Below are 52,209 nucleotides of genomic sequence, written 5' to 3' on the forward strand. Positions count from 1 at the left end.
GCCCGGACGGCCTCGACCAGCAGACGCGAGCGCGGATCCTCGCCGCGATAGAGCGGATGGCCGAAGCCGGGCAGGGTCTCGCCGGCCTTGAGGCGCGCGGCGAGCGCGCGTTCAGGGTCGCCGTCGCCGACCGTCTCGAACAGGGCGGCGACCCGATCCGACATGCCGCCGTGGCGCGGGCCGTCCAGACAGGCGAGGCCCGAGGTCACCGCGCGCCAGGGCGAGGCGCCGGTCGAGGCGGTGACGCGGACCGCCAGCGTCGAGGCGGCGAGCTCATGATCGGCCATCAGCACGAGGGCGCGCCGGATCGGTTCGGCCGGCGCGTTCCACGCCTTGGCCAGAGCGGCGTGGATCGGCTGGTCCGTGCCGAGCGGTGCGCCGGTCGCGACATGCGTCATCTGGCGCAGGATGCGGGCGCCGGTCCGCGCGATCGCGGCCGGGCCCGGCGCGTAGCCGGCGAGATCGGTCTCGGCCGCGCGGGCGAGGCCGACGAGCAGGCGTCCGACGATGCCGCCGTCCTCGGGGACGGCCACGGTCTGGAACGGCGCGGCGGCCGCGAAGGGATCGGCATCGCCCGTTTCCGGCGCGCCGGTGTCCCAGAGGAGCGAGGCGACCGCTTCCAGTCGGGCGTGGCGGGCGAGCGTCTCGACGTCGATGCCGCGATAGAAGAGCCGGTCGTCGCGGATCAGGGTCAGCGCGGTCTCGATCGGCGCGGGGCCCAAACCGCCCGCGCCGGGGCGCTCGGGCGCGGCGCCCGCGACGCGGCCCTTCAGGGCGCGCACGTCCTCGGCGCTGTAGAGCTTCGTGCGCGTGCCCGGCTGCGGCTCGGACCGGATCATGCCGCGGCTGACATAGGCATAGAGCGAGGCGACGCCGATGCCGAGCTCGGCAGCCGCTTCGCGAGCGGTGAGCTTGTTCTTCATATTGACGATATCAATCAAGATTGATCGCACGATCAAGCCGTCGTCGTTTCATGATCCACTCTCGACCCGGAGCACGATCATGGAAGATCAGGTGCGGAACGCCTTCGCCGATCAGGCGACATGGTGCGACAGGCTCGGGTCACCGTTCACGGCACGACTGATGGTCGTGCTCGGTGCGGCGCTCGATCGCGACACGCGGACCGGCCGCGCGGTGCTGGACTGGACCGGCCGGCCGGATGCGCTCGGCGACAGCGTGCCGCTCCGGCTCGCCGGCGCCTTGCACGCGCTGGTCCGGGCCGGGCGCGACGCGGGGCTCGCCGCCGTCTACCCGCCGCATCCGCTGCCGGACGTCGCGGCGCTGGATGCCGCGGTCCGCGCCGCGATCCGGGCCCATGATGACGCGATCGTCGGTTGGCTCGGCTTCTTCCCGCAGACCAACGAGGTCGCGCGCTCGGGGCTGCTCTATCCCGGCCTGATGACGGTCGCGCACCGGTTCGGCCTGCCGCTGTCGCTCTATGAGGTCGGCGCCAGCGCCGGGCTCAACCTGTTCGCGGACCGCTTCGCCTATGATCTTGGCGGCCGGCGCTGCGGCGCGGCGGGGTCGGCGGTTCGCCTCGCACCGGCCTGGGAGGGTGATGCGCCGGCGGGGGAGGATCCGGTCGTCGTCGGGCGCCGCGGCTGCGATCTGGCGCCGGTCGATCTCGGCGATCCGGCGGCGCGGGATCGGCTGGTCGCCTATGTCTGGGCCGATCAGACGGAACGGCTGGCGCGGCTCGAGGCCGCGATCGAGATCGCACGCGATGCCGGTCCGGTCCGGCTCGATCGCGGCGATGCGGCAGCCTGCGTCGAGGCCTGGCTCGCCGAGCCGGCTGCGCCGGGGGTGGTCCGGGTGCTCATGCATTCGATCGCGTTCCAGTATTTTCCGGAGATGTCCAGGCTGCGGATCGCCGAGGCGATGGCGCGGGCGGGCGCGCAGGCGACCCGCGAGGCGCCGCTTGCGTGGCTCGGTTTCGAACAGGCGGACGGCGGCGGTCCCGAACTCCGGCTCACCCTCTGGCCCGGCGGTGCGTCGGTCCGGCTCGCGCGGGCCGATGCCCACGGGCGACGGGTCATCTGGGAGGGCGGTCCCGCCTGAGCACGGGCGCGGGCCAACAGTTCTTTGCGCCTCGACGGCGCGGGGGGCAGTCCCGACCTGCACGGGGCCCGCTGTTCCCGTCATGAAAATCGGCTAAGGAAGAACCCCCGCAGCGTGAACGCCGTGGGGTTCGTTTGTTCTTCACCGACCAGGATCGACCATGGCCGCGCCCGCTCCCGTCTCCCCGCTCGCCCCGAAGTCCTATCCGGATGCGCCTGCGATCCGAGGCGTGCGCTTCGCGACCGCCGAGGCTGGCATCAAGTACAAGAACCGCACCGACGTGCTGTTCGTGCTGCTCGACGAGGGCACCGAGGTCGCCGGCGTGTTCACCAAGTCGAAGTGCCCTTCGGCGCCGGTCGACTGGTGCCGCGCCAATCTCGCGCAGGGCACGGCGCGCGCGATCGTGGTCAATTCCGGCAATGCCAATGCCTTCACCGGCATGAAGGGCCGCAAGACCGTCGAGGTCACCGGCGAGATCGCCGCGCGTGCCGCCGGCTGCCGCGCGGAACAGGTGTTCATCGCCTCGACCGGCGTGATCGGCGAACCGCTCGATCCGCAGAAGTTCGAGGGCGTGCTCGCCGAAACCGCGGCGCGCGTCGCGCCCGGCCCCTGGCTCGACGCGGCCAAGGCGATCATGACCACGGATACCTATCCGAAGGTCGCCACGCGGACCGTCGATCTCGGCGGCGTCGCCGTCACCATCAACGGCATTGCCAAGGGTGCCGGCATGATCGCGCCGGATATGGCGACCATGCTGTCCTTCGTGTTCACCGATGCGCCGATCGCCGCGCCGGTGCTGCAGGCGATGCTGTCGGCCGGCGTGGAGACCAGCTTCAACGCCATCACGGTCGACAGCGACACCTCGACGTCCGACACCCTGATGCTCTTTGCCACCGGCCAGGCGGCCGCCGATGGCGCGCCGCGTATCACGGATGCGGCCGACGCCCGGCTGGCCGGCTTCCGCGACGCCCTGACCTCGCTGCTGACCGAGCTGGCGCAGATGGTGGTCAAGGACGGCGAGGGTGCGCGCAAGTTCGTCGAGATCACCGTCACGGGAGCCGAGAGCGACGCCTCCGCCAAGCGCATCGCGCTGTCGATCGCCAACTCGCCGCTGGTCAAGACCGCCGTCGCCGGCGAGGACGCCAACTGGGGCCGCATCGTCGCGGCGGTCGGCAAGGCCGGTGAACCGGCCGATCGCGACCGGCTGGCGATCTGGTTCGGCGACGTGCGCGTCGCGGTCGAGGGCGCCCGTGACCCGGACTATTCCGAGGCGGTGACCTCCGACATCATGAAGCGCGAGCACATCCCGGTGCGCGTCGACATCGGCCTCGGCGATGGCCGCTTCACGGTCTGGACCTGCGATCTCACCAAGGAATACGTGGCGATCAATGGCGACTATCGGAGCTGAGACGGCGGCGCCCTCGGTCCTGACGCTCGAGACCGCGGCGCTGTCGACCTGGCCGGCGCTGCGCGTGGTCCACGACGGCCACTGGCTCTGGCGCTGGGCGAACGGCTACACCAAACGGGCCAATTCGCTCAATTTCCTCGATCCGTCCGACGGCGCGGACGCGGCTGCGCGGCTCGACCATGCCGCCGCGCTCAGCCTTCGCAACGACATCGGCTTCGTGGTCCGGTCGAGCCCGCTGACGCCGCCGGAGGTGCTCGCCGAGCTCGACCGCCGCGGCTTCGAGGTGTTCGAGGAGAGCCTGATGCTGTGGCGCCGGCTCGACGGCGCGGCCGCGGCGGCCGACCCGGACGTGACCATCGGGCCGGCCGACGACCCGGCTTGGCTCGAGGCGCAGAGCGTGCTGTCCGGCTACTCGTCGCAGGCCCGGCAGGCGCTCGCGGCCATCCTCGGCGTCTATGGGGTGCCGGCCTGGGGCCTGACGCTGGTCGAGGATGGCGTGCCGGCCGCATCGGCGCTGCTGGCGATCGCATCCGGGGTCGCGTGCCTGACCAATGTGGTCACGGATCCGGCGAAGCGCCGGCGCGGCTTTGCCGCGCGGATGCTCGGGGCAGCGATGGCCAAGGCGGCGCGGGAAGGTGCGTCGATCGCGGCTCATGCGGTAATCGCCACCAACGAGCCGGCACGCGCGCTCTATGCCGGCACGGGCTACCGGGAGCTCTACCGCTACCGTTATCACAGGCCGTCGTGCTGAGCGCGGCTGCCATTACCGATCGCCGTGTTCACTCGGCCGTTGGGGGAACGTCTCAATGAAGCTTCTTCTCGTCGTCGCCGTGGCGCTGGTCGACGCCGACGGCCGGATTCTGCTCGCGCAGCGGCCGCCGGGTAAGTCCATGGCCGGACTGTGGGAATTCCCCGGCGGCAAGATCGAGCCGGGCGAGCGGCCGGAGGAGACGCTGATCCGCGAACTCGCCGAGGAGCTCGGCATCACGGTTAAGGCGGATTGTCTCGCACCCCTGACTTTCGCCAGCCATGTTTATGAAGATTTTCATCTCCTGATGCCACTTTATGTCTGTCGCCGCTGGACCGGAACGATCCAGGGGCGCGAGGGGCAGGCTCTGAAGTGGGTACGGCCGCGGCAACTTCGGGACTATCCCATGCCGCCCGCCGACGAGCCGCTCATACCGTTTCTCTTGGACCTGGTCTGAGCCGGTCCGTCGATATCGAGTCGGGGGCGATATGGACCGTTGGATCACCGGGGCATGGATGGCCCGCTTCGCGCACGACGAGCGCGGCGCAACGGCCATCGAATATGCACTGATCGGCGGTCTCATCGCGCTTGCGATCGTCGGAGCCATTTCCGGCACCGGAACGGGCGTCTCGGCACGCTGGAACGATTTTTCAAACACGGTCGTCGGCGTCCTGCGCTGATCCTCGACACCGCCTTCGTCGGTGTGGCTTGCCGGACGGGCTACCGTCGGCGGTCCTATTGCCGTCAGCCGTATCTCACCCGGTGCCGCCCGGGCCTTCTCCCGCCGACCATTCGCGCGTGTTGAGCGCGTCGGCGAGACGCGCCGTCGCGGAGCCGGGCTTCAGCGGCTTCTGCTGGCTCTCGTGCGGCGCCCATCCCGAGGCAGAAACGATCTCGAAGGTCGCGCGCACCCGGCCGTCCGGATCGGCGAAGCGCTCGGCGTAGATGGCGGCGGCGCGCAGGAACACCGCGCGCGGCAAGGGCCGTCGCGAGCGCTCGGTCAGGATCGAGGTCGCGCCCATCGCGCGCAGGTCGCGGATCAGCGCGAACATCGAATCGTAGCGGACGGTGAACCGGTCCGTGTCGGTCACCGGCAGGGCAAAGCCGGCGCGCTGGAGCAGGCCGCCGAGGTCGCGCACATCGACGAAGGGTGACACGCGCGGGCTGGCGCCGCCCGTCGCCTCGACTTCGGCCGCGAGCAGGGCCTCGCGCAATTCCGTCAGCGTCGCGCCGCCGGGCAGCGCCGCGAGCAACAGGCCGTCGGGCCGGAGCGCGCGGCGGATCTGGACGAGCGCTCCGGGCAGATCGTTGACCTCGTGCAGCGATAGCAGCGAGACGACCAGATCGACCGAGCCCGGCGCCAGCGCCAAGGCCTCCTCGTCGACCGTGACGTCACCGGGGGTGTTCGGATCGGTCGGGGCGACAAGAACGCGTGTCGCACGATCCGCCGACGCGATCACCGGGGCAGCGGCGCCGGCGTGCCGGCCGAGGTCGACCGCGACGTCGAAGCGACGCGTCAGGGTCGCGAGCCGATCGGCGAGGTCTTCGGCGGCGCGGGCGAGCAGGAAGTCGGCGCCGGGCACGGCGAGGCGGCGGGCGCGGGCCCGGCGTCGGGCGCCGAGGGCGGGATCGAAGATCTGCGGCGACGACATGATGCTCTCCCGATGGCCGATGCGGACCGCGGACCACGCGTGGCGGTCCCGATAGCCGGGTGGGGCCATCCCGTCAAAGCCCCCGGTCGAGGCTCATATGGGGACGAACTCGCGGATGCGGTGGTGCCGCGGTATGATCCGGCCATGGACGAGGAGACGCGGACGCCGCCATCGCTGAAGGCGCGGTTCGTCGCGGCCGGCCGGCGGGTCGGCCGGGCGGCGATTGATCTCGTTCTGCCGCCGGTCTGCGCGGGGTGTCACCAGCCGGTGGCCGATCCCGGCGCCTTCTGCGGCGCGTGCTGGGGCCGGCTCAGGCTGATCGAGCGGCCCTATTGCGAGCGCCTCGGCATCCCGTTCGGCTACGACCTCGGTCCGGGCGCCCTGTCGGCGGAGGCGATCGCCGATCCGCCGCCGTTCGACCGCGCGCGGGCGGCGGTGGTCTACGACGACGTCGCGCGCGAGGTCGTCCAGTCGCTCAAGTATCGCGATCGGACCGAACTGGCCGGCCTGGTCGGCCGGATGACGGCGCGGGCGGCGCGGGAACTGCTCGTCGATGCGGACGTCCTCGTTCCCGTGCCGTTGCATCCGCGCCGGCTCTGGATGCGGCGGTTCAATCAGGCGGCGCTGATCGCCGGTGTGATCGGGCGGGAGAGCGGTGTGCCGGTGTCGCTCGAGGCCCTGCAGCGCATTCGCGCCACGCGCGCCCAGGTCGGGCTCAGCGGACGCGAACGGGCGGACAATGTCCGCGGCGCCTTTCGCGTTCCGCCCGCCGCCAAGCCGGAGATCGCCGGCCGCAAGATCGTGCTGGTCGACGACGTGCTGACCACCGGCGCGACGATCGAGGCCGCGACGCGGGCCCTGAAGCGCGCCGGAGCGGCACGGATCGATGTCGCTACCTTCGCGCGGGTTGCCCCGCGCGAGGCTCTGCATATATGAAGCGGTCCGCATCGCCCGATCGCGCGGGGGCCCCCGCCGCGATCCGTCCGGAGATCACCATGACCAAGCCTGTCGTCATCTACACCCGCCAGCTCTGCGGCTATTGCGCCGCGGCAAAGGCCCTGCTCGATCGCAAGGGCGTCGCCTACGAGGAGAAGGATGCGACCGGCGCGCCCGAGATCCGGCAGGAGATGATCGCCCGGTCGGGACGCGCCACCTTCCCGCAGATCTTCATCGGCGAGACCCATGTCGGCGGTTGCGACGACATTCATGCGCTGGAAGAGGCCGGTAAACTCGACGCCATGCTTTCCTGAAAGGCCGGATCGGACTAAACTGTCCAGTACCGTGCATACAGGCGGGGCGCGTGTCGCTCGCCGTTGCAGACGGCGACGACGCCATTGAGAATCGAACGCCCACAATTGTACGACGACATGACCGTGTTTCGCGCAGCGCTGGTGCAGATGACCGCGACGCGTTCTCCGGCGGAGAACGCGGAGGCCGCGGGTGAACTCGTGCGCCGCGCCGCGGGCGACGGAGCCGTCTATGTGCAGACGCCCGAGAACACCAACATCATCGAACACGAGCCGGAACGCCTGTTCGCCGCGTTGACCGACGAGGCGTCGGATCCGACGCTCGCCCATCTCCGGGCCGTCGCGCGCGATCTGGGCATCTGGCTGCACATCGGCTCGCTCGCCATCAAGGTGGCCGAGGCCAAGGCCGCCAACCGCGCCTTCGTCATCGCGCCGGACGGCTCGATCGCGGCGCGCTACGACAAGATCCACCTGTTCGACGTCGAACTGGCCGGCGGCGAGAGCTACCGCGAGAGTGCGCGCATCCGGCCGGGTGCGCAGGCCGTCGCGGTCGATCTGCCCTGGGGCCGGCTCGGCCTGTCCATCTGTTACGACGTGCGCTTCCCGCAGCTCTATCGCACCCTCGCGCAGGAGGGCGGCGCCGAGATCCTCGCCGTGCCGGCCGCGTTCACGCGCCAGACCGGCGAGGCGCATTGGCAGACGCTGCTGCGCACCCGGGCGATCGAGAACGGCGCCTTCGTGCTCGCCGCCGCGCAGGGCGGCACGCATGAGACCGGCCGCCAGACCTATGGCCACAGCATCATCATCGATCCCTGGGGCCGTGTTCTGGCCGAGGCCGGGACCGAGCCCGGCGTGATCGCGGCCGACATCGATCTTTCCGAGGTCGCCAAGGTGCGCGGCCGGATTCCCGCCCTGACCCACGACCGACCGTTCACCCTCGACGTCGCCGCTGCCCGCGCCGACGTCAGGAAGGCAGCATCATGATCCACTACACCCTCACTTGCGACAGCGAACACACCTTCGAAGGCTGGTTCCGCTCCTCCGCCGACTTCGATCTCCAGGCCAAGCAGGGCCATGTGAGCTGTCCTCTGTGCGGGTCGACCGCGGTCACCCGCGGCCTGATGGCGCCGAACGTGCAGTCCGGCCGCGCCCGCGACGAACGCCAGGAAGCGGCGCGCGTGCCCGCGCCGGTGCCGGCCGAGGCGCCCGAAGGGCCGCGCCAGATGATGATGGTGCCGGACCCGACCCAGCGCGCCATGCTCGAGGCGCTGCGCGAGCTGCGCCAGAAGATCACCGAGAACGCCACCTATGTCGGCGACAAGTTCGCCGACGAGGCGCGCCGCATGCACCACGGCGAGACCGAGGCGCGCGGCATCTACGGCGAGGCGACGCCCGAGGAGGCGGCCTCGCTCGCCGAGGAAGGCATCGTGTTCCAGCCGCTGCCGATCCTGCCCGAGGATCGCAACTGAGTCGTTCGGCGCCGACCGGTCGAGCCTGGGAACGGCGAACATTCGATCCGGCCGCAGCGCCGGCCGAGGGGCGCCCGGATGCTATTGGGGGCCGTCGAAGAGCACGGCCGAGGCGATCTGAACCGGGGATCTGACGCGCATGGCGGCCGACCCGCTGCAGCGATTGGCGGACGACTGCAAGGCCGAGGCGCTGCGCCTCGGCTTTTCCGTTTGTCGGATCGCGCGCGCCGATGCGATCCCGCAAGCGCGGGCGCGGCTCGATGCGTTTCTCGCCGAGGGCCGCCATGGCACCATGGGCTGGATGGCCGAGACGGTCGAACGGCGCGGCAGCCCGCGCGGGCTCTGGCCGGAGGTTCGGTCGGTCATCGTGCTCGGGCTCGACTACGGGCCGGACGAGGATCCGCTCGGCGTGCTCGCCGAGCGCGAGGCCGGCGGCATCTCGGTCTATGCGCGCAACCGCGACTACCACGACATCATCAAGGGCCGGCTCAAGGAACTCGGGGCGAAGCTCGTCGCCCGCGCCGGCCGGCTCGGGCTTACCGGTGACGTCAAGGTGTTCGTCGACACCGCGCCGGTGATGGAGAAGCCGCTCGCCGCCGCCGCCGGGCTCGGCTGGCAGGGCAAGCACACCAATCTCGTGTCGCGCGGCTTCGGTTCGTGGCTGTTCCTGGCCGAGATCTTCACGACCTTCGATCTGCCGCCGGATCCGGCCGAGACCGACCATTGCGGCTCCTGCCGCCGCTGTCTCGACGCCTGCCCGACCGGCGCCTTCGTGGGGCCGTACCGGCTCGATGCGCGGCGCTGCATCTCATATCTGACCATCGAACATGCCGGGCCGATCCCGCCGGATCTCCGGCCGGCGATGGGTAACCGCATCTATGGCTGCGACGACTGCCTCGCAGTCTGCCCCTGGAACAAGTATGCCGGCATCGCGCGGGAGGCGAAGCTCAAGGCGCGCGACGATCTGCGTCGTCCGCGGCTCGGCGATCTCGCCCGGCTCGACGATGCCGGCTTCCGGGCGCTGTTCGCCGGCTCGCCGATCAAGCGGATCGGTCGCGATCGCTTCGTCCGCAATGTGCTGATCGCGATCGGCAATTCCGGATCGCCCGCGCTTGCCGACGATGCGGCGCGGTTGATCGCCGATCCGGCGCCGGTCGTGCGCGGTGCGGCGGTCTGGGCGCTCGGCCGGCTCGATGCGGGGCGGCTCGCGCGTCTGCGGTGCGCGCTCGATCCCGATCCGGCGGTCGAGGCCGAATGGACGGCGGCGTTGCGGCCGGCCGTGCCTGGGGGCGGCGTCGAGCCCACGCCGGTGCACGAAAGCGTGTGAACGCGCCGCCGCGGCTTGACTCCCGGCCATACCAGACCGGACGGGACGGATTCGCAGCGAATCAGCTACACCTCACCTGTGGAAAAGGGATGAGCCCGCGCGGTCGCGCCGGGCCGGCCGGAAACCGGCCGCATGGGGGTATGCTGACGCAATGATCATCATCGACGAGGCCAAGGCCGAAGTCGTGGTCCGCGCCGCCGACGGCAGCGAGGTCCGGCACCCGATGGCGAGCGCGGAGGCTTTCGACGCAGTGTCGAAAGCCTGGCTCCGGGTCGGCTGGGACACGAAATACGTCTACGGTTTCACCTGGATGGGGCGGCCGATCATCCAGCTCCCCGACGACATGGTCCGCATCCAGGAGATCATCTGGAAGGTCCAGCCGGATGTGATCATCGAGACCGGCGTCGCCCACGGCGGCTCGCTGATCTTCTACGCCTCGCTGTGCAAGGCGATGGAGAAGGGCCGGATCGTCGGCATCGACATCGAGATCCGCAAGCACAATCGCACGGCGATCGAGGCGCATCCGCTGATGCCCTACATCACGCTGGTCGAAGGCTCCTCGACCGCGCCGGAGATCGTCGATCAGGTCAAGGCGCTCGTGAAGCCGGGCGAGACCGTGCTGGTGCTGCTCGATTCCAACCACACCAAGGACCATGTCCGCGCCGAGCTCGAGGCCTATGGCCCGTTGGTGACGCCGGGATCCTTCATCGTGGCGACGGACGGCATCATGGGCGAGGTGGTCGGCGCGCCGCGCTCCGCGCCCGACTGGGACTGGAACAATCCGGCCGAGGCCGCGAAGGAATTCGCCGCCGCGCATCCCGAATTCCGGCTCCACGAGCCGGCCTTCCCGTTCAACGAGGGCCTCGTCACGTCGCGGGTCACCTATTGGCCGCACTGCTTCCTCGAGCGCATCGGGTGAGGGTCCATGGCGGCGCGGGGGGCGAAGTTCCAGGGCGGGCTGACGATCGACGACGCGGTGCGGGCCTACCAGACCGGGGATCTCGAACGCGCCGAGGCGGCCGCACGCGCGGTGCTGGCCGGCGATCCGGCCAGCGCCGATGCGCACCAGCTCCGTGGCGTGATCGCCTATCGGCGCGGCAACTACGCGGCCGCGTGTGAATCGCTGGTCAAGGCGATCCACGAGCGTCCGGACGTCGCGGAGTACTATTCGAACCTCGGCGCCGCGCTCCGGCTCGCCGGCCGGCTCGCCGAGGGCGAGCAGGCGCATCGGCGCGCCATCGCGCTCGATCCGAACAACGCCACCGCGCGCGCCAATCTCGCCAATGTCATGCGCGTCGAGCGCCGGTTCGTCGAGGCCGAGGAGGCCTATCGCGCGGCCTTGCAGATCGATCCGGCGCGCGCGGAAGTCTGGCGCTCGCTGGCGCAGACGCTGCAGGATCAGGGCAAGTTCGCCGAGGCGGAGATCGCCTTCCGCAATGCGATCGACAAGGAGCCCGGCAATTTCGAGATCTGGAACGATCTCGGCGTGCTGCTCATGGCGATGGAGCGCAACGCGGAGAGCTTCGACGCCTATCAGAAGGCGATCACGCTGAAGCCGGACTACGGCATCGCGCAGGGCAATCTGTCGGCGTTGCTGCTGCGCAACGGCAAGATGGTGATGGCCGAGGGCGCCGCGCGCCGGGCGCACGAGCTGCAGCCCTATCAGTACCGCTGGCTCGCCAATCTCGGCACCGCGCTGCAGGGCCAGTGCAAGTTCGAGGCGGCGGAGGCGACGTTCCGCAAGGCGCTCGCCATGCGGCCGAACTATGTGGTCGGCTACGGCAACCTGTTGTTCTGCCGGAACTACCGGCCCGATCTCGACGCCGAGGCCATCGCGGCCGAATTCCGTGCCTTCAACGAGGCGATCGGCAAGCCGCTGATGCCGGCGGAAGTGCGCTACGACAACGATCCCGACCCGGAGCGGCGCCTGCGCGTCGGCTACCTGTCGCCGGACTTCCGGCATCATTCGGTGTCCTATTTCAGCGAGCCGCTGATCTCGGCCCACGACAAGCGGGCGGTGGAGCTGTTCCTCTATGCGGAGGTGCCGCTCGCGGACGAGTATACCCAGCGCTTCAAGGGTTACGCCGATCACTGGCGCTCGACCGTCGGGCTCGACGACGAGCAGCTCGCGGCGCTGATCCGGCGCGATCGCATCGACGTGCTGGTCGATCTCGGCGGCCACACCTCGTCGAGCCGCATTCTGGTCATGGCGCGCAAGGTGGCGCCGGTACAGGTCGCGCAGATGGTCGGCCACGGCACGACCTCGGGTCTTTCGGCGATCGATGCCTTCCTCGCCGACGAGGCCCTGGTGCCGCCGGGCGCCGAGCGCTATTTCGCCGAAGAGGTGATCCGGCTGCCGCGCATCCCGCTCGCCTACCGGCCGCCGGCCGGCATGCCGGAGCCGACCGCGCCGCCGGTGCTGACCAACGGCCACATCACCTTCGGCTGCTTCTCGCGGCTGGAACGCATCAACGACCGGGTCATCGAGGTCTGGGCGCGCATCCTCGAGCGTGTGCCGGGCTCGAAGCTGGTCTTGAATTCCAAGCCGCTGACCGAGAAGGCCTATCGCGAGCGGCTGATCAAGCGCTTCGCCCGGCACGGCGTCACCAAGGACCAGCTGTCGCTCGTCTATACCAGCCCGCAGCCGAAGACCTGGGCCGCCTATGGCGAGATCGACATCGCGCTCGACCCGTTTCCGCACAACGCCGGGACGACCACGATCGAGGCGCTGTGGCTCGGCGTGCCGGTGGTGTCGATCCTCGACCGGCCGCCGGTCGGGCGTTTCGGCGCCTCGATCCTCGGCGCCGTCGGCCTGGAGGATTGGGTCGCGGCCGATGTCGACGCCTATGTCGATCGCGCCGTCGAGGCGGCGACCGACATCGAGGCGCTGACGGAGCTGCGTGCGGGGCTCCGCGCGCGCTTTCTCGCCTCGCCGCTCGCCGACGAGCCGGGCCTCGCGCGCACGATCGAGGGCGCCTATCGCGATCTGTGGCGACGCTGGTGCGCGACCGTCTCCGATGCAGGCGCGCTGCAACGCGCGGCCGGCTCGGCGCACGCCCGTGGCGACCGGGCCGGGGCGCTTGCCGCGCTCGAACGGGCGGCGGCGATCGAGCCCTCGGCGACGACCTGGACCAACATCGGCGCGCTCAGGCGCGCGCTCGGTCGGGTCGCGGAAGCCGAAGCGGCTTACGGCGAGGCGCTGGCGCTCGATCCGAACCACGCGGAAGCGCTCGCCAACCTGTCGAACGTGCTGGTCGACCAGGGCCGGCTCGTCGAGGCGGCCGAGGTGCTGACCCGGCTGGTCGGGCTCAATCCGGGCGATCTCGCCCGGCGCGTCCGGCTCGCGGATATCGTCTTCCACATCGGTCGGCACGAGACTGCGGTCGAGATTTATCGCAGCGCGCTGGCGATCGAGCCCGAGCACACGGTGGCGCGGCGTAATCTGGTCGTCGTGTTGCGCGCGATGGAGCGGTTCGACGAGGCCGAGACGGTGCTGCGCGACCACCTGTCGGAACATCCCGACGCGGTCGAGGAGTGGATTTCGCTCGCCAATATCCTCGACAAGCGCGAGAAGCGCATCGCGGCCGAACAGTGCTTCCGCCGCGCGATCGAGGAGGCGCCGCAGCGCGCCGACGTGATGGCCGATCTCTCCGACCTGTTGCGCCGGCTCGGCCGGCCGCGCGAGGCGATCGAGATGGCTGAGGCCGGCATCGCGATCGATCGCAAGCTGCCGGCGCTCTGGAACAATCTCGGCAACGCGCTGCGCGCCGCCGGTCGCGTTCCGGAGGCCGAAGCGGCCTATGACGGCGCGCTCGCCGTCGATCCGGACTACGCGCAGGCGCTCAACAATCGCGGTATCGTGCGCATGAAGCGCGGCCGGCCGGTGGCGGCGGAAGCCGACTTCCGCCGGGCCATGGCACTCGCGCCGAAGCTGCCGGAGATCGGCTACAATCTCGGCAGCGTGTTGCAGGATCAGGCGCGACTCGAAGAGGCGACGCAGGTCTACCGGGCCGCGATCGCCGCCAAGCCCGATCAGCCGGACGGTCACGGCAGCTTCCTGTTCTGCATGAACTACCGGACCGGGGTCACGGCCGAAGAGGTGCTGACGGAGTTCCGCCGCTGGGATCTCATGCACGCGCGCCGCTTCCTGCCGGCGTCGCCCGAGTACGGCAACGATCGCGAACCGAACCGGCGGCTGCGCATCGCCTACGTCTCGCCGGACTTCCGGGCCAAGTCGGCGTGCTTCTTCATCGAGCCGCTGCTCGCCGCGCATGATCGGGCGAGTGTCGAGCTCTTCCTCTATGCCGAGGTACCGGAGCCGGACGCAATCACGGCGCGGTTCAAGGCGCTCGCCGATCACTGGCGGCCGACGGCCGGGCTGACCGACGACGAGGTCGCGGCCCAGATCGCCAAGGATCGCATCGACGTGGTCGTCGACATGGGCGGCCATACCTCGGACAACCGGCTCCTGGCGCTCGCCCGCAAGCCGGCGCCGGTGCAGGTCGCCTATCTGCTCGGCCACGGCGCGACCTCGGGTCTCGCCGCGATGGACGCCTTCCTCGCCGATCGCACGCTGGTGCCGTTCGGCGCCGAGAAGGCGTTCTCCGAAACGGTGGTCCGGCTCGATCGCATCCCGCTCGTCTACGAGCCGCCGGCGACCATGCCCGAGGTCGGGCCGCTGCCGGCACTCGCGAACGGCCATGTCACCTTCGGCTGCTTTTCGCGGCCGGTCCGGATCAACGAGCGCGTCATCGCGGTCTGGTCGCGGATCCTCAACGCGGTGCCGGGGTCGCGGCTGGTGCTCAATGCCATGCCGTTCTCCGAGGAGGAGAACGCCGAGAAGTTCGCGCTGCGTTTCGCGGCACACGGCATCGCGCGGCATCGGCTCGATCTCGTCTACACCTACCCGCAGATGAAGACCTGGGGCGCCTATGGCGGGATCGACATTGCGCTCGATCCGTTCCCGCACAATGCCGGCACGACCACCATCGAGGCGCTGTGGCTCGGTGTGCCGGTCCTGTCGCTGGCGGACCGCCCGCCGGTCGGCCGGTTCGGTGCCATGATCCTCGGCGCGGTCGGGCTCTCGGACTGGGTCGCGGCCGACGAGGACGCCTATGTCGCGCGGGCGGTCGCGGCGGCGGCCGATCTCGACGGGCTCGCGGCGCTCCGGGCCGGTCTGCGCGACCGGTTCCGCGCCTCGCCGCTGATGGACGGCCGCGGCCTCGCCGCGGCGATGGAACAGGCCTATCGGGCGCTGTTCTCGGCCTGGGCCAAGCCGCCGACGGCGGCGCAAGCGACCGTGTCGGGCGCGGCGATCGCCTTCGCACTGTTCGGCCGCGGCGATCTCGACGGGGCCGCCAAGGTGGCGGAGGGGCTCGTCGCCGCCAATCCGGACGACGCCGAGGCGCTGCATGTGCTCGGGCTCGTGGCATTCCGGAAGGGCGATGCCGGCAGGGCCGTCGACCTCGTCCAGCGCTCGGCCACGATCGCGCCGGTGCCGGGAACCTTCTCCAACCTCGGCGCGATCCTGCGCGCGGCCCGACGGCCGGCCGAGGCCGAGGCCGCCTATCGCGCGGCGCTCAAGGGCGATCCGAACTTCGCCGACGCGCTGGCGAACCTCGGCAACCTGCTGATGGACCGCAAGGATTATGCGGGCGCAGCCGAGGTGCTGGCGCGTGCGGTCGCCGGTTCACCCGACAATCGCGAGGCGCTGCGCTCGCTCGGGTTGGCGCTGATCTCGCTCGACCGCCATGCCGAGGCCGAGCCGCATCTGCGCCGGGCCGTGCTCCTGGAGACCACGGGCGCCGACGCCCATGAGGCGCTCGCCGCTCTGTTGCGCCACACCGGCCGTCCCGTGGAGGCCGAGGGCTATTACCGCACCGCGCTGCTGCGCTCGGGCGCGACCCATCGCACGCTGTCGAACTATGCCGTGGTGTTGCAGGACCAGGGCCGGTTCCAGGAGGCCGAAAAGGCGTTCCGGGACGCGCTGGCGCTCCGGCCCGACTATGTGCCGGGCCATGCCAATCTGCTGTTCTGTCTCAACTATCGCGCCGATCTCGACGCGGAGACGATCGCGGCGGAGTTCCGCCGTTTCGATGCGGCGCACGGGCGGCCGCTGATGCCGGCGACGCGGATGCCGATCCGCGACCGCGATCCGGATCGGCGGCTCAAGGTCGGCTATCTGTCGCCGGACTTCCGGGCGCATTCGGTCGCCTTCTTCACCGAACCGATGATTGCCGCGCATGACCGATCGAAGGTCGAGGTGTTCCTCTATTCGGAGGTCTATGCGGCCGACGAATACACGAGGCGCTTCCAGGCGCTCGCCGACCACTGGCGGTCGACGACGGGGCTCGACGATGCGGCGCTCGCCGCGATGATCGCCAGGGACGAGATCGACGTGCTGGTCGATCTCGGCGGCCACACGTCCGGCAGCCGCATTCTGGTGATGGCACGCCAGCCGGCGCCGGTGCAGGTCTGCCAGATGGTCGGGCTCGGCACGACCTCGGGCCTGTCGGCGATCGACGTGTTCCTCGCCGACGTGGCGCTGGTGCCCGAGGGGGCGGACGCTCTGTTCGCCGAGAAGGTCGTCCGCCTGCCGCGCATCCCGCTCGCCTACAAGCCGCCGCGGCTGATGCCCGAGGTCGGGCCGCTGCCGGCGGCGACCAATGGCTTCGTGACCTTCGGCTGCTTCAGCCGGGTCGAGCGCATCAACGACGAGGTGGTCGCCGCCTGGTCGAAGATCCTGCGCGCGATCCCGAACGCGCGGCTCGTGCTCAACACCAAGCCGTTCTCGGAAGAGGCGTTCCGGGACCGGATGCGCGCGCGTTTCGCGGCGAACGGGGTTGCGGCCGAGCGGCTCGATCTCGTCTTCACCACGCCGCAGCCGGCGACCTGGGACGCCTATGGCGGCGTCGATATCGCGCTCGATCCGTTTCCGCACAATGCGGGTACGACGACCATCGAGGCCCTGTGGCTCGGCGTGCCGGTCGTGTCGATGAAGGCGCGGCCGTCGGTCGGACGGCTCGGCGCCTCGATCCTCGGCGCGGTCGGCATGGCCGACTGGGTCGCCGACGATGTCACGGGCTATGTCGCGCGCGCGGTCGAGGCGGCCTCCGACCTCGACCGGCTGGCGCGGTTGCGCGCCGCACTGCGCGACCGCTTCCGCGCCTCGCCGCTCGCCGACGCCGAAGGGCTCGCGCGACTGCTCGAAGACACCTACCGCCGGCTCTGGAGAGAACGTCTATGAGGCCCAAGGGTCCGCCGCAGCGGCCGCAATCCAAGCTGCAGGTCGCGACGCCCTATCAGCGTGCGCTCGGCCATTTCCAGAAGGGCGAACTGGCCGACGCGCAGGTCTGGATCGACAAGGCGGTCTCGACCATGAAGGCGACCGCGGACCTCCATCAGCTGCGCGGTCTGATCGCCTATCGGCGCGGCGATTATCCGACGACCGTCACGGCGATGGATGCGGCGATCGCGATCAACGATCAGGTGCCGGAGTTCTTCGCCAATAAGGCGGCGGCACTGCGCCGGCTGGGCCGGCTGCCGGAAGCCGCCGCCGCGGCGCGCGGCGCGATCGAACGCGACCCGTCGAGCGTCGGCGCGCACAACAATCTCGGCCTGATCCTCAAGGACGCCAACGACTTTCCGGGCTCCTACCAGGCGTTCAAGAAGGCGCTCGAGCTGAAGCCGGATTTTGCCGATGCCTGGGCCAATCTCGCCTGGCTGCTGGCGGTCGCCGGTCGCGCGGCCGAAGCCGAACAGGCGGCGCGCAAGGCGCTCGAGCTCGATCCGCGCAACATCAACGCGCACAACAATCTCGGCTCGGCCCTGATGCAGCAGGACCGGCTGATCGAGGCCGGCGACAGCTACGGCCGCGCGGTCGCGCTCGATCCCGGCTTCTCGATCGCGCGTTCGAACGTGCTGTTCTGCGCCAACTACCGCACCGATCTCACCGCCGAACAGGTCTATGCGCTCTATCGCGAGTGGGACGAGGTGCATGCCCGGCCGGTTCGGCCCGCCGTGATCGCGCATCGCAACACGCCCGATCCGGACCGGCGCATCCGGCTCGCCTATATCTCGCCGGACTTCAAGCACCACGCGGTCGCCTTCTTCCTCGAGCCGCTGGTCAAGGCGCACGACCGGTCGCGTTTCGAACTGACCTTCTATGCCGAGGTCGCCAATCCGGATCCGGTCACGGCGCGGTTCCAGGCGATGGCGGACCGCTGGCGCTCGACCGTCGGCATGTCGGATGCGGCGGTCGCGGAGATGATCACCAGGGACGAGATCGACATCATCGTCGATCTCGGCGGCCATTCGGCCGGCAACCGGCTTCTGGCGCTGGCGCGCAAGCCCGCGCCGGTGCAGGTCGCGCAGATGCTCGGCACCGGCTACACGAGCGGGCTCTCGACCGTCGACGGCTTCATCGCCGACGCCAAGATCGCGCCGCCGGGTTCGGAGCATCTGTTCTCGGAGAAGATCGTCCGCCTGCCGCGCATTCCGCTCGTCTACGAGCCGCCGGCCGGCATGCCCGGCGTCGCGGACCTGCCGGCGCTGAGAGGCGGCCGACCGATCACCTTCGGCTCGTTCAGCCGCACGGCGCGCATCAACGAGGGGGTCGTCGAGGTCTGGGCCGAGATCCTGAAGCGGGTGCCGAATTCTCGGCTGGTGCTCAACACCAAGGTGTTCGCCGAGGAATCGACCCAAGCGGCTTTCGCGGCGCGATTCGCCAAGCATGATGTGCCGCGCGAGCGGCTGCTCATGGTCTACACCCAGCCGCAGCCGCGAACCTGGGCCGCCTATGGCGACATCGACGTCGCGCTCGATCCGTTCCCGCACAATGCCGGCACGACGACGATCGAGGCGCTCTACATGGGCGTTCCGGTGGTGTCGCTGGCCGATCGGCCGTCGGTCGGCCGGTTCGGCGCGATGATCCTCGGCAGTCTCGGCATGGATGATTGGGTGGCGCCGACCAAGGAAGCCTACGTCGAGCGGGCGGTCGCGGCGGTTGCGGACCTGCCGGCGCTCGCCAAGCTCCGCGCCGAGCTCAGGCCGCGGTTCGAGGCCTCGCCGATGTTCGACGCGCCGGGCCTCGCCCGCGCGACCGAGGAAGGCTATCTCGGGTTCTGGCGCGACTGGTGCGCCAGCCGGCTCGCCGGCGCCGCCTGAGCTGGCGAAAGGTTCGGCGTTCCAGATCCCCGCCTTTCGAGGCAGTGCGGCGGCGCCGAGGCGCCGCCGTCTTGCTGTCGGCAGGGCTCACGAGCCGTGCTTGTGCGCGGGGTCCTTGCTGTCTTTCGCGGACATCGCCTCGACGACGAATTCGACGTCGACGGAGCCGGCCTTCTCGAACTTCAGCGTGCCCTTGATCCGCTCGCCTTCCGAGAGCGACGACTTCAGGCCCATCAGCATGACGTGATAGCTACCCGGCTTCAGCGTCACGCTGCCGCCGGCCGGGATGGCCAGGCCGCCCTGGACCTGGCGCATGGTCATGACGCCGTTCTCGACCTTCATCTCGTGGACCTCGAAGCGCTCGGCGCCTTCGAACGTGCCGCCGATCAGCTTGTCGGCCTCCTTGCCGTCGTTCTTCACCTCGAAAAAGCCGCCGGCGACCTTGGCGCCGGGGGCGGTGGCGCGCGTCCACGGGTGGTGGATCGACAGCGCGCCGAGCTTGTAGCCATGGGCGAGGGCCGGGGCGGCGACGCCGAGGCCGAGCGTGGCGGCGAGGCCGAGGGCGAGGGCGGCGCGGCGGGTGAAAGCAGTGTTGGTCATGGGGATGGCATCCTGTGACGGGGCGGCCGGACGCTCACGGGTCCGCGGTCCTGCCCTTGCTGAATCCGATCAGAGCTGTGACTGGGGTCTTGTCGCGCGGGGTGCGCGGCGGGATCGCGTCAGGCGACGGCCGGTGGGGCACGTGAGCCGAGCGGCGGGTGCGCGGCCGGCGTGACGATCTCGTCGGCAGGCGTTGCGGTCAGCGTCGCGAGGACGATCTCACGCGCGAGCCCGGCCGAAGCGGGAGCCGTTGGCGGCGCGGCGGCGGTGCCGGCGCAGTGGCCGAGGCAGCACTGGTCGAGGCCGTGGCCCTGACCTGGCTGACCCGGCACCTGATCCGAATGCGCGGCGCCGCTCTCGCAGATGGCGAAGGCGGCATCGAAGGGCGAGGCCATCGCGCCGGCGCCGAGACCGGTGATCAGCACCTGAAGCACGAGCGCATAGGTCGCGAGAACGGCGACGATCGTCCGCTCGATCCGCGAGGAGGGCTGGTGCCTATGGTCGCCGCGCTTGGCCATGCGCGATGGTTAGGCGCGAGCGCCCGGCCGGTCAATGGTGTGGATCGCCGATCCGTGCGGCTCCCGACCGAATGCTTGCGCCAGCGCAAGTGCTGCGGCACTTCGCGCTCGCACGGCCGGTTGCCTCGCCTGCCCGCCTCCGGCGTGCTATCGCGAAAGCCCGTCCCGCGAGGAGGTGCCGATGTCCGGACCGAAGTTCGATCGCCAGTTCGATCCGCGTCATGGCGAGGCGGTCGAGGTCGCGCCCGGCGTTCGGCGGGTGACGGCCGCAAATCCGGGGCCGTTCACCTGGAAGGGCACCAACAGCTACATCGTCGGCGAGACCGAGCTGGCCGTGATCGATCCCGGTCCCGACGATCCGGCACATGTCGAGGCGCTGGTCCGGGCGATCGGCGGACGGCCGGTCGCCGCGATCCTGGTGACGCACACCCATCGCGATCATTCGCCGGCGGCGGCGCGGCTGAAGGCACTGACCGGCGCGCCGACCTATGGCGAGGGGCCGCATCGGCCGGCACGACCGCTCGCGGCCGGCGAAGCGCACCCGATGGATGCCTCCGGCGACAAGGATTTCGTGCCCGACGTCGTGCTCGGTGCGGGCGGGACCGTTGCCGGCGCGGGCTGGATGCTCGAGGCGGTGCCGACGCCGGGGCATACGGCGAACCACCTCGCCTTCGCGCTCTTCGGCACGCCCCAACTTTTTTCCGGCGACCATGTCATGGCGTGGTCGACCTCGATTGTCGCGCCGCCCGACGGCGCGATGGCCGACTACATGGCCTCGCTCGATCGCCTCTCGGCACGCGCGGAAACGGTCTATCTGCCGGGGCACGGCGGCGCGGTGGTCGAGGCGCACGAGTTCGTCGATGCGCTGCGCCGGCATCGACGCGGCCGCGAGCGGGCGATCCTCGATCGGCTCGCGGCCGGCGACGAGACCATCCCCGACATGGTGGCGGTGATCTATGCCGACGTCGATCGCGCGCTCCACGGGGCGGCGGCGTTGTCGGTGCTGGCGCAGATCGAGGACTTGGTCGGCCGTGGGGTCGTCGCGAGCGACGGGGTGCCGTCGGTGCTGGCCCGCTACCGGCTCGTGGATTGAGGCGCCGGGGCCATGACGCCGGTCAGTCGCCCGACGACTGGCCGTAGCTCTCGGCCATGGCGGTATCGAGCTCGGCCAGGAAGGCGCGGATGCGGCGGGCATTGTCGCCGAGGTCGTGCCGGCCGAAACGGGACGACGAGCGGATATCGATGCGGGCGCCGCTCGGCTCGCCGACGATGCGGATCACGATATCCTCGGCAAAGCCCATGATCATGGTGCGCGCGACGGTCTCGATGCGGGCGCGATCGTTGTCGTCCTTCGGCGGCTGCGCCTCGAGGATCTGCCAGCCGTGCCGCTCGACCACCTTCTTGGCGGCGACGTAGACCAGATCCGAGCCGACCGAGAAGCGCCGGGTGACGATGTCGGGATAGGCCGCGCGTTGCAGCTTCAGCGCCTCGGGCGAGGGCGGCCGGGCGCTGTTGTCGTGGCCGGCCCGAAGCAGCGCGGCGGAGCGGTAGAGCGGCGGATCGATGATGTCGGTCGAGATGTCGGTCAGCTTCGGATAGCGCCAGAGCTCATAGCCGAGCGGTGCCAGCGGCGCGAGCGCGATCAGCGCGTAGACGATGCCGAGCGCGGCGTCGGTCGCGCCGAGGTCGCCCTCGTTCCAGATCACGATCAGGCCGATGATGCCGGCGAGAAGCGCCAGCGCGGCGAGGCCGAAGCCGACCAGCAGCGCGGCGAGCGCGTGGTCGGTGCCGAGCCAGTCGAAATGGTGGCCGACCGCGGCGATCACCAGCACAGGCAGGCCGAGCGAGCCCAGACGCCGGGCGAGCCGGGCCGATCGCGATGTGCTGGGCTTGTACTGGAACGGCATCGGCGAGGGGCGTCCGCGGCTCGGGCGAAGGATCGATCACCCGTCTGTTTATGCCATTCGCCCCCCGCTCGACCAGCCCTGCCGACGCGCGAACACGTCAGGCGGTCGGCAGGCGATAGTCGCGGAAGCGATCACGCAGCGTGGTCTTCTGGATCTTGCCGGTCGCGGTGTGCGGGATCTCCTCGACCACGACGACATCGTCCGGCATCCACCATTTGGCGATGCGGCCGGAGAGATAGTCGAGCAGCGCCTCGCGGGTCGGCGTGCGGTCCTTCTTCGGCACGACGACGAGCAGCGGCCGCTCGTCCCATTTCGGGTGCGCGATGCCGATCACGGCCGCCTCGGCGACATCCGGATGGCCGACCGCCAGATTCTCGATGTCGATCGAGGAGATCCACTCGCCGCCGGATTTGATCACGTCCTTGGCGCGGTCGGTGATCTGCATGTAGCCGTTCGGGTCGATGGTGGCGACGTCGCCGGTATCGAAGAAGCCGTCGGCGTCGAAGGCTTCCGCGCCGATGCCCTTGTAATAGCCCGAGGCGATCGCCGGTCCGCGCACCTTCAGCCGGCCGAAGGTGGTGCCGTCGTGCGGCAGGGCGCGATTTTCGTCGTCGGTGATCTTCATCTCGACGCCGAACGGCGGGATGCCCTGCTTGGTCTGCAGGTCGAGCCATTCCTCGACCGTGGACGTCAGCGTCTCCGGCTTCACCGAGCAGATCGTGCCGAGCGGGCTCGTCTCGGTCATGCCCCAGGCGTGACGGACCTCGACGCCGTAGCGGCGCATGAACGCCTCGGTGATCGCGCGCGGGCAGGCCGAGCCGCCGATCACCACGCGCTTCAGGCTCGAGAGCGCGCCGCCGGTCTGGTCGAGGTGCTGCAAGAGCATCAGCCAGACGGTCGGCACGGCCGCGGTGAAGGTCACGCCGCCGACCTCGAGCATCTCGTGCACCGAGGCGCCGTCGAGCTTCGGGCCGGGCAGCACCAGCGACGCGCCGATCATCGGCGTGGTGAAGGCGAGCGACCAGCAGTTGGCGTGGAACATCGGCACGACGGGCATGATCACGTCGCGCGAACCGACGCCCATCATGTCGGGCATGGTGGCCTGGAAGGCGTGCAGCACGTTGGAACGGTGCGAATAGACGACACCCTTCGGATGGCCGGTCGTGCCGGAGGTGTAGCACATGCCGGCGGCGGTGGTTTCGTCGAAGGCCGCCCAGCGGAAGTCGTCGTCGGCCTCCGCCAGCCAGTCCTCGTAAGCGACCGCGTTCGGCAGGGTCGTCGCGGGCATGTGGGCGGCATCGGTCAGCACGACGATCTTCTCGATCGTCGGCATCCGGTCGATCAGCTTCTCGACCAGCGGCACGAAGGTCAGGTCGACGAACAGCATGCGATCGGCGGCGTCGTTGACGATCCAGACGATCTGGTCGGGGAACAGGCGCGGATTGACCGTGTGGTAGATCGCGCCGATGCCGAGCAGGCCGTACCAGACTTCCAGGTGGCGCCAGGTGTTCCAGGCGAGTGTCGCGACGCGGTCACCGAGCACGATGCCGTCCCGGGTCAGCCGCTTGGCCGCCTTGAGGGCCCGGCTGCGCACCTCGGCGTAGTTGGTCCGGTGCAGCGGGCCCTCGACCGAACGGCTCAGCACGAGCCGGTTCGGATGCTGCGCGGCGGCGTGATCGATGATCTTGGTGCAGATGAGCGGCCAGTGCTGCATCAGGCCCTGCATGCGACGTCCTCCCGTTCGCGGTGGATTGAATCCACTCTCGATTTCGGCCGTCAGCATCGCGCGGGCCGCGGGTGCTGTCCAGACGGAGCTTGCCGGATACGTCAGGATAATGCTGCTGCGGGAAGAGGGGCGGCGGCCGGCGCGACACGCGGGGGCTCAGGCCAAAGAAAAGGCCGCGGATGCTGTCCGCGGCCTTTCTGGATCGCCTTTTCGGGCGACCGATCTCACATGGCTCGACCGATCACTCGTCCGAGCCGGCCGGCGCGGCGGCCGCGGCCTCGGCGAGGCCCTCGCCCGGCTGGTACTCCGGCCGGCGACCGCGACCACGGGCGCCGCGGGTGCGGCGGCGCGGGGCGGCATCGTCCTCGGCCGCCGGGGCGGCTTCGGCCTCGATCGGCGCCGGCGCCGCCGGTTCCGCCTGGGCGGCGGCCGCGGCAGCGGCGGCCCGCGAGGTGCGGGTGCCGGTCAGGAAGGCCGGGAGCTGATCGGCATGGCTGCTGATCGGCGACTCGTCGGCGACCGGCGCGGCACGCTCGGCGCGCGGCTCGCGATACTCGCGTTCGGCGCGCTCCGGGCGTTCGGCACGCTCCGGGCGTTCGGCACGCTCCGGGCGTTCGCTACGCTCGGTCCGTTCAGGACGCTCGGCGCGTTCGGGCCGCTCGCGATACTCGCCGCGACCTTCGCCGCCGAAATCGCCACGCGGGCCGCGCATCTCGCGACGCTCGCGATAGTCGGGACGGTCGCCGCGCGGGGCGCGGGGCTCGCGCGGCTGGTCGCCGTTGCGGTCGCCTTGATTGCGTTCGCCCTGGCCGCGTTCGCCCTGCCCACGGTCGCCCTGGTTGCGGCCCTCCATGCGGTCGCCACGATCGCGGAAGTGACGGCCGTTGCCGTTCATCGGCCGACGATCGCCACGCTCCATGCGCTCCGGACGGTCGCCCATGATGCGCTCGCCATAGGCGGCATCGAGGCTCGGCTGCTCGTCGCTGTAGGGCTGCGGCGCCTCACCCTGCATCGCCGCAGCGGCGGCGCGCGGGTCGGCGGTGTCGAAATCGTCCTCGTCCTCGTCGTCGTTCTGGATGTCGGAACGGACGATCTGGATCGGCTGCTGCATCTGCGCCTGGGCGGCGGCGATGACGCGATAATAGTGTTCGGCGTGCTGGAGATAATTCTCAGCAAGCACCGGGTCGCCGCTCGACTGCGCGTCCCGGGCGAGGCTCACGTATTTCTCGGCGATATGAAGCGCGGTGCCCCGGATCTTCACATCCGGGCCCGTCGACTCGTACGACCGGCTCAGAGGGTTCGGGCCCTTGCGGTTGCCACCACCTTGGTTGCCACCGCGACCGCGCATTCTCTGTTTCGAATTACCCTGCCGCATTATGATGCAATCTCTTCCGGGAAGCGTTGAAGGCTCATGTCCCGCGTCTTCGCGTCTCGGCGCCGGGTCCCGAAACCGCCGGCGACGATGCCCCCTGCCAGGACGCTCCTGTCAGGAAGCGCGACCGCCGGCCGGTCGGCAGACCGGCTGGGGCTCGGACGAAAGCCAGGAATCATCGCGCGATGCGTCCGGCTATCGAGCCGGTGCGTGAGATGATTCGTCATCAGGCTCCTGAAGCCCTGTTCGGCTGAAGACGAACCGAGGCCGTCACGGATCGAGGAATGATCCTTCACTCGGATCGGTCCCGGATCTGATCGTCGACGTCGCGCTGAGATAATCAGACCACCGGAGCGATCCCCCGCTCGGAATGTTTTCAAGGGGGGAGGATGCCGGCCCTACTGGCTACAGTTCGCAGACGCCTTGTCTCGGCGCTCGGAACGTAGCCATTCCCGCGACGATTTCCAAGGGTTATTTTCCTCGGAAGCGACGATCATGGCACGGAATCGTCGATTTTTTCATGATCTGCGCCGTGCTGTTACAACGCGGTCACGCCCTACGAGATCCGGGGATACTCGAATTTCTGTGAAACCGGCACGCGCGAGGATCGATGGTACGGATTGACCCTGATCGTGACCGATCTCGACGGCGAGGAGGCCGTCGGGTCTGAGCACGCGGCGCGAATCGGTGGCGATCGCCCGGTAGGCGTCGAGGCCGTCGGCGCCGCCGTCGAGCGCGAGGTGCGGGTCGTGTTCGCGGACCTCGCGCTCGAGCGTGTCGATCACGTCGGTCCTGATATAAGGCGGATTGGAGACGATCGCGTCGAAGCGGCCCTCCGCCAGAGCATCCGAGTACGACGAGCGCAGGAACAGCGCGCGCGCGCCGACGCCGTGTCGTTCGGCGTTGGCGCGGGCGGTCGCGAGCGCGTCGAGCGACAGATCGGTCGCGACGCCGGTCGCGTCCGGGTGTTCGGCGAGCAGCGTCACCAGGATCGCGCCGGAGCCGACGCCGAGGTCCGCGAAGATGGGGCCTGGGACATTCGAGGCGGCCGTTCGCGGCCGTTCGCGCCAGTGATCGAGCACGGCGTCGACCAATGCCTCTGTGTCGGCGCGCGGCACCAGCGTTTCGGGCGAGAGGCGGAAATCGCGGCCATAGAAGGATTGCACGCCGAGAATGCGGGCGAGCGGCTCGCCCGCGAGCCGGCGCCGCGCCGCTTCGGCGAGGGTTGCGATCGCGGGTCGTGACAGCGGTTCGCCGCCATGGCGCACGATACCGGTCAGATCGAGACCGGTCGCGTGGCCGACCAGGGCGCGGGCCTCGATCTCGGCTGGCCCGATGCCGGCGCTCGCGATGAGATTGCGGAGCCCGCGCGACAGTTCCGACAGCGATGCACCTGCCTCGGCCCGCGCGACCCAGGCGGCGAGGGCGGTAGCGTGGTCGGCCGCGCTCACGCGTCCTCCGCGGCCAGCAGCGCCGCCTGATGGTCGGTCACCAGGACATCGACGATCTCGTCGAGCGCGACGCCGGCCAGAACCTCGTCGAGCTTGTAGAGCGTCAGGTTCACGCGGTGGTCGGTGACGCGGCCCTGCGGGAAATTGTAGGTGCGGATGCGCTCGGACCGGTCGCCGGAGCCGACCTGCACCTTGCGCGCCTCGGCCCGGTTTGCCGCCAGCCGTTCGCGCTCGGCCTCGTAGAGCCGGGCGCGCAGCAGCTGCAGCGCGCGCGCCTTGTTCTGGTGCTGCGAGCGTTCCTCCTGCACCGCGACCGCAACGCCGGTCGGCATGTGGGTGATGCGCACCGCGCTCTCGGTCTTGTTGACGTGCTGGCCGCCGGCGCCGGAGGAGCGGAAATAGTCGTAGCGCAGGTCGGCTTCGTCGATTGCCAGATCGACTTCCTCTGCCTCGGGCAGCACGGCCACCGTCGCGGCGGAGGTGTGGATGCGGCCGCTCGATTCGGTCGCCGGCACGCGCTGGACGCGGTGGACGCCCGATTCGAACTTCAGCCGCGCGTAGACGCCGCGGCCCTCGACGGTCGCGATGATCTCCTTGTAGCCCCCGACCTCGCCTTCGCTGGCCGAGACCACCTCGACCTTCCAGCCGTGGTTCGCCGCATAGCGCTCGTACATGCGGAACAGGTCGCCGGCGAACAGCGCCGCCTCGTCGCCGCCGGTGCCGGCGCGGACTTCGAGGATGATGCCGCGCTCGTCGGCGGCGTCCTTGGGCAGGAGCAGCAGCTGGACTTCATGGGTCAGCGCCTCGACACGGGCGGCGGCCTCGTCGCGCTCGCCCTCGGCCAGCGCCTTCATGTCCGCATCGGTCGCCGGATCGTCGAGCAGGTGCTCGACGCCTTCGAGATCGGCCTCGGCGCGGCGCAGGTCGCGGATCTTCAGCGCGATCGGCTCGAGCTCGGCGTAGTCGCGCGACAGCTGGACATAGGTGTCCGACTCCGCGCCCGCGGCCATGCGCGCCTCGATGACGGCGAAGCGATCGAGGACGGAATCGAGTTTCTCGCGGGACAGCATCGGACTCTTCTGGATCGGGCGGCGTTCCGGGACGGGCGAGGGTTAGGCCAATCGGACCGAGCCCGCTAGACCGGAATGCCCTGCTCCTCGGCATAGTCCCGGAGAAATTGCCGCATATCCCCGGCCGGGCGGGCGGCATCGAGGCGCGGCAGCAGCCGGGCCCTGAGCCGCGAGACGTCGAGGTCGAGCAGCATGGCCTTGACCGGACCGATCGACGACGGCGACATCGAAATCGAGCGATAGCCGAGCGCCAGTAGCGCCATGGCCTCGAGCGGCCGGCCGGCGATCTCGCCGCAGAGCGTCAGCGGCACATGGTGTTCGAGCGCCTTGTCGAGGATCGTCTTCAGGACGCGCAGGAACGGCCGCGACAAGGGATCGTAGCGGCCGGCGAGGCGCGTGTTGCCGCGGTCGGACGCCATGGTGAACTGCAGAAGGTCGTTGGAGCCGACCGAGGCGAAGTGCACGACGCTGAACAGCTCGTCGAGCTGGAACAAGAGGCTCGGCACCTCGATCATGACGCCGAGCTTGACCGTATCCGGCAGCTTGTAGCCGTGCTTCTTCAGGAAGTTCTTCTCGCGCTCGACCATGTCGCGCGCCCGCTCGAATTCCGAGATCTCGGTGATCATCGGGAACATCAGCCGCAGGTCGCGGCCGCCGGCGGCCTTGAGGAGCGAGCGGATCTGGGTGCGCAAGAGGCCCGGCCGGTCGAGGCCGAGGCGGATCGCGCGCCAGCCCATGGCCGGGTTCTCCTCCTCCTCGAAGGCATGCACGTAGGGGAGAACCTTGTCGCCGCCGATGTCGAGCGAGCGGAAGGTCACCGGCCGTTCGCCGGCGGTCTCCAGCACCTTGCGATAGAGCGCCTCCTGCTCGGCCATGCGCGGGAAGGACGAGGCGACCATGAACTGCAGTTCGGTGCGGAACAGGCCGATGCCGGCGGCGCCGGCCTCCTCCAGATGCGGCAGGTCGACCATCAGGCCGGCATTGAGCAGCATCTGGACGTCCTGGGCGTCCTTGGTCGAGGCCGGGCGCGAGCGCAGGCGCCGGTACTGCGCCTGCCGGCGGGCGCGGAAGCGAACCTTCTCGGCATAGGCGGACTCGACGTCCGAGGCCGGGCGCAGGTGGACGATGCCGGCCTCGCCGTCGACGATGATCGCGTCGCCGGTCTCGACCAGGCTGACCGCGCCCTCGAGCTGGCCGACCACCGGGATGCCGATCGCGCGCGCGACGATCGTGACATGGCTGGTCGGCGCGCCCTCTTCGAGCACGAGGCCGCGCAGACGCTCGCGGTCGTAGTCGAACAGCTCGGCCGCGCCCATGTTGCGGGCGATGATCACGGCGTCCCTGGGCAGGAGCCCGGTGCCGCCGTGCGGCTTGCCGATCAGTTCGCGCAACAGACGGTTCGCCAGCGCGTCGAAGTCGTGAAGCCGCTCGCGCAGGTACGGATCGGTCTGGCGCAGCATGCGCGCGCGGGTGTCGGACTGGACCTTCTCGACGGCGGCTTCGGCCGTGAGGCCGTTGCGGACGGCCTCCTCCATCTTGCGAACCCAGCCGCGGTCGTAGGCGAACATGCGGTAGGCTTCGAGCACGTCGCGGTGCTCGCCGCCGCCGTCGCTTTCCGTCCGGGACAAGAGGTCGTCGACCGAGATGCGCAGCTTCTCGATCGCGCCGTCGAGGCGGACCATTTCGCGGTTGGCGTCGTCGGCGATCAGGTTGGAGACGACGACGCGCGGCTCGTGCAGCACGACATGGCCGAGGCCCACGCCTTCGGCGAGCGACAGGCCCTTCAGCTGCACCGCGCGCTTCAGATCGAGCGCGCCGCCGGCCCTCGACAGGGGTTCGAGGCCACCGGCGGCGATCATCTCGGCGATGATCATCGCGGTGGTCTGCAGCGCCTCGACCTCTTCCTCGGCGTAGGTGCGATGCGCCTTGTTCTGCACGACCAGGACGCCGAGCGTCCGGCCGGCGCGCAGGATCGGCACGCCGAGGAAGGAGTTGAAGATCTCCTCGCCCGTCTCCGGCTTGTAGGCGAAGGCGGGATGCGACTGGGCGTTGGAGAGATTGAGGAAGCGGGCGTCGGCGGCGATGAGGCCGACGAGACCTTCGCCGACGCGCATGACCGTCTGGTGGACGGCTTCGCGGTTCAGACCGACGGTGGCGAACAGCTCGAGGACGTCGTCGGCGCGCAGCACATAGACGGAGCAGACCTCCGCGACCATGTTGGTCGCGATCTGGTCGACGATCTTGTCCAGGCGCTCCTGCGGGCTGATCGGCTCCGCGAGCACCTCGCGAAGGCGACGCAGCAGCAGGCGCGGCGCGGCGGGTGAGGCCCGCATGAATCCGATCCCCCCGATGGATCGACGAGGCGGTGTCGCCACCCCGGCGGATCCGGCATCCGACGTCGATCGTCCGGAGCGCGACGCGCCGAACGATCCTTCACATCAATGCTTATCGAGACCGTAGGCCGAATGCAAAGTGCGAACCGCCAGTTCCGCATAAGCCGCGTCGATCAGGACCGAGATCTTGATCTCGGAGGTGGTGATCGCGCGGATGTTGATGCCCTTCGACGCCAGCGCCTCGAAGCAGGTCGAGGCGACGCCGGCATGGCTGCGCATGCCGATGCCGATCACCGACACCTTGACCACGTCCATCGCGCTCTCGATCGAGGTCGCGCCGATCTTCTCCTTGGCCTCCTCGAGCACCTTGAGGGTGCGGGCGAGGTCGGCGTTCGGGACCGTGAAGGTGATGTCGGTGGTCGAGCCGTCGGCCGAGGTGTTCTGCACGATCATGTCGACGTTGACGTTGGCCTCGGCGAGCGGGCCGAACACGCCGGCGGCGACGCCGGGCTTGTCGGCGACGCGGCGCAGCGAAATCTGGGCCTCGTCCTTCGAATAGGCGATGCCGGTCACGACCTGGGCTTCCACGATCTCGTCCTCGTCACAAATGAGGGTTCCCGGGGGATTTCCGTTGGCGTCGACGCCGACCGTGTCGGGGTCGTCGAAGGAGGATCGCACGAAGGTGCGCACCTTGTGCACCATCGCGAGCTCGACCGAGCGGACCTGCAGCACTTTCGCGCCGAGCGAGGCCATCTCGAGCATCTCCTCGAAGGCGATCTTCTCGAGCCGGCGCGCCTTCGGCACAATGCGCGGGTCGGTCGTGTAGACGCCGTCGACGTCGGTATAGATGTCGCAGCGGTCGGCCTCGATCGCCTTGGCGATCGCCACCGCCGAGGTGTCCGAGCCGCCGCGGCCGAGGGTGGCGAGGCGGCCGTCCGGGCCGATGCCCTGGAAGCCGGCGATCACCGCGACCTGGCCGCCGGAGATCCGCTCGATCAGCTTCGTCCCGTCGATGTTCATGATGCGGGCCGCGCCATGCGCGCCGTCGGTCTCGAGCGGGATCTGCCAGCCCTGCCAGGAGCGCGCATCGATGCCGATGTCCTGCAGCACGATCGCCAGCAGACCCGACGTCACCTGCTCGCCCGAGGCGACCACGGCGTCGTATTCGCGCGCATCGTGCAGCTTGGAGGCCTCGGTGCAGTAGCCGACCAGCTGGTTGGTCACGCCGGCCATGGCGGAGACCACGACGGCGACCTGATTGCCGGCTTCGACTTCGCGTTTGACGTGCCGGGCCACGTTCCGGATGCGCTCGATATTGGCGACGGACGTACCGCCGAACTTCATCACCAGACGGGCCATGGCACTGCCGAACTTCGAGGTGGGCGCGGGGAGGCGCTGCTTCCCGCATGTGGAGGAGGCGGCCGAGCCGCCGATCAGCGGCCGGGTTCTTAAAGGAAAGGTGCGGGTCGCGCAATCAATTGCAGGGCTCGCGGTGTTCCGGATGCGGCGGGCGTGTCGGTCATGGAACGGAGCACCCGCTCGCAGCCGCGGTGAACTCCGCGCTTGACCGCCGCGCGTTCCGGCCTACCCTCCGCGCCGAACCGAGGATGCCCGCCGATGACCGCCAACGCCCGCACCACCGTCGACGACGCCGAGATCCGGAATTTCTCCGCCATGGCGGCCGAGTGGTGGGCCCCGCGCGGCAAATTCCGGCCGCTGCACGCGATCAATCCGGTCCGGATCGGCTGGATCAAGCAGATCGTCTGCGACCGCTTCGGCCGCGATGTGAAGAGCGCGACCGCCTTCGAGGGGCTGCGCGTGCTCGACATCGGCTGCGGCGGCGGGCTGCTGACCGAACCGCTGGCGCGGCTCGGCGCCGAGACGGTCGGGGCCGACGCCTCGGAGATCAACATCGAGGTCGCCAAGGCCCATGCGGCCGAGACGGGCGTCGCGATCGACTATCGCGCGACCACGGCGGAGGCGCTGGCCGAGGCCGGCGAGCGCTTCGACGTGGTGTTCGCGATGGAGATCGTCGAGCATGTCGCCGACGTCGACCTGTTCGTCTCGGCCTGCGCCACCATGGTCAAGCCCGGCGGGCTGCTCGTCATGTCGACGCTCAATCGCACGCTGAAGTCGTTCGCGCTGGCGATCGTCGGCGCCGAATACGTGCTGCGCTGGCTGCCGCCGGGCACGCATCAATGGTCGAAGTTCGTGCGGCCGCGCGAGCTCGCCGAGGCGATGCGCGCGGCCGGGCTCGATCCGGTCGACGAGAGCGGCGTGCGCTACGATCCGCTGACCGACCGCTGGTCCGCCGATCCGCGCGACATGGACGTCAATTACATGATGGCGGCCGGACGGCCTTCGCTCGGCTGAGCCGATACACGGCCGGAACGTGTCAGGGCATGGCCGCGATCCGCTCCGCGACAGCCGGCGTCATCGCCGCGAAGACGCTTCCCCAGTCGCCGCGCGTCGCCTGTCGGAACAGCCGCATGGTCGGGTAGAACGGGCTGTCGTCGCGCCCGTCGAGCCAGCGCCAGTCGGCGACCTGCTTCAGCGCCACGAACACCGGCCGGCCGAGCGCGCCGGCGAGGTGGGCGACCGAGGTATCCGAGGTGATCACCAAGTCGAGGTTGGCCATCGCCGCCGCCGTGTCCAGGAAGGCGTGCGGACCGGTGTCGAAATCGTCGCCGAGCGTTTCGACCCGCATGGGCGCGGGCAGGGCGTCGAGCTGATCGAGCCCGAAATTCTTTTGCAACGCGATCAGGCGGACGCCCGGCAGCGCCGCGATCGGCGCGAGCGCGGCGAGCGGATAGGAACGGCCGTGATCGATGATCGGGTCGGGGTTGCCCTGCCAGACGACGCCGATCCGGAAGCCGTGACTGCCGATCCGCTCGCCCCAGCGGGCGGCGCGTGCCGGATCGGCGGTGAAATACGGCACGGACGCCGGCACGGTGTCCGGCGTCGCGCCCATCAGGCCGGGCAGGGACAGGAGCGGGCAGGAGAGGTCGAAGGCCTCGTCGCCCTTGATCTCGGGGATCAGGTCGATGCGTGGATCGAGGCCCGAAAACAGGCCGATCAGCCGCGGTTTGATCAGATAGCCGATCCGGGCGCCCCGGTCGGCGAGCAGCGGCAGGTAGCGGCAGAACTGGATCGCATCGCCGAGCCCCTGTTCGTCGACCACCAGGATGCGCTTGCCCGTCGGATCCTCGCCGCGCCATTTCGGCCAGATCGCCATCATCATCGGGGCGATCTCCTTGGGTGAGTCCTCGTGCCGGTGCTCGTAGTCCGGCCAAGCCTCCGGCCAGCGCCCGAGCGCGAGCTTCATGAAGCCGCGGTGGAGATAGGCGACCGGCGTGGTCAGGCCCGCCGTCACCGCGCGCTCGAAGTGTTGCAGCGCGCGGGCTCTGTCGGGCGTCTGTTCGAGCACATGGCCGCGCAGCCACTCGGCGCGCGCGCGGCCGCCGGGGATGCGCGTGACGCGATCGGCCTCGGCGAGCGCATCGTCGAGGCGATCGAGACGGATCAGCACCTCGACGCGGAACACCCGGGTCTGCATGTCGTCGGGCGACTGTTTGAGAATTGCGTCCAGCGCCGCGAGGGCTTCGTCGAGGCGGAACAGGTCGAGCAGCTGCGCGGCGCGGGCGCGCGCGATCTCGACATCATCCGGCCGGAGGTCGAAGGCGAGCTGATAGGAGGTCAGCGCGTGGTCGTGCTGATCGAGTGCCTTCAGCGCGTTGCCGCGCTCATGCAGCGCTTCGGGGAAGGCCGGAACCTGCTCGATGGCAGCATCGAAGGCGTCGAGCGCCTCGCGCGGGCGGCCGAGCTTCATCAGCATGCGGCCGCGTTCGAAGCGCGCCTTCGGCATGGCGGCGCGACGGGCGAGCGCCGCCTCGATCTCGGCGAGGCCGAGCTCGGGGCGGCCGAGATCGCCGATGACGGCGCCGCGCAGCCACATCAGGTTCGGATCGCCCGGCCGTTCGGCCAGTGCCTCGTCGAAGGCCTTCAGCGCCTCCTTCGGCCGGCCCTCCGCGCGCGCGATCAGGCCGGCGAGCGTCTTGCCGACCGGATGGGCGAGGCTCGCCGGCTTCTCGGCGAGCAGCGTCTTCTTGGCCCGGCCGACATCGCCGGCGTTGAACTGCTCATAGGCCTTGCGGATGGCGGCTTCGGCCTTCTCGGCACGGGCGAGGGACATGAGCGACGGTCTCCGTCCGGCGGGCGAATCAGTGTTTCGCCAGTTTACAGCCGACGGTGAATGGTCGCTCCATTGCCAGATCGGATCGGTCGTGGTGCTGGGCCATCCGTGCACCGACCCGCCAGCGATCCATCGGCCAGAGGCGATCGTCGCTCCCATCCGCCGCTCTTGTCCGGCGCGCGCCTGGGGGGCGAAGAGGCTCGAGCTCGCTGCCGGGCCTCAGCGGACGATGGTCGCCTTGAAGGGCAACGTCGTCTTCGACCAGGGGCAGGTGTATTCGCCGGAGACCGTATTGCCCCGCCGGGTACCCGAATAAAAGCAGCGGCCCTTGCCGACGCCCGGCCCGAACGTGTCCTCGCGCTCGATCTCGATCTTGCTGCCGTTGTCGATGATCGTCAGATCGGCGCGGACGACGTTGTTGCCCTTGGTCCAGGTCGCCTTCCAATTATCCGAGCGGCCGGACCGGACCCAGACGCCCTGCCAGCCGGCTTCGGTCTCGGTCCATTGCGATCCGGTGTCCGCGCTGGCACTCGCCGTGACGCCCAGGATGGCGGAGGCCCCGAGCAGGGCGGCGGTCAGCAGACGGGCGTAGATCATGCGCATGGATACCTTTCTGAGGCGCGAGCGTGCGGTCGATCAGGCGTCGAGGTTGGCGGTCAGCGCGTTTTCCTGGATGAACTCGCGGCGCGGTTCGACCTCGTCGCCCATCAGCTTGGTGAAGATGTCCTCGCTGTCGTCGGCTTCGCGGATCTTGACCTGCAGGAGCGAGCGCGCGTTCGGGTCGAGCGTCGTTTCCCAGAGCTGCTCGGCGTTCATCTCGCCGAGGCCCTTGTAGCGCTGCAGCGCGATGCCGCGGCGGCCGAAACCGAACACGGCGTCGAGCAGGTCGCGCGGCCCGTGGATCTCGGTGCCGGTCTCCTTGCGCCGCAACTCGCTCGGCTTGCCGTAGACTTCCTTCAGGCGCGCCGCGTAGCTGTCGAGCTTGCGGGCGTCGGCGGAATGGATCAGCGCGGTGTCGATCCAGTGCGTCTCCTCGACGCCGCGCAGCGTGCGCGAGAACACGAGACCGCCGTCCTCGCGGGCCTCGCCGGTCCAACCCGTCTCGTATTCCTCCGCGAGCACGTCGAGGCGGCGGGCGATGTCGGCCGCTGCCTCGGTCGCCTTGGGCAGATCGTCGAGCACGGCCGGCGACAGCACGCCGGCGATGGCGGCCTGTTCGACGATGGTGCGGTCGTAGCGGTGATGCAGGCCGTCGAGCAGCTGCCGGGCCTGGCGCGCCTCGTCGACGACGGCGCGCAGGTCGCGGCCGGCGATTTCCTCGCCGGTGCCGAGCCTGAGCACGGCATCCTCGAGGCCCTGGTCGACGAGGTAGTCCTCGAGCGCCTTCTCGTCCTTGAGATAGCTCTCGGACCGGCCGCGCGTCACCTTGTAGAGCGGCGGCTGGGCGATGTAGAGGTAGCCGCGCTCGATCATCGTCGGCATCTGCCGGAAGAAGAAGGTCAAGAGCAGCGTGCGGATATGGGCGCCGTCGACGTCGGCGTCCGTCATGATGATGATCTTGTGGTAGCGGATCTTGTCGAGGTTGAACTCGTCGTTGCCGATACCGGTGCCGAGCGCGGTGATCAGCGTGCCGATCTGCTCGGACGAGAGCATCTTGTCGAAGCGGGCGCGCTCGACGTTGAGGATCTTGCCGCGCAGCGGCAGCACGGCCTGATTCTCGCGGTTGCGGCCCTGCTTGGCGGATCCGCCTGCCGAGTCACCCTCGACGATGAACAGTTCCGACTTGGCCGGGTCCTTCTCCTGGCAATCGGCGAGCTTGCCCGGCAGCGAGGCGATGTCGAGCACGCCCTTGCGCCGGGTCAGCTCGCGGGCGCGGCGCGCGGCCTCGCGGGCGGCGGCGGCCTCGACCACCTTGCCGACGATGGTCTTCGCCTCGGCCGGATGTTCCTCGAACCAGGTCGCGAGCGCCTCGTTGAGCACGTTCTCGACCACGGGGCGGACTTCCGACGAAACCAGCTTGTCCTTGGTCTGCGACGAGAACTTCGGGTCCGGCACCTTGACCGACAGGACGGCGGTCAGGCCTTCGCGGCTGTCTTCGCCGGAAAGCGAGACCTTCTCCTTCTTGGTCAGGCCCGAACTGTCGGCATAGCCGACGACCTGACGCGTCAGCGCGGCGCGGAAGCCGGCGAGATGCGTGCCGCCGTCGCGCTGCGGGATGTTGTTGGTGAAGCAGAGCGTCTGCTCGTGGTAGCTGTCGTTCCACCACAACGCGCACTCGACCGTGATGCCGTCGCGCTCCGACTTCACATAGAGCGGCGAGCCGATCACCGGGTGCTTGGCGCGGTCGAGGAAGCGCACGAAGGCGTCGAGGCCGCCGTCATAGCGCATCTGCTCGACCCGCGGCTCGACGCCGCGGCGGTCCTCGAGCAGGATGTTGACACCGGAGTTCAGGAACGCCAGCTCGCGCAGGCGATGCTCGAGGGTGGCGAAATCGAACTCGACCTTGGTGAAGGTCTCGGTCGAGGGCAGGAAGGTCACTTCGGTGCCGCGCTTGTCGCCGCAGTCGCCGACGACGGCCAGCGGCGCTTCCGGATCACCGTGCCGGAAGCGCATGTAGTGTTCCTTACCGTCGCGCCAGACGCGCAGGTCGAGCCAGGACGACAGCGCGTTCACGACCGAGACGCCGACGCCGTGCAGACCGCCGGAGACCTTGTAGGAGTTCTGGTCGAACTTACCGCCGGCGTGCAGCTGGGTCATGATGACCTCGGCCGCCGAGACGCCTTCCTCCGGATGGATCGCGGTCGGGATGCCGCGGCCGTCGTCGCGCACGGTGCAGGAGCCGTCGGCATTGAGGCGCACATAGACCTCGTTCGCCCAGCCGGCCAATGCCTCGTCGATGGCGTTGTCGACGACCTCGTAGACCATGTGGTGCAGGCCGGAGCCGTCGTCCGTGTCGCCGATATACATGCCCGGACGCTTGCGGACGGCATCGAGGCCCTTCAGGACCTTGATCGAGTCCGCCCCGTATTCGGCGGAGCCGTTCTTCGAGGGGCCTTGATCGGAGATTTCGGTCATTCGAATCAGTCGCCTTTCGAGCGCGAAGGATCACACGTCATACCGCTCGCGCGACCCCGGTTCAACGTTGCGGCCAGTCCTCGTACGTCTGTGGACGATCGCAAGGAAATCCGCTGTTTTCGAGGCCGCGATGCGAGACGGCCGACACGGCGCGGGCGAGGATCCACCGCGGCGATGCGGACGGCGTGGCGGCCTTGTCGGCATCTGTCGCGGGCGGCGCGCAAAGCTGTTGCCGCGCTCTGATATATCGCGTCATCCGTGCAGTGAAGATGGGAAATTATTACATTCATCTTTGTGTATACTTTTGTTTTTCAGTAAAAATCTGCATGAAAGACTGAAATATCATCGAACATTTGATTAATAATTCATTATGACATTTCGATCATCGTCTATCCCTTAGCGGAAGAAAAGGTGATCCCATGCAGTCGCTGACGATCCGGGAACGCGTATTCATACTGATATTGATCCCGGCACTGGCGGCGATCGGCTTGATGCTGAGCGATCTCTACGAAAGTCATGCTCGGCTCGATGCGGTGGCGCGGATGCAGCCTGCCGTGGTCGCCGCCAAGCGCGCCGGCGCGATCGTGCACGAGTTGCAGAAGGAGCGCGGAGCGACGAACGCGCTGCTCGTCAGTCGCGAGAATGCCGGGTTCCAGACCGCCCTCGACGGCGTTCGCGCCTCGACCGATGCGGCCGTGAAGGGGTGGAACGAGATTGCCGACCTGGAGGCTGCGACGCCCTCGGACGCGATGCGCACGCGCATCGCCGCGGCGAAGGACAAGCTCGCGCGGATCGTCGAGTTCCGTCGGAAGGTCGATGGCGGCGCGGCGGCGCCGGCGGAGAGCCTCGGCTTCTATACCGGGCTCGTGGATGATCTGGTCGCGATCGCGGGCGGCCTGGTCGAGTTCTCCGGTCAGGACGAGAGCGCTCGCAGCCTGGCGGCCTATCGCTTCCTGCTGCTGACCAAGGAACGCGCTGGCCTCGAGCGCGCGACCGGCGCCGCGCTCGCCGGTGCAGCCACCTTCGATGCGGACCGTTATCTGAGCTTCGTCGATGCGGTTGCCCAGCAGGAGGCCTATGCGCGCGAGTTCGCCTTCGCCGCGCCGCCGGTTCTGGCGCAGATCTACGACGCGAAGGTGCGCGGCGGCGCGTTCGAGCGACAGGTCAGCCTGCGCAAGACCTTGCTCGCGCTGCCGAAGACCGGATCGGCGGGCGGCATCACGGCGGCGGACTGGTTCAAGACGGCGACCGAGCGGATCGACGCGATGAAGGCAGCCGAGGACGAGGTGATCGGCCGGATTGGCGCGGCGGTCGATCGGGCGCGGGCCGAGATGGCGACGCAGTTCTACGGCCGCCTCGCGGGTGAACTGGTGCTCGGCACCGTCTTCGTGGCGCTGGTCACCTGGGTGGCGCGGTCGCTGGTCGGGCCGCTCCGGCGTACCGCGGCCGCGATCGCGCGGATCGCGGCCGGCGACCGCACGGTGGTCGTCGAACATGTCGCCTCGACCCGCAGCGAGATCGGCCAGATGACGCAGGCCGTCGAGACCCTGCAGGCGAGCCTGGCCGAGCTCGATGCGATGCGCGAGCGGCAGGCGCAGTCGGAGCGGGAGCGCGAGGTTGAGCTCAGGGCCGAGCGGCATGCGATCGCCGACCGGTTCGAAGCGACGATGGGCGAGCTCGCCGGGCACATCGACCATTCCGCGCGCGACCTCGCGGCCTCGGCCGAGCAGTTCCGCGCGGCGGCCGCTCTCGGCGCGCGGCAGGCGCAGGTGGTCGCGGGTGCGGCCTCGGAGGCTTCTGGCAATGTCCATGGCGTGGCGGCCGCGACCGAGGAGATGACGTCGTCGATCGCCGAGATCGGTGGGCAGGTGGCCAAGTCGGCCGGCGTCGCGGATGCGGCCTCGCGCGAGGTCGAGGCCACGGAAGCGGAAGTCCGGGCGCTCGCGGAAGCGACCGCGCGCATCGGCCAGATCGTCGACCTGATCAACGCCATCGCCGGCCAGACCAACCTGCTCGCGCTCAACGCCACCATCGAGGCTGCGCGTGCCGGCGAGGCCGGTCGCGGCTTCGCGGTGGTCGCCCACGAGGTGAAGGCGCTCGCCTCCGAGACCGCCAAGGCGACCGGCGAGATCGCCGCCAGCATTGCCGAGATCCAGCAGGCGACCGACCGCACGGTCGGCTCGATCGGCCGCATCGTCGGCATCATCGGCAACATCCAGGAGGCCTCCAACACGATCGCCGCGGCGATCGAGGAGCAGGGCGCGGCGACCGGCGAAATCGCGCACAACACGCAATTGGCCGCCAAGGGCACGACCGAGGTGTCGGCGACCATCGCGGACGTCGGTCGGGCCGCGGAGGAAACGGCGGCGGCCTCGGCGGAGCTGCTCGATGTCTCGAAGCGGCTCGCCGGTCAGTCGACCGTGCTGCAGGGCGAGGTGCGCGGCTTCGTGGAGAAGCTCAGGGTCGGGTGACCGGAGCGGGCTGTCGCCCGGCGAGGGTCGATCGTGATGCTCTTTTCGGGTCAGCGCGCTGCGATCGCGGCGGCGGCGCCTGCCATCATGGTGCCGGCCGTGCGGTCGAGGATCCGGCGCGCGCGGGCGTCGGCGAACAGGTGCCGGGCGCGGGCGGCCGCAGCGGCATAGGCGCCGCCGATCACCATCAGGATCACGACGGCGACGATCGACAGCTCGACGAAGGTCGTCGCCGTCATGCGTTCGAGATCGATCACGGACGGCAGCAGCGCGAGGTAGAACACCATCGTCTTGGGATTGCCGAGCGTCAGGAACAGCCCGGCCCACACGGTGGCGAACGGGCTCTCGGCGCTCGCCTTCGCGGCCACTTCTTCGCCCTCGGCCTTGGCGGTCCAGAGCTTGAAGGCGAGCCAGGCGAGATAGGCCGCGCCGAGATATTTGATCACCATGAACACGGCACCAAAACTCTGCGCCAGCGCGGCGAGCCCGAAGGTCGCCGCGGCGAAATAGACGATGTCGCCGATGCAGAGGCCGATCACCATCGGCATGGTGCGCCTGAAGCCGGAGCCGAGCGCGCGGGCGACGATGGCGGTCATGCCGGGACCGGGCGTGGCGGCGGCGATGGCGAGCGCGATCGAAAAGGCGAGGAGCGTGGCAAGGGTCATGGGACGGCTTCTTCGGCGCGGTTCGAGCCCGGTTCGGCGACGCGGCTGCTATCAGCGAGGGCCGTGTCGGGCGGTCTCGGCTTGTTGACCAGCGTGACCAGCACGAAGCTGACCACCAGCAACAGATACCACGATCCGAGCTTGCCGAGCGAGACCAGCGTGCCGGGGCTGCGACCCGGATAGAGCCAGGTGCCGGTGGCGGTGCCGATGTTCTCGGCGATCCAGAGGAAGACGGCCGTCAGGAGGGCTGCGACCAGCAGCGGCATCCAGCGCGGCACGGTGTCGACCGTGAAGTAGATCCGCACGCGCCAGAACAGGACGATGGTCGCGGCGAAGAGCCCGTACCGCAGATCCGGAAGATAGTGGTGCGCGAAGAAGTTCGCGTAGATCGCCAGTGCGAGCGCGATGGCCCAGCCGCGCGCCGGATAGCGCGTGAACCGCATGTCGAAGATCCGGATCACGCGGGCCATGTAGCTACCGACCGAGGCATACATGAAGCCCGTGAACAGCGGCACGCCCGCGATGCGGAACAACGCCGGTTCCGGATAGGTCCAGGAGCCGACGTGGGTCTTGAACAGCTCCATCAGCGTGCCGACGAGATGATAGAAGAGGATCACCTTGGCCTCGTCGAGTGTCTCCATGTCGAGGGCCAGGAACGTCAGCTGGATCGTGATCGCCGCCACGAACAGGGCGTCGTAGCGATGGACCGGCCAGGTCGGATCCCAGAGCCACTTCGTGCCGATCAGCAGGCCGAGCATCAGTCCGGCAAACAGGCAGGCCCAGGCCTGTTTCAGGCCGAACAGGATGAACTCGGCGAGCGGGGCGGGCAGCCGCGCCAGCCGGTTGCGGATCGCGCGGCGCAGCGGCTCCAGAACCCGGCCGACCGGGTGGTTCGGCCGGCGTTCGGGCGCGGCGCGTCCGATACTCACGCGAGCGCCTTCATGCGTTGCACCGTCCCGCCCGTCACCTCGAACACCTGCGCCCGTTCACCGAGCGCCTCAAACGCGACCACGTCGGTGCCGGTCATCCAGCACTGACCGCCGAGCGTCTCGACCACATCAAAGAGTTCGCGGCGGCGGCGCGGATCGAGATGGGCGGCGATCTCGTCGAGCAGCAAGAGCGGCGCGCGGCCGACCGTCTCGGCGACGAGCCGGGCGTGCGCCAGCACGAGGCCGACCAGCAGCGCCTTCTGTTCGCCGGTCGAGGATTGCGCGGCCGGCATGCCCTTCGGGCCGTGCACGACCGCGAGATCGGCGCGATGCGGGCCGTCGAGCGTGCGGCCGGTGGCGGCATCGCGGCGGCGATTGGTGGCGAGCCGGTCGCGATAGAAATCCTCGACATCCGCCGATGGGCCGCCCAGTGCGGCGCGCGCCTCGATCTCGCCTTCGAGCGCCAGTTCGGCGTGCGGGAACGGCGATTCCTGACGCGTCGCCTCGATCAGACGGGCGAGGCAGGCGACCGTTTCGACGCGGGCCGCCGCGATCGCCGCGCCCAGCTCGGCGAGCTGCGCCTCGATCGCATCGAGCCAGTCGGCGTCGAAGCGGTCTTCCTCCAGCAGGCGATTGCGGCCGCGCATGGCGCGTTCGAAGGCCGAGACGCGGGCGCCGTGCGCGGGGTCGAGCGCCAGCACCAGTCGGTCGAGGAAGCGGCGCCGGTCGGCGCCCGGACCTGTGAAGAGCCCGTCCATCGACGGGGTCAGCCAGAGCACGCGGCAATGGTCGAGCAGGTCCTCGGCCGCGCGGGCCGGCGCCCCGGCGATGCGGATCACCCGTGTGCGCTCGCCATCCTCGCCGGCCGCGCCGAGGCCGGTGCCGAGGCGCACCTCACCATCGGGCCCGTCGAGCAGCGCCGAGACGGCGAAGCTGCCGTCGCCGCCGCGCGCGCCATCTCGTCGAGCCTGGCGCGCCGAAAGCCGCGGCCGGGGGTCAACAGCGACAGCGCCTCGAGCAGGTTGGTCTTGCCGGCGCCGTTCTCGCCGACGAGCACGACGTGGCGGCGGTCGAGATCGAGCGCCAGCTGGGCGTAGTTGCGGAAATCGGTCAGCCGGAGCGCGGTCAGGCCGACACGATCCTCCGGCACGGCGACGCCGTGTGGCGTGCCGTCGGAGAGATCGGTCGTGAGCCGCCGGTCCGGCAGGGCGCTCATCGCTTGAAGACCGCGTCGGCCGCGGACTTGGAGGCGAGCTTGGCGGCGCGGTCGACGTTCAGCCGCGCAATCTCGGCCTCGAGCAGCGCGACGCGCTCGTCGAGTTCGGCGACCGAGAGCAGCGACAGGTCCTGCCCGATCTCGTGGGAGGGCTTCTTCTTCGGTCGGTCGTCGTCCATGAACGCCATCGGGGCGCATCCCATTGTTGCGATCGATCCGCCGATCGCGGCGATTGCCGGTTCGTCGAACTATACGGACGCCGGCCGATCGTCACAAATGAGGCGCGCGACGGGCAGGAGCCGAATCATGGCGGAAGTCATTGTCTATATCGCCCAGTCGGTCGACGGCTTCATCGCCGATCGCACCGGCGGCATCGATTTCCTCAAGCCCTACGAGGGCTGGGACTTCGGCTACGACGCCTTCTACCGCGGGGTCGACGCGGTGGTGATGGGCCGCAAGACCTACCAGCACTGCCGGACTTTCCCCGAATGGCCCTATCACGGCCGCGCCGTGATCGTGATGACCAAAGGGCCGCCGCTCGATGGCGACGGGCTCGCGGTGTTCGACGACCGCACGCCGCGCGAAATCGTGACCGACCTCGAATATGCCGGCAAACGGCGGATCTGGCTCGCCGGCGGCGGCGGGCCGATCCGCGCCTTCCTCGATGCCGGTCTGGTCAAGCGGCTGATCCTGTTCCAGATCCCGATCCTGCTCGGTGCGGGCGCGACGCTTTGGCCGGCGGGCCGGCGCGAACGCGGGCTCGACCCGAAGCGGATCGCCACGCATATGAATGGCGTTGTCGAAATGGAATTCGCGGTGGTCTGATCGGCCACCGGTTCGATGGGCGGTCCGTCGGGCGATCCCGCCCACGCCCGCCGCCTCAAGTTCTCGGAGGAACCCTCGCATGCCGCTCACCGTGCCGCCGACCATGACCGCGATCGCCATTCCGCGCCCGGGCGGGCCGGAGGCGCTGGTGCCGGAGACCCGCGCTGTGCCGGTGCCGGGCGAGAAGGAGATCCTGGTCAAGGTCGCGGCCGCCGGCGTCAACCGGCCGGACGTGTTGCAGCGTGAGGGCAGCTATCCGCCGCCGAAGGGCGCCTCCGACATCCCCGGGCTCGAGGTCGCCGGCACGGTGGTGGCGCTCGGGCCGGCGGTGACGCGCTGGGCGCTCGGCGAGCGGGTGACCGCGCTGGTCGCCGGCGGCGGCTATGCCGAATTCGCCGTGGTGCCCGAGGAGACCGCGCTGCCGGTGCCGAAAGGCCTGTCGACGGTCGAGGCGGCGGCGATCCCGGAGACCTTCTTCACGGTGTGGTCGAACGTGTTCGACCGCGCGGGCCTCAAGCCCGGCGAGGTGTTCCTCGTCCATGGCGGCACGTCGGGCATCGGCACGACCGCGATCCAGCTCGCCAAGAGCTTCGGCGCCACGGTCATCGCCACCGCCGGCAGTGCCGAGAAGTGCGCCGCGTGCCGCGACCTCGGCGCGGATCTGGCGATCGACTATCGCGCGCAGGATTTCGTCCAGGAGGTGAAGACCTTCACGCAGGGACGCGGCGCCAACGTGATCCTCGACATGGTCGGCGGCGATTACATCGAGAAGAACCACGAGGCCGCCGCGGTCGAGGGGCGGATCGTGCAGATCGCCTTCCTGCGCGGTGCCAAGGTCGAGGTCAATTTCACCCGGCTGATGCTGAAGCGGCTCGTCCATACCGGCTCGACGCTCCGGGCGCGCGAGGTGCCGTTCAAGGCGGCGATCGCGGCGAGCCTCCGCGAGAAGGTCTGGCCGCTGATCGAGGCCGGCGCGGTCAAGATCCCGGTCGATTCCACCTTCCCGCTCGCCGCCGCCGCCGATGCGCACCGGCGCATGGAGACGAGCGCGCATGTCGGCAAGATCGTGCTGACGGTCGCTGATTCGGACTGAGAAGCGCCGTCGAACGTCCGGCAATGGCCCGATTGCGAAATCCGGGGGGCGCGCGTATATAGGCGCCAATCCCGTCAATTCGACGTCTATCAAGTTTCGCCCGCGGGAGGCCCGGGCGAAACGCCAAGGAGGGTCTATCCCATGACGACTCAGGCCAACACGCCGCTGATGCCCAAGGCCACGGCCGTCTGGCTGGTCGAGAACACCGCGCTGTCGTTCGACCAGATCGCGGCTTTCTGCCGCCTGCACCCGCTCGAGGTGAAGGCGATCGCCGACGGCGAGGCCGCGCAGGGCATCAAGGGCCTCGATCCGCTCAACTCCGGACAGCTGACCCGCGAGGAGATCGAGCGGGCGCAGCGCGATCCGAACCATCGCCTGAAGCTCGCCGACCGCAAGGTCAAGGTGCCAGAGGCCAAGCGCCGCGGCCCGCGCTACACGCCGGTGTCGCGCCGCCAGGATCGCCCGAACGCCATCCTCTGGCTGCTGCGCAACCATCCGGAGCTCAAGGACGCGCAGATCATGCGTCTGGTCGGCACGACCAAGACCACGATCCAGCAGATCCGCGAGCGTTCGCACTGGAACGCCGCCAACCTGACGCCGATGGATCCGGTCACGCTCGGCCTGTGCTCGCAGCTCGAGCTCGATCTCGAGGTCGAACGCGCCGCCCGCTCGATGCCGCGCCGCGAGGGCGACGATCCGAACGCCGCGACGCTGATCCCGGTCGAGGAGACCACGGCCGAGCAGGCGCTCGAGGCCTATGGCACGCTGCGCGATCGCGAGGATCAGCGCGAGGCCGAGGAACTCGACGCCGACAAGATCTTCGCCAAGCTGAAGAGCCTCAAGGGCCCGGTCGAGGACGAAACGGAGGAGTGATCCGCCGCGTTTCGCCTGCCTCATTCGATAGAACGGCGCCTCCCGCGGGAGGCGCCGTTTTTTTGTGGCTCGACCCTGGTGGCGCTACAGCGGCAGTTCCGGCTGCCGCTCCGGGGCCAGTTCCATGGCGTCGCCGACCGCGATGCGGCCCGGCGTCTTCACCTCGACGTAGATGCCGCAATCGGAATGGCCGCGCAGGCCCATGATGGTGCGCGGGATTTCCATGTCGCGGGCCGCGGTCGACGGGTCGACGTTGGTCGCGGCGCAACGCACCGTGCGCTTGACCGCCTCGAGGCGGACGCCGCCGACGGTGAATTCGCGGCCGATCAGCTCCAGTTCCTCCCAGGCCGGCAGGCCGTCGAGATAGAGGTTGGCCCGGAAGCGCAGTGGATCGACGGGGCGGCCGATCTCTTCCTCAATGGCGCGGACGGTCGCCAGATTGACGACATGCAGCACCTTCTTCGCCACGTCGGAGAAGCTGTGGCCGGGCGCCTCGAGGAAGCGCGGCGCGCCGCGCAGATCGCTTGCGAAACGCGCCGAGACCCAGGCCTCGATCGCGGCGCGGCCTTCAGGCGTGTCGACCGAGGCGACCACCGGCGCCCGGCCGGGTTCGGAGAAGCTCAGCGTCCGCGTCGCGGGATCGAAGCGGCTGGCGATGTTGGCGACCGCCTCGTTCCGCATGAGCATCAGAAAGCGGATCTTGGGCAGATGCGCCGGCGCCGCCGGATCGAAGCCGGAGGGGCCGTTTTCGATCGCGAAGGCACGGTCATGGGCGATCGTCTGGCCCGGCAGGAGGTCGACCGCATCGAGCCGTTCGGGCGAAAAACCCTTCAGCGGATAACGATAGAGCGCGGCGATCCGGAGCGTCATGAGGTCCTCCTCGGCGGATATCGGCCCTTGCGGTAATCCGGGGCCGTGGAACGGTCAATCGCCGGGCTGTCCTGCGAAACCCGCCGAGCTGAGGCCGTAACGTCGATCGCGGCGATCGGGGAGGCGGCGAGCGCCCTGCAAAAGTCCGTAGCGTCACGGCTCTTACCGCGCGCGCGGTGCCTTCCTATATGCGGTCACGAGCACGTGAGACCGTCGCCAGTCGGGACGGACTTCACCCCTTCGGGCTCGCCTGACTTAATGGTCGGCCTTGCGGCCGATCATGGACGGCGGGGGCCGAGCGGATCTCAATCCCATGACGCCCCGGCCGGGCTACGGACGGGCGGGGCGGGCCAGGAGGGACGTTGATGAATCTCGAGAAATACACCGAACGCGCCCGCGGTTTCCTCCAGTCGGCGCAGACCGCCGCGCTGTCGCGCGGCAATCAGCAGTTCCTGCCAGAGCACATCCTCAAAGTGCTGCTCGACGATCAGGAGGGCCTCGCCAGCGGCCTGATCGACCGTGCCGGCGGCCGGTCGAAGGAGGCGCGCGACGCCGTCGATCTGGCGATCGAAAAGCTGCCGAAAGTCTCCGGCGCCAGCGGCCAGCTCTATATGGCGCAGCCGACCGCGCGCGTCTTCGACACGGCCGAGAAGATCGCCGAGAAGGCGGGCGACGCCTTCGTCACCGTCGAGCGGCTGCTGCTCGCGCTCGCCATGGAGAAGGACACCGACGCCGGTCGCATCCTCGCCAAGGCCGGCGTCACCCCGAACGGGCTCAATGCCGCGATCAACGATCTGCGCAAGGGGCGCACCGCCGACAGCGCCTCGGCCGAGAACCAGTACGACGCGCTGAAGCGCTATGCCCGCGACCTGACCCAGGCCGCGCGCGACGGCAAGCTCGACCCGGTCATCGGCCGCGACGAGGAGATCCGCCGCGCGATCCAGGTGCTTAGCCGGCGTACCAAGAACAATCCCGTGCTGATCGGCGAGCCAGGCGTCGGCAAGACCGCGATTGTCGAGGGCTTGGCGCTCCGGATCGTCAACGGCGACGTGCCGGAGAGCCTCAAGGACAAGAAGCTCATGGCGCTCGACATGGGCGCGCTGATCGCCGGCGCGAAATATCGCGGGGAGTTCGAGGAGCGGCTGAAGGGCGTGCTCGCCGAGGTCACCGCGGCCGAGGGCGGCGTGATCCTGTTCATCGACGAGATGCATACGCTGGTCGGCGCCGGCAAGGCGGACGGCGCGATGGACGCCTCGAACCTCCTGAAACCCGCGCTCGCCCGCGGCGAGCTGCACTGCGTCGGCGCGACCACGCTCGACGAGTATCGCAAGCATGTCGAGAAGGATCCGGCGCTGGCCCGGCGCTTCCAGCCGGTGTTCGTCGGCGAGCCGACGGTGGAGGACACCGTCTCGATCCTGCGCGGCCTCAAGGAGAAGTACGAGCTGCACCACGGCGTGCGCATTACGGACTCCGCACTGGTCGCGGCGGCGACGCTGTCGAACCGCTACATCACCGACCGTTTCCTGCCCGACAAGGCCATCGATCTGGTCGACGAGGCAGCGGCGCGGCTCAGGATGCAGGTCGACAGCAAGCCGGAGGAGCTCGACGAGCTCGACCGGCGCATCATCCAGCTCAAGATCGAGCGCGAGGCCCTGAAGAAGGAGACCGATCCGGCCTCCAAGGACCGGCTCGGCAAGCTCGAGAAGGAGCTCTCGGGGCTCGAGGAAGAGTCGACCGCCATGACCACCAAGTGGCAGGGCGAGAAGGACAAGCTCGCCTCGGCGAACAAGCTGAAAGAGAACCTCGACCAGGCCCGGCTCGAACTCGAGCAGGCCCAGCGCAACGGCCGTTTCGACCGCGCCGGCGAACTCGCCTATGGCGTGATCCCCAAGCTCGAAGCCGAGCTGAAGGAGGCCGAGGCGCGGCAGGGCGAGGCGATGCTGCAGGAGCAGGTGACCGCCGACAATGTCGCGCAGGTCGTGTCGCGCTGGACCGGCGTGCCGGTCGATCGCATGCTCGAAGGCGAGCGCGACAAGCTCCTGCGTATGGAAGACGAACTGGCCCGCCGTGTCGTCGGCCAGGCCGAGGCCGTGCATGCGGTCTCGACCGCGGTCAGGCGCGCCCGCGCCGGCCTGCAGGATCCGAACCGGCCGATCGGCTCGTTCATGTTCCTCGGCCCCACGGGCGTCGGCAAGACCGAGCTGACCAAGGCGTTGGCGTCGTTCCTGTTCGACGACGAGAGCGCGATGGTCCGCATCGACATGTCCGAGTACATGGAGAAGCACTCGGTCTCGAGGCTGATCGGCGCGCCTCCGGGCTATGTCGGCTACGAGGAAGGCGGCGCACTGACCGAAGCCGTGCGGCGGCGGCCCTATCAGGTCGTGCTGTTCGACGAGGTCGAGAAGGCGCACCACGACGTGTTCAACGTGCTCCTGCAGGTGCTCGACGACGGCCGGCTGACCGACGGTCAGGGCCGCACGGTCGACTTCCGCAACACGCTGATCATCATGACGTCGAACCTCGGCGCCGAATTCCTCGCCAACCAGCCGGACGGCGAGGATGTCGACGCGGTGCGTGAGCCGGTCATGACCGTGGTCCGCGGCCATTTCCGGCCGGAATTCCTCAACCGTCTCGACGAGATCATCCTGTTCCACCGCCTGAAGCGGACCGAGATGGGGGCGATCGTCGAGATCCAGATGAAGCGGCTCGAAAAGCTGCTCGCCGACCGCCAGATCGTGCTCGACCTCGATCCGTCGGCACGTGCCTGGCTCGCCGACAAGGGCTACGACCCGATCTACGGGGCGCGGCCGCTGAAGCGGGTGATCCAGCGCTTCGTGCAGGATCCGCTCGCCGAGAAGATCCTCGGCGGTTCGGTGCACGACGGCGACAAGGTGCTGGTCACCGGCGGCACGGACCGGCTGTTGTTCCAGGTCGCGGGCAAGGCGGCAGCCGCGGCGGCGTGAGGGGCGGGGGCCGTGCCCCCATCCCGGTTGCAGCCAAAATGAAAAGGTGCCAAAGCCGCCTGCGGGCGGCTTTGGCTTGTCGATCGCTGGTTGCACTCATAAGCTGTATATGGACAAGCATGAGCTGTCAGTCGGCGTCCGTTGATGCCAGATGATCATCTGGTCTGGTCGGCGCGGTCGATGGGATGGGACTGTCCATGGCCGGAACGCAAAAGATCGTCGAGATCAGTTATCCCGAAAGCCTTCCGAAGCCGATCAACACGCTGCATGAGCAGATCCTTTTGGCGTGTATCGCGATGCGGCTCGCGGCACAGCTGGGGATAGGCGAACACGAGAGCCCGTTCGATCAGCTCTCCGACGCAGACGAAGTGTCCGACTTGTCCACCGAGCCGGCTGTTCGTGTTCGCGAGATCAACGCGATCCAGCGCACGGTGGAGGCCCTGACGGCGGAAGGGTTCGACGTCGTCTACATCGACAATTTGTCTTACATGCACAACGGGATCGATGTCGTGGCCAAGGATCGGGGTCATGACATCTTCGTACTGGCGGAGGTGAAGGCGACCTCGAAGCCGATCCGGTCCAGCCTTCGAACCTATCTGAGGTCCACCAAGTACAAGGGCCGTCAGCTGACCCGGGCCTGGTGTTGGGCATCGACGATCGAGACTTTTTCGCTCGGCTCGTCCGCCCGAACATTCCTGCGGCTGTTTCGGGCGGTGATCGAGGGCCGGATCGAGCGGCGGCTCTATGTCTGGTCGGCCGAAGACGATGTCGGGCAGCTGCCGGATCGACCGGTTCAGCATCGGATCTGGCGCGAGGCCGATCTCATTGCCCATGCCGAGTTCGACGACACGATCGATCCCCAATGGTCCGACTGGCTTCGAGAAATCGACGATCGTGAACCGGAATCGGTTGCGCTCTGGTCGGATGGACTGGCGCGCTGACAACGCCCGGGCAGGGCACCTCTCCGCGCGCCTCGGCGCATCTTGTGTTGCGGTGCGGCGAAATCTATCGTCGGAGGAACCAATCGGAGCCCGCCCATGTCCGACGCGTCGGCCGACAGTCTTCCGCATATGCCCGATGTTGTCGCCGATCCGCGGCGGCATGGGCTCTGGGACGATCTGTTCGCCGGTGTCACCGGCACCGCACTGGTCGCGCTCGGCTTCCACATGCTGCAACGCGGCGGGCTCGCCATCGGCGGCACCGCCGGGCTCTCGCTCCTAATCCACTACGCGACGCATCTGCCGCTCGGCGTGCTGTTCTTTCTGGTGAACCTGCCTTTCTACGTCTTCTCGTATCTCGCGGTCGGCCGCGCCTTCACGCTGCGTACCTTCGTCGCCGTGACCGTGCTGTCGGGGGAGGCGATGCTGCTGCCGAAGCTCATGTCCTTCGGCACCATCGAACCGATCTTCGCGGCCGGCATGGGCGGACTGCTCGTCGGCGTCGGGCTGCTCGTACTGATGCGACACCGCTCGAGCCTCGGCGGCTTCGGCATTCTCGCGTTCTATCTGCAGGAGACGCGCGGCTGGAGCGCGGGCAAGGTGCAAATGGCGCTCGACTGCGTGGTCGTTGCGCTCGCCTTCTTCGTGCTCGATCCGATCACGATCGCGATCTCGGTGTTCGGCGCGGTGGTGCTCAATCTCGTGCTGGCGCTCAATCACAAGCCGGGCCGCTACGTCGGCTTCTGAGCCACGACCGGCCAGCTTTGGCGTGGCCGGGGATCAGCCGCGCGCCCACTCGACGAGCGGGGCGATACCGACCGCGATCGCGGCCGCGAACAGCGCGTTGTCCTGGCGCGGCGCGAACATGGGCAGATCCTGACGTGCGGCGTCCAGCAGCGTGCGCGGGCCGCTCCGGCGCAGCGTGTCCAGCGCCGGCCCGAGCAGGCGCAGGAACTCCGGCGTGATGCGGTCGAGGATCGGCCGGATTTCGGTCTTCAGGTCCGGGGCGTCGGCGAAGGGACCATGATCGGTGCGCGTCCATTCGGAAAACAGCCCGGCCTGGATCACCTTCGAGGCCTCGATCTGCGCGCGCAGAAACCGCGTCGCGTGTGCCGGGTCGAGACCCTGCGCCGGGGCGTCGGCCGCGACCTTGTCGATGAGCGCCTTTTCGCGCTCGAGATCCTCGATCGATCCCTTGGTGTTCCATTTCGACTTGGCGACGCCCGGCGCGACGTCGAGGCGCTGGCGGATCACCACGACCAGCGGCGCCGCGGCGTCGAGCGGCGTGACGGCGACGGCGGGGCCGGCAAGCGCAAAAGTCGCGGCGAAAGCGAGCAAGCCGCGGCGATCAATGGAGTGAGCGGCCATGCGTCCTGTCTCCTGAAGGGTCGTTTGCCGGCTCAGTTCGCGCCGGCGACCTTCGACGGCGTGGTCGACTTCGAGATCAGCGCGTCGATGCGTTCGCGCTCCTTGCGGAAGTCCGCCAGCATCGTGCCGCCGAGCTCCTTGCCGCGCGGCAGTTTCACGCGGAGCGGATCGACATAGGCCTGATTGATCAGCACCTCGTAGTGCAGATGCGGCCCGGTCGACATGCCGGTCGAGCCGACGTAGCCGATCACCTGGCCCTGGCGGACCTTGACGCCCGGCGCGATGCCCTTGGCGAAGCCTGACAAGTGGCCGTAGCCGGTCTCGTAGCCGTTGTTGTGCTGCAGGCGGACGTACCGGCCGTAGCCGCCCTTCCAGCCGGCGCTCTCGACCGTGCCGTTGCCGGACGCCAGCACAGGCGTGCCGTGCGGATAGGCCCAGTCGACGCCGGTGTGCATGCGATAGTAGCCGAGGATCGGGTGGCGGCGGCCGCCGAAGCCGGAGCGCAGGATGCCGCCGTCCATCGGCTTGCGGACCAGGAACTTCTTCGCGCTTCTGCCGGCCTCGTCGTAATAGTCGACCGTGCCGTCGTCCGGCGAGCGATAGCGATAGTAGCGCTTGAACTGACCCTTCACGTTGACGCCGGCGTAGAGGATCTCCTGCGGCGCGTTCGGGTCGTTGTC

General features: G+C 69.3%; 42 protein-coding genes and 1 pseudogene (2 of these 43 running past the window's edge). 22 read left to right on the forward strand and 21 right to left on the reverse strand.

Annotated features, from left to right (window positions below; all coding sequences use genetic code 11):
- A protein-coding gene (locus ABS361_21140; protein ID XBY44484.1) for a citrate synthase crosses the window boundary here: on the reverse strand, positions 1-923 show its 5' portion. It extends 256 nt beyond the left edge of the window; the window shows 923 of its 1,179 coding nt (coding positions 1-923); its start codon is at positions 921-923; the stop codon falls past the left edge of the window.
- A 79-nt stretch (positions 924-1,002) separates the two neighbouring features.
- On the opposite strand from ABS361_21140, the gene ABS361_21145 reads away from it, so the two are divergent.
- The 5 genes from ABS361_21145 to ABS361_21165 all read left to right on the forward strand — a co-directional run bounded on the left by ABS361_21145 (position 1,003) and on the right by ABS361_21165 (position 4,894).
- Positions 1,003-2,058 (forward strand): DUF2332 domain-containing protein, encoded by a 1,056-nt coding sequence (locus ABS361_21145; GenBank protein ID XBY44485.1) that lies wholly within the window; start codon positions 1,003-1,005, stop codon positions 2,056-2,058.
- Between the two features lie 160 nt (positions 2,059-2,218).
- Positions 2,219-3,466, forward strand: a complete 1,248-nt coding sequence (gene argJ / locus ABS361_21150) for a bifunctional glutamate N-acetyltransferase/amino-acid acetyltransferase ArgJ (protein XBY44486.1) — start codon at positions 2,219-2,221, stop codon at positions 3,464-3,466.
- Positions 3,447-4,217 (forward strand): GNAT family N-acetyltransferase, encoded by a 771-nt coding sequence (locus ABS361_21155; protein XBY44487.1) that lies wholly within the window; start codon positions 3,447-3,449, stop codon positions 4,215-4,217. Before argJ ends, ABS361_21155 begins: the two co-directional genes overlap by 20 nt.
- Before the next feature lie 55 nt (positions 4,218-4,272).
- A complete protein-coding gene (gene mutT, locus ABS361_21160; protein ID XBY44488.1) occupies positions 4,273-4,671 on the forward strand; it encodes an 8-oxo-dGTP diphosphatase MutT in 399 nt (132 codons plus the stop codon).
- Between the two features lie 31 nt (positions 4,672-4,702).
- Positions 4,703-4,894 (forward strand): Flp family type IVb pilin, encoded by a 192-nt coding sequence (locus tag ABS361_21165; GenBank protein XBY44489.1) that lies wholly within the window; start codon positions 4,703-4,705, stop codon positions 4,892-4,894.
- Positions 4,895-4,969: 75 nt separating this feature from the next.
- Here the strand turns inward: ABS361_21165 and ABS361_21170 are convergent, their stop codons facing one another.
- Positions 4,970-5,866 carry a methyltransferase domain-containing protein gene (locus tag ABS361_21170; GenBank protein ID XBY44490.1) on the reverse strand — a complete coding sequence of 299 codons (897 nt, stop codon included), beginning with the start codon at positions 5,864-5,866 and terminating at the stop codon, positions 4,970-4,972.
- Positions 5,867-5,989: 123 nt separating this feature from the next.
- Between ABS361_21170 and ABS361_21175 the strand changes: the two genes are divergently transcribed.
- From ABS361_21175 to ABS361_21210, 8 genes are all read left to right on the forward strand, one after another.
- Positions 5,990-6,802, forward strand: coding sequence for a ComF family protein (locus tag ABS361_21175; protein XBY44491.1), 813 nt, complete (start codon positions 5,990-5,992; stop codon positions 6,800-6,802).
- A gap of 59 nt (positions 6,803-6,861) precedes the next feature.
- Positions 6,862-7,116: a glutaredoxin 3 gene (gene grxC / locus ABS361_21180; GenBank protein ID XBY44492.1), complete on the forward strand. Its 255-nt coding sequence runs from the start codon at positions 6,862-6,864 to the stop codon at positions 7,114-7,116.
- Between the two features lie 117 nt (positions 7,117-7,233).
- Positions 7,234-8,097 (forward strand): carbon-nitrogen hydrolase family protein, encoded by an 864-nt coding sequence (locus ABS361_21185; protein XBY44493.1) that lies wholly within the window; start codon positions 7,234-7,236, stop codon positions 8,095-8,097.
- Positions 8,094-8,582, forward strand: coding sequence for a DUF1178 family protein (locus ABS361_21190; protein XBY44494.1), 489 nt, complete (start codon positions 8,094-8,096; stop codon positions 8,580-8,582). The genes ABS361_21185 and ABS361_21190 overlap by 4 nt, the downstream gene beginning before the upstream one ends.
- 139 nt (positions 8,583-8,721) lie before the next feature.
- The gene (queG, locus tag ABS361_21195) at positions 8,722-9,909 is read left to right on the forward strand and encodes a tRNA epoxyqueuosine(34) reductase QueG (protein XBY44495.1); all 1,188 of its coding nucleotides are present in this window, start codon (positions 8,722-8,724) and stop codon (positions 9,907-9,909) included.
- A 151-nt stretch (positions 9,910-10,060) separates the two neighbouring features.
- Complete coding sequence (locus tag ABS361_21200; GenBank protein ID XBY44496.1) at positions 10,061-10,828, forward strand: CmcI family methyltransferase; 768 nt, start codon at positions 10,061-10,063, stop codon at positions 10,826-10,828.
- A gap of 6 nt (positions 10,829-10,834) precedes the next feature.
- Positions 10,835-17,155, forward strand: coding sequence for a tetratricopeptide repeat protein (locus tag ABS361_21205; protein XBY44497.1), 6,321 nt, complete (start codon positions 10,835-10,837; stop codon positions 17,153-17,155).
- Positions 17,152-19,074, forward strand: a complete 1,923-nt coding sequence (locus ABS361_21210) for a tetratricopeptide repeat protein (protein ID XBY44498.1) — start codon at positions 17,152-17,154, stop codon at positions 19,072-19,074. Before ABS361_21205 ends, ABS361_21210 begins: the two co-directional genes overlap by 4 nt.
- 87 nt (positions 19,075-19,161) lie before the next feature.
- Here ABS361_21210 and ABS361_21215 read toward each other — a convergent pair whose 3' ends face one another.
- A complete protein-coding gene (locus tag ABS361_21215; protein ID XBY44499.1) occupies positions 19,162-19,674 on the reverse strand; it encodes a copper chaperone PCu(A)C in 513 nt (170 codons plus the stop codon).
- Between the two features lie 119 nt (positions 19,675-19,793).
- The gene (locus tag ABS361_21220) at positions 19,794-20,192 is read right to left on the reverse strand and encodes a hypothetical protein (GenBank protein ID XBY44500.1); all 399 of its coding nucleotides are present in this window, start codon (positions 20,190-20,192) and stop codon (positions 19,794-19,796) included.
- Between the two features lie 181 nt (positions 20,193-20,373).
- Here ABS361_21220 and ABS361_21225 point away from each other — a divergent pair, with 181 nt between their 5' ends.
- Positions 20,374-21,285 carry an MBL fold metallo-hydrolase gene (locus ABS361_21225; GenBank protein XBY44501.1) on the forward strand — a complete coding sequence of 304 codons (912 nt, stop codon included), beginning with the start codon at positions 20,374-20,376 and terminating at the stop codon, positions 21,283-21,285.
- 22 nt (positions 21,286-21,307) lie between these two features.
- On the opposite strand, the gene ABS361_21230 is transcribed toward ABS361_21225, so the two are convergent.
- The 7 genes from ABS361_21230 to ABS361_21260 all read right to left on the reverse strand — a co-directional run bounded on the left by ABS361_21230 (position 21,308) and on the right by ABS361_21260 (position 31,410).
- Positions 21,308-22,099: a DUF1499 domain-containing protein gene (locus ABS361_21230; protein XBY44502.1), complete on the reverse strand. Its 792-nt coding sequence runs from the start codon at positions 22,097-22,099 to the stop codon at positions 21,308-21,310.
- 97 nt (positions 22,100-22,196) lie between these two features.
- On the reverse strand, positions 22,197-23,825 hold the full coding sequence (locus ABS361_21235) for a long-chain-fatty-acid--CoA ligase (GenBank protein XBY44503.1): 1,629 nt from the start codon (positions 23,823-23,825) through the stop codon (positions 22,197-22,199).
- A 241-nt stretch (positions 23,826-24,066) separates the two neighbouring features.
- Positions 24,067-25,200: a DUF4167 domain-containing protein gene (locus ABS361_21240; protein ID XBY44504.1), complete on the reverse strand. Its 1,134-nt coding sequence runs from the start codon at positions 25,198-25,200 to the stop codon at positions 24,067-24,069.
- 515 nt (positions 25,201-25,715) lie between these two features.
- The gene (gene prmC / locus ABS361_21245; protein XBY44505.1) at positions 25,716-26,648 is read right to left on the reverse strand and encodes a peptide chain release factor N(5)-glutamine methyltransferase; all 933 of its coding nucleotides are present in this window, start codon (positions 26,646-26,648) and stop codon (positions 25,716-25,718) included.
- A complete protein-coding gene (gene prfA, locus ABS361_21250; GenBank protein XBY44506.1) occupies positions 26,645-27,718 on the reverse strand; it encodes a peptide chain release factor 1 in 1,074 nt (357 codons plus the stop codon). Before prfA ends, prmC begins: the two co-directional genes overlap by 4 nt.
- A gap of 65 nt (positions 27,719-27,783) precedes the next feature.
- Entirely contained in the window at positions 27,784-30,051 is a 2,268-nt protein-coding gene (ptsP, locus tag ABS361_21255; protein ID XBY44507.1) for a phosphoenolpyruvate--protein phosphotransferase, read from the reverse strand.
- A 105-nt stretch (positions 30,052-30,156) separates the two neighbouring features.
- Positions 30,157-31,410, reverse strand: coding sequence for an aspartate kinase (locus tag ABS361_21260; GenBank protein XBY44508.1), 1,254 nt, complete (start codon positions 31,408-31,410; stop codon positions 30,157-30,159).
- A 258-nt stretch (positions 31,411-31,668) separates the two neighbouring features.
- Between ABS361_21260 and ubiG the strand changes: the two genes are divergently transcribed.
- The gene (gene ubiG, locus ABS361_21265; protein XBY44509.1) at positions 31,669-32,424 is read left to right on the forward strand and encodes a bifunctional 2-polyprenyl-6-hydroxyphenol methylase/3-demethylubiquinol 3-O-methyltransferase UbiG; all 756 of its coding nucleotides are present in this window, start codon (positions 31,669-31,671) and stop codon (positions 32,422-32,424) included.
- A 22-nt stretch (positions 32,425-32,446) separates the two neighbouring features.
- On the opposite strand, the gene ABS361_21270 is transcribed toward ubiG, so the two are convergent.
- The 3 genes from ABS361_21270 to gyrB all read right to left on the reverse strand — a co-directional run bounded on the left by ABS361_21270 (position 32,447) and on the right by gyrB (position 37,318).
- On the reverse strand, positions 32,447-34,243 hold the full coding sequence (locus ABS361_21270) for a tetratricopeptide repeat-containing glycosyltransferase family protein (protein XBY44510.1): 1,797 nt from the start codon (positions 34,241-34,243) through the stop codon (positions 32,447-32,449).
- Positions 34,244-34,462: 219 nt separating this feature from the next.
- A complete protein-coding gene (locus ABS361_21275; GenBank protein ID XBY44511.1) occupies positions 34,463-34,846 on the reverse strand; it encodes a hypothetical protein in 384 nt (127 codons plus the stop codon).
- Positions 34,847-34,879: 33 nt separating this feature from the next.
- Positions 34,880-37,318: a DNA topoisomerase (ATP-hydrolyzing) subunit B gene (gene gyrB / locus ABS361_21280; GenBank protein ID XBY44512.1), complete on the reverse strand. Its 2,439-nt coding sequence runs from the start codon at positions 37,316-37,318 to the stop codon at positions 34,880-34,882.
- Between the two features lie 419 nt (positions 37,319-37,737).
- Between gyrB and ABS361_21285 the strand changes: the two genes are divergently transcribed.
- Positions 37,738-39,789 carry a nitrate- and nitrite sensing domain-containing protein gene (locus ABS361_21285; protein XBY44513.1) on the forward strand — a complete coding sequence of 684 codons (2,052 nt, stop codon included), beginning with the start codon at positions 37,738-37,740 and terminating at the stop codon, positions 39,787-39,789.
- 50 nt (positions 39,790-39,839) lie between these two features.
- Here the strand turns inward: ABS361_21285 and ABS361_21290 are convergent, their stop codons facing one another.
- The 4 genes and pseudogenes from ABS361_21290 to ABS361_21305 form a co-directional block, all read right to left on the reverse strand.
- The gene (locus ABS361_21290; protein ID XBY44514.1) at positions 39,840-40,454 is read right to left on the reverse strand and encodes a LysE family translocator; all 615 of its coding nucleotides are present in this window, start codon (positions 40,452-40,454) and stop codon (positions 39,840-39,842) included.
- Positions 40,451-41,383, reverse strand: coding sequence for a DUF817 domain-containing protein (locus ABS361_21295; GenBank protein XBY44515.1), 933 nt, complete (start codon positions 41,381-41,383; stop codon positions 40,451-40,453). The genes ABS361_21290 and ABS361_21295 overlap by 4 nt, the downstream gene beginning before the upstream one ends.
- Positions 41,380-42,533 (reverse strand): annotated as a pseudogene (gene recF / locus ABS361_21300) (DNA replication/repair protein RecF). Before recF ends, ABS361_21295 begins: the two are co-directional and overlap by 4 nt.
- Positions 42,534-42,595: 62 nt before the next feature.
- Positions 42,596-42,787, reverse strand: coding sequence for a DUF1192 domain-containing protein (locus ABS361_21305; GenBank protein XBY44516.1), 192 nt, complete (start codon positions 42,785-42,787; stop codon positions 42,596-42,598).
- A 118-nt stretch (positions 42,788-42,905) separates the two neighbouring features.
- Here ABS361_21305 and ABS361_21310 point away from each other — a divergent pair, with 118 nt between their 5' ends.
- The 3 genes from ABS361_21310 (at position 42,906) to ABS361_21320 (ending at position 45,390) form a co-directional block, all read left to right on the forward strand.
- Entirely contained in the window at positions 42,906-43,424 is a 519-nt protein-coding gene (locus ABS361_21310) for a dihydrofolate reductase family protein (GenBank protein ID XBY44517.1), read from the forward strand.
- Between the two features lie 79 nt (positions 43,425-43,503).
- Positions 43,504-44,517 (forward strand): NAD(P)H-quinone oxidoreductase, encoded by a 1,014-nt coding sequence (locus tag ABS361_21315; protein XBY44518.1) that lies wholly within the window; start codon positions 43,504-43,506, stop codon positions 44,515-44,517.
- 141 nt (positions 44,518-44,658) lie between these two features.
- A complete protein-coding gene (locus ABS361_21320) occupies positions 44,659-45,390 on the forward strand; it encodes a DUF1013 domain-containing protein (protein XBY44519.1) in 732 nt (243 codons plus the stop codon).
- Positions 45,391-45,474: 84 nt separating this feature from the next.
- Here ABS361_21320 and ABS361_21325 read toward each other — a convergent pair whose 3' ends face one another.
- Positions 45,475-46,260 (reverse strand): MOSC domain-containing protein, encoded by a 786-nt coding sequence (locus ABS361_21325; protein XBY44520.1) that lies wholly within the window; start codon positions 46,258-46,260, stop codon positions 45,475-45,477.
- A gap of 365 nt (positions 46,261-46,625) precedes the next feature.
- Between ABS361_21325 and clpB the strand changes: the two genes are divergently transcribed.
- From clpB to ABS361_21340, 3 genes are all read left to right on the forward strand, one after another.
- On the forward strand, positions 46,626-49,223 hold the full coding sequence (clpB, locus tag ABS361_21330) for an ATP-dependent chaperone ClpB (GenBank protein ID XBY44521.1): 2,598 nt from the start codon (positions 46,626-46,628) through the stop codon (positions 49,221-49,223).
- A 197-nt stretch (positions 49,224-49,420) separates the two neighbouring features.
- Entirely contained in the window at positions 49,421-50,164 is a 744-nt protein-coding gene (locus ABS361_21335; protein ID XBY44522.1) for a hypothetical protein, read from the forward strand.
- Positions 50,165-50,260: 96 nt separating this feature from the next.
- Complete coding sequence (locus ABS361_21340; protein ID XBY44523.1) at positions 50,261-50,908, forward strand: YitT family protein; 648 nt, start codon at positions 50,261-50,263, stop codon at positions 50,906-50,908.
- A 33-nt stretch (positions 50,909-50,941) separates the two neighbouring features.
- Here ABS361_21340 and aroQ read toward each other — a convergent pair whose 3' ends face one another.
- Positions 50,942-51,529, reverse strand: a complete 588-nt coding sequence (gene aroQ, locus ABS361_21345) for a gamma subclass chorismate mutase AroQ (protein XBY44524.1) — start codon at positions 51,527-51,529, stop codon at positions 50,942-50,944.
- Positions 51,530-51,561: 32 nt separating this feature from the next.
- Positions 51,562-52,209: the final stretch of a M23 family metallopeptidase gene (locus tag ABS361_21350; protein XBY44525.1), read on the reverse strand. It continues 1,344 nt past the right edge of the window; the window shows 648 of its 1,992 coding nt (coding positions 1,345-1,992); its start codon lies beyond the right edge, outside the window; its stop codon occupies positions 51,562-51,564.

This window comes from Ancalomicrobiaceae bacterium S20 (assembly GCA_040269895.1).
Taxonomy (GTDB): Bacteria; Pseudomonadota; Alphaproteobacteria; order Rhizobiales; family Ancalomicrobiaceae; genus Methyloraptor; species Methyloraptor flagellatus.

What these genes read in the sequence shown, in the direction of transcription:
- ABS361_21215 (XBY44499.1), bottom strand. Translation starts at nt 19,674, where the DNA reads ATGACCAACACTGCTTTCACCCGCCGCGCCGCCCTCGCCCTCGGCCTC.
- ABS361_21275 (XBY44511.1), bottom strand. Translation starts at nt 34,846, where the DNA reads ATGCGCATGATCTACGCCCGTCTGCTGACCGCCGCCCTGCTCGGGGCC.
- ubiG (XBY44509.1), top strand. Translation starts at nt 31,669, where the DNA reads ATGACCGCCAACGCCCGCACCACCGTCGACGACGCCGAGATCCGGAAT.
- ABS361_21325 (XBY44520.1), bottom strand. Translation starts at nt 46,260, where the DNA reads ATGACGCTCCGGATCGCCGCGCTCTATCGTTATCCGCTGAAGGGTTTT.
- ABS361_21225 (XBY44501.1), top strand. Translation starts at nt 20,374, where the DNA reads ATGTCCGGACCGAAGTTCGATCGCCAGTTCGATCCGCGTCATGGCGAG.
- ABS361_21290 (XBY44514.1), bottom strand. Translation starts at nt 40,454, where the DNA reads ATGACCCTTGCCACGCTCCTCGCCTTTTCGATCGCGCTCGCCATCGCC.
- ABS361_21285 (XBY44513.1), top strand. Translation starts at nt 37,738, where the DNA reads ATGCAGTCGCTGACGATCCGGGAACGCGTATTCATACTGATATTGATC.
- ABS361_21320 (XBY44519.1), top strand. Translation starts at nt 44,659, where the DNA reads ATGACGACTCAGGCCAACACGCCGCTGATGCCCAAGGCCACGGCCGTC.
- argJ (XBY44486.1), top strand. Translation starts at nt 2,219, where the DNA reads ATGGCCGCGCCCGCTCCCGTCTCCCCGCTCGCCCCGAAGTCCTATCCG.
- ABS361_21170 (XBY44490.1), bottom strand. Translation starts at nt 5,866, where the DNA reads ATGTCGTCGCCGCAGATCTTCGATCCCGCCCTCGGCGCCCGACGCCGG.
- ABS361_21335 (XBY44522.1), top strand. Translation starts at nt 49,421, where the DNA reads ATGGCCGGAACGCAAAAGATCGTCGAGATCAGTTATCCCGAAAGCCTT.
- ABS361_21230 (XBY44502.1), bottom strand. Translation starts at nt 22,099, where the DNA reads ATGCCGTTCCAGTACAAGCCCAGCACATCGCGATCGGCCCGGCTCGCC.
- ABS361_21210 (XBY44498.1), top strand. Translation starts at nt 17,152, where the DNA reads ATGAGGCCCAAGGGTCCGCCGCAGCGGCCGCAATCCAAGCTGCAGGTC.
- ABS361_21270 (XBY44510.1), bottom strand. Translation starts at nt 34,243, where the DNA reads ATGTCCCTCGCCCGTGCCGAGAAGGCCGAAGCCGCCATCCGCAAGGCC.
- ABS361_21305 (XBY44516.1), bottom strand. Translation starts at nt 42,787, where the DNA reads ATGGCGTTCATGGACGACGACCGACCGAAGAAGAAGCCCTCCCACGAG.
- aroQ (XBY44524.1), bottom strand. Translation starts at nt 51,529, where the DNA reads ATGGCCGCTCACTCCATTGATCGCCGCGGCTTGCTCGCTTTCGCCGCG.
- ABS361_21185 (XBY44493.1), top strand. Translation starts at nt 7,234, where the DNA reads ATGACCGTGTTTCGCGCAGCGCTGGTGCAGATGACCGCGACGCGTTCT.
- ABS361_21155 (XBY44487.1), top strand. Translation starts at nt 3,447, where the DNA reads ATGGCGACTATCGGAGCTGAGACGGCGGCGCCCTCGGTCCTGACGCTC.
- ABS361_21315 (XBY44518.1), top strand. Translation starts at nt 43,504, where the DNA reads ATGCCGCTCACCGTGCCGCCGACCATGACCGCGATCGCCATTCCGCGC.
- ABS361_21205 (XBY44497.1), top strand. Translation starts at nt 10,835, where the DNA reads ATGGCGGCGCGGGGGGCGAAGTTCCAGGGCGGGCTGACGATCGACGAC.
- ABS361_21145 (XBY44485.1), top strand. Translation starts at nt 1,003, where the DNA reads ATGGAAGATCAGGTGCGGAACGCCTTCGCCGATCAGGCGACATGGTGC.
- prfA (XBY44506.1), bottom strand. Translation starts at nt 27,718, where the DNA reads ATGCTGTCCCGCGAGAAACTCGATTCCGTCCTCGATCGCTTCGCCGTC.
- ABS361_21260 (XBY44508.1), bottom strand. Translation starts at nt 31,410, where the DNA reads ATGGCCCGTCTGGTGATGAAGTTCGGCGGTACGTCCGTCGCCAATATC.
- ABS361_21190 (XBY44494.1), top strand. Translation starts at nt 8,094, where the DNA reads ATGATCCACTACACCCTCACTTGCGACAGCGAACACACCTTCGAAGGC.
- queG (XBY44495.1), top strand. Translation starts at nt 8,722, where the DNA reads ATGGCGGCCGACCCGCTGCAGCGATTGGCGGACGACTGCAAGGCCGAG.
- ABS361_21310 (XBY44517.1), top strand. Translation starts at nt 42,906, where the DNA reads ATGGCGGAAGTCATTGTCTATATCGCCCAGTCGGTCGACGGCTTCATC.
- gyrB (XBY44512.1), bottom strand. Translation starts at nt 37,318, where the DNA reads ATGACCGAAATCTCCGATCAAGGCCCCTCGAAGAACGGCTCCGCCGAA.
- ABS361_21235 (XBY44503.1), bottom strand. Translation starts at nt 23,825, where the DNA reads ATGCAGGGCCTGATGCAGCACTGGCCGCTCATCTGCACCAAGATCATC.
- clpB (XBY44521.1), top strand. Translation starts at nt 46,626, where the DNA reads ATGAATCTCGAGAAATACACCGAACGCGCCCGCGGTTTCCTCCAGTCG.
- ABS361_21240 (XBY44504.1), bottom strand. Translation starts at nt 25,200, where the DNA reads ATGCGGCAGGGTAATTCGAAACAGAGAATGCGCGGTCGCGGTGGCAAC.
- ABS361_21220 (XBY44500.1), bottom strand. Translation starts at nt 20,192, where the DNA reads ATGGCCAAGCGCGGCGACCATAGGCACCAGCCCTCCTCGCGGATCGAG.
- ABS361_21165 (XBY44489.1), top strand. Translation starts at nt 4,703, where the DNA reads ATGGACCGTTGGATCACCGGGGCATGGATGGCCCGCTTCGCGCACGAC.
- ptsP (XBY44507.1), bottom strand. Translation starts at nt 30,051, where the DNA reads ATGCGGGCCTCACCCGCCGCGCCGCGCCTGCTGCTGCGTCGCCTTCGC.
- ABS361_21200 (XBY44496.1), top strand. Translation starts at nt 10,061, where the DNA reads ATGATCATCATCGACGAGGCCAAGGCCGAAGTCGTGGTCCGCGCCGCC.
- grxC (XBY44492.1), top strand. Translation starts at nt 6,862, where the DNA reads ATGACCAAGCCTGTCGTCATCTACACCCGCCAGCTCTGCGGCTATTGC.
- ABS361_21340 (XBY44523.1), top strand. Translation starts at nt 50,261, where the DNA reads ATGTCCGACGCGTCGGCCGACAGTCTTCCGCATATGCCCGATGTTGTC.
- mutT (XBY44488.1), top strand. Translation starts at nt 4,273, where the DNA reads ATGAAGCTTCTTCTCGTCGTCGCCGTGGCGCTGGTCGACGCCGACGGC.